Origin of the sequence: Erwinia sp. JH02, from assembly GCF_013074405.1 — a bacterium.
GTDB classification, from domain to species: Bacteria; Pseudomonadota; Gammaproteobacteria; order Enterobacterales; family Enterobacteriaceae; genus Erwinia; species Erwinia rhapontici.
On sequence record NZ_JABANZ010000009.1, the window covers coordinates 57,672 to 115,342 of the forward strand.

A 57,671-nucleotide genomic window follows, 5' to 3' on the forward strand; every position below is an offset into this window, starting at 1 on the left:
GTGCCGGTGGCGCTGGGGATTAGCGACAATAAAACGCCGACGCTGCTGAATGCGATGGTGGCGATTGGGATCGTCTTCGGCGCCATTGCCGCAGCGAAGCTGGTGACGTTAAAAACCGTGGGACGCTGTATGCCTGCAGGTGTACTGATTGGCGTGGCGGTGCTGTTCTTCTCATTACAGCAGCAGGCCATCAATGCGTATGTGCTGCTGGTGATTATCGGGATGCTCGGCGGCTTCTTCGTCGTACCGCTTAACGCGTTATTGCAGATGCGTGGCAAAGACTCGGTAGGCACGGGGAATGCGGTGGCAGTACAGAATCTGGGTGAGAACACCGCGATGCTGCTGATGCTTGGGCTTTACACGCTGGCGATTAAGTTTGGTGCGCCGCCAGTGGCGACAGGCGTTGGCTTTGGTGCGCTGTTTGCGCTGGCGATTGCGGTGCTGTGGGGCTGGCAGTTGGCGCAGAAACGCAAAGTTACCCGTCAGCTCTGACGGGGCAGTCAGACCAGGCAGGGCGAACGATCGCCCTGCCTGCGGTTCTTATGGTGCCGGGTAGGTGTAGCGACGGTGAATCGCTTCCAGCCCTTCAATCACCTCTTCATTCAGCGTGACATCATAGCTGTCAATATTGATCTTCAGCTGTTCCAGCGTGGTGGCGCCCAACAGGGTGCTGGCAACAAATGGCTGCTGACGCACGAAGGCCAGCGCCATCTGTGACGGATCTAACCCGTGTTGCTTCGCCAGCGCGACATACTCGGCTACTGCCTGATTCGACTGCTCGCTGCTGTAACGGGTAAAGCGACTGAACAGCGTATTACGCGCCCCGGCAGGTTTCGCGCCGTTAAGGTATTTGCCACTCAGGGTGCCAAACGCCAGGCTGGAGTAAGCCAGCAGTTCAACCCCTTCGTGCTGGCTGATCTCTGCCAGCCCCAGTTCAAAGCTACGGTTTAACAGGCTGTAGGGATTCTGAATGCTGACAATACGCGGCAGTTCATGTTTCTCTGCCAGTTGCAGATAGCGCATCACGCCCCACGGCGTCTCATTGGATACGCCGATATAGCGAATTTTACCTGCGCGCACCTGCTCAGTCAGCGCTTCCAGCGTCTCCAGCAGCGTCACGGTGGCGGCGTTATCGGTGTACTGATAGTTCAGCTTGCCAAAATAGTTGGTCTGACGCTGCGGCCAGTGCAGTTGGTATAAGTCAAGATAGTCGGTGTTCAAACGTTTCAGGCTGGCATCCAGCGCCGTACGAATATTCTTGCGATCCAGCGCCTGATTTGGCCGGATAGAGGCATCGGCACCGCGTACCGGGCCGGAGACTTTAGAGGCGAGAATGACTTTATCGCGGTTGCCACGGGCCTTCAGCCAACTGCCGATATATTGCTCGGTCAGGCCCTGGGTTTCCGGGCGGGGTGGCACAGGGTACATTTCGGCGGTATCAATCAGGTTGATCCCGCGGCTGAGGGCTAAATCCAGTTGTGCATGGGCGTCGGCTTCGCTGTTTTGCTCACCAAACGTCATGGTGCCCAGCCCCAGGGAACTGACTTCCAGGGTGCTGTGAGGGATACGGTGATAATGCATGGCCGGCTTCCTTTTTCATTCGTCAAAGGTCAGGGACATCAGGGCGTCCGCAACAGGGGCTTTTTGCCTGGGGCTGGCAGGTTACGCCAAAAACCCGGTTTTCGACTATAACCGTGCAGCGCGGGTGGGGGAAGAGGGTATTTATCGGGAAGTGCTATAAAGGCCGCTTGAAACTCATCCTTTATCAAGTCGCAGAAGTCGGTTGATTCTGCAACTCGAATGAATGATGGGACTGTTGCGTTAAAAATTAACGCTCAACGATGGACGAGACTTCATCACCGTTAATTTGCAGTTCGTGGCCGGAATCGTCGGTATATTTCACCAGACCAGTATCTTTATCAATCTGCGGCTTACCGTCGGTCATAATCATCTTGCCGTCTTTGGTTGCCATCACATAATTACTGCTGCAACCACTCGCTAATACTGCCATGCCCAGCACCGCTGCGCTAAAAATCCACTTCATCGTTGTCTCCCTTACTCTTCATTACTCAACACTTCAGCATAAGTGTAGTAATAAACTATTTTCCCTGTAGCGATAATAGTATGAGTCTGAAAATGGATCGTGCGCACAACACACCATTGACATTGCATCACCACTATTTCCTTACCCAGCCCGACAGGCCGGGTAAGGAGGTGATGTTACAGCGGACGTTTTTTATTGCGTGCCAGATTGAGGCATTCCACCGCCATAGAGAAGAACATGGCGAAATAGATGTAGCCTTTAGGAATGTGAATATTGAAGCTTTCCAGCATCAGCGTGAAACCCACGAGGATCAGGAACGCCAGCGCCAGCATTTTCACCGACGGATGTCTGTCAACAAAATCACCGATAGCACGCGCGGCAAACATCATCACCAGTACCGCGATCACCACGGCAGCCATCATAATAACCAGATGGTCGGAGAGGCCCACGGCAGTAATGACGGAATCAAGGCTGAAGATAATATCCAGCAGCATGATCTGCACGATAGCGCCGATAAATGAATGCACATTGGTGTTGTGCTCACCGCCGCCACCTTCAATGGTTTCATGAATTTCCATGCTCGACTTCCACAGCAGGAATAATCCACCAAACAGCAGAATCAGATCGCGCGCTGAGAATGCATGATCCATCAGCGTAAACAGCGGGTCCGTCAGGCGGATAACCCATGCAATCGAGGCCAGCAGGCCAAGACGCATCAACATGGCGCCAGCCAGACCGATACGGCGGGCGGTATTCTGTTGATGCTTAGGCAGTTTTGCCACCACCAGCGAGAGGAAAATAATATTATCAATCCCGAGGACAATTTCGAGGATCGTTAGCGTACCGAGCGCTAACCAGGCATTGGGATCGGCAATCCAGTCAAACATGGTAATGTTGCATCCTAAATTCTAATAAAAGTTAAACGAAAGCTAAACGACGATTATACCTAAGGTTTACTGCAGCGGGAAAATCTTTACAGGGGTTTTTTATAGCAGAAAATGCCGGGCCAGCAGCGGGCCGGTAAAGGTTTTCTTCAGGTAAAAACCCCGTGGCAGCGTCATGATCGGCTGCCCGTCACGGCCAATTCCCTCTGTCAGCGCTTTACTGTTCGCCGCTTTCGGCCGGATTTGCAGGAACTCCCCGTGACGTGCGGTAATCTGCTCAACCTGGCCCAGCACGATCATATCCATCAGTTCTTCCCAGTCGCGCTGCAACTGCAACTCCTCTGTGGCATCCGGGCTCCATAATAAGGGCGCGCCCACATGGCGCTGTTCCAGTGGAATAGCGCGGTCACCCTCCACGGGCACCCAGAGTACTCGCGTTAGCTTATGGCGTACGTGGCTGTTATGCCAGGTGACACCGCTGTTGCCGGTCAGCGGTGCCACGCAGACAAACGTGGTTTCCAGCGGGCGGCCGCTGGCATCAACCGGAATCGTTTTCAGCTCAATGCCAATCCCGGCAAAATCCTGCTCTGGCTTACTGCCGGCGCTGGCGCCGAGGTAGCGTTCCAGCAACAGGCCAACCCAGCCTTTGTCGCGTTTTAAATCGCGTGGGATGGGCAGGTGGATGCGCGCTGCCAGTTCGCCCAGCGTATAACCGGCCAGTGCGGCGGCGCGCGCCATCAGTTCGTCTTCATTTTCTGGCGGAGAAACGAGGTAGAGATCACCAGTCATCATCACGTCCGTAATTTGTTCAAAAAATAGCCGTCATTTGCCCACAGAGAAAATATCCCGGACAGGTCTGGGGAAAACACCAATAATAGCATGATAAATCATGTTTTTTTATTGCATCAGGCACGTAAAAAAAAGCCTCTCTCTACAGTTTTACCCGGCTTGCCACCGACAATGAACAGGATCACCGGGGTAGTTATCCACAGAAAAGTGGGATAACTCACTTTTTATAATAATACTGTTTCCATTTACAGCCTTGACGTTGGCTCTTTTCCACTATTTTACCTTTTTCATGCCTAACTAATCGGCATATTCTGTGGATAACGTGCAAGGCGTTCGATCTTTCACCAGTTGGCGATCATCGGATGATGACAGCCAAATGACAAGCGGTTGAAAGCCTGTGGTTAACGGCAAAAGATGATGATTAATAGGGGGTTATTCTTAGTTTTAAAAAAGTCGCTCTGTGCCAGTCAAAAAGTTTTCCCCACCTGTTAACAGAGTTCTGCACAAAGCTATCCACAGAAAACGTGAATAAGATCGCATTTTTATCCGGGTATCTGTTTATAACTTTGCAAAAAAGGGCAAGTTATCCCAGCCGGATGCAGTCACATCCCCTAAAAGCAGTGGTTTACCGTCTGTAAGGAGTATGAAACAATCAGAACATCCAGTTTTAGTTTGAGGTAGTCCGGTGATCGATGATGATGGCTACCGCCCGAATGTTGGTATCGTAATTTGTAACAGGCAGGGACAGGTGTTGTGGGCCAGACGTTTTGGTCAGCACTCCTGGCAGTTTCCCCAGGGCGGTATTAACGCAGGGGAGACGGCGGAGCAGGCGATGTACCGCGAACTTTTCGAGGAAGTCGGTTTGAACCGCAAGGATGTCCGCATCCTTGCATCCACCCGTAACTGGTTACGATATAAGTTGCCAAAACGTTTGGTGCGTTGGGACACAAAGCCGGTTTGTATCGGCCAAAAACAGAAGTGGTATCTTCTGCAGTTGATGTGCAATGACGCGGATATCAATATGCAAACCAGCAGCACGCCAGAGTTCGACGGCTGGCGTTGGGTGAGCTTTTGGTATCCGGTACGCCAGGTGGTCTCTTTTAAACGCGATGTTTACCGCCGCGTGATGAAAGAGTTTGCCAGTGTGGTTATGCCCCTGCAGGAGAATACCGTACAGCGAAATGCGCCAGGTTTTCGACGGAAGAGAGGTTAAGCCACGTAGATTATGCTCACACAGCTACGCGAAATAGTTGAGAAAGTGGCGGCAGCGCCCCGGCTTACCGAGGCGCTGGATATTCTGGTTAACGAAATCTGTGTGGCGATGCAAACCGAAGTCTGTTCGGTCTATCTCGCGGATCACGATCGTCGCTGCTATTACCTGATGGCTACCCGTGGGCTAAAAAAGCCGCGTGGGCGCACTGTTGCCCTGGCATTTGATGAAGGTATCGTTGGCTTAGTAGGGCGGCTTGCAGAGCCCATTAACCTCGCCGATGCGCAGAGTCACCCCAGCTTCAAATATATTCCTTCGGTGAAAGAGGAGCGCTTCCGTTCCTTTCTTGGCGTGCCGATTATCAGCCGTCGCCAGTTGCTTGGCGTGCTGGTGGTTCAGCAGCGCGAACATCGTCAGTTCGACGAAAGTGAAGAGTCTTTTCTGGTTACGCTGGCCACGCAAATGGCAGCGATCCTCTCACAGTCACAGCTTAATGCCCTGTTTGGCCAGTACCGTCAAACCCGCATTCGTGCGCTGGCGGCGGCGCCTGGCGTTGCGGTAGCGGAGGGTTGGGTCGACTCTAGCCAGCCTTCACTGGAAAACGTCTTCGCGGCATCGACCCTCGATACCGTGCGAGAACGCGAACGCCTCGCGCTCGCCATGAGTGAAGCCTCGAACGAGTTTCGTCGTTACAGCAAGCGTTTTACTGCCAGCATGCACAAAGAGAGTGCGGCGATCTTCGATCTCTATTCACACCTCTTAAGTGATGCCCGGCTGAAAAAAGACCTGCTGGCGGAAATCGATGCCGGATCGGTGGCCGAGTGGGCGGTTAAAAAAGTCATTGAAAAATTCGCCGCGCAGTTTGCCAGCTTGCAGGACAGCTATCTGCGTGAGCGTGCAGGCGATTTGCGCGTGCTGGGGCAGCGTCTGCTGTTTCACCTCGATGACACCATGCAGGGCACTAACACCTGGCCTGAGCGCTTTGTACTGGTGGCCGATGAGCTGACCGCCACCACGTTGGCCGAGCTGCCGCGTGACCGCCTGGCGGGGGTGGTGGTGCGCGATGGTGCCGCCAACTCGCATGCCGCGATTATGGTGCGGGCGATGGGCATCCCAACGGTGATGGGTGCTGACATCCAGCCCGAGCTGATGAAAGGGCATCTGCTGATCGTTGACGGCTATCGTGGCGAACTGCTGGTCGATCCTGAACCCGTGCTGGTGCAGGAATATCAGCGGCTGATCAGCGAAGAGAATGAACTGAGCCTGCTGGCGGAGGATTTTGTCTTCCTGCCCGGCGCGCTGAAAAGCGGTGAGCCGGTAAAAGTGATGCTCAACGCAGGCCTAAGCGCCGAACACGAGAAGATGGTAGGGAACCGGGTGGACGGTGTGGGTCTGTATCGCACCGAAATTCCGTTTATGCTGCAAAACGGTTTTCCATCGGAAGAAGAGCAGGTGGCGCAGTACCAGGGCATGTTGCAACTGTTCCTGGATAAGCCGGTGACCCTGCGTACTCTGGATGTGGGGGCGGATAAACAGCTACCCTATATGCCCATCAGTGAAGAAAACCCTTGTCTTGGCTGGCGCGGTATTCGTCTGACGCTGGATCAACCGGAGATCTTCCTGGTGCAACTGCGCGCCATGTTGCGTGCCAATGTCGCCAGCGGCAATCTGAATATTCTGCTGCCGATGATCACCAGTCTGGAAGAGATCGATGAGGCCCGCCGCCTGATCGCACGTGCTGCGCGTGAAGTGGAAGAGATGCTCGGCTATGTTATTCCACAGCCGCGCATTGGCATCATGATCGAAGTCCCCTCCATGATCTTTATGATCGGGCAGCTTAAGGGGCGCGTCGATTTTGTCTCTGTGGGCACCAACGATCTGACACAGTATCTGCTGGCGGTTGACCGTAACAATACCCGGGTGGCCAGTCTGTATGACAGCCTGCATCCGGCGATGCTGCGGGCATTAAAAAGTATTGCGGATGAAACCCAACGCGCCGGTATCGAACTCTGTCTGTGCGGTGAAATGGCCGGTGATACCATGTGCGTGGCGCTGTTAGTGGGCATGGGTTATCACCATCTCAGTATGAATGGCCGCAACGTGGCACGCGTAAAATACCTGCTGAGCCATCTTGAGCATGAAGATGCACAAGTCCTGGCGCAACGGGGTATGGAAGCCCAGTTCGCGACAGAGGTACGTCATCTGGTGGCCTCGTTTATGGAGCGGCGAGGTTTAGGCGGCCTGATTCGTGGTGGCCGTTAACCGTGTTTTTTGGCAGCGTTTGCTTAACAAAGTTTACAGTTAGCTCAGGCCGCAATAATTCGCATTATGCTATGATGCGCGCCTTATGCAGCCCCGGAGTGTGCGGCTGCCTGTCAGGACTGACTTTACTAATGGTGAAAGATGAATAACGGCTATCTGGCTTTCCCTCAATTTGATCCGGTGATTTTCTCCATCGGACCGGTTTCACTGCACTGGTACGGACTGATGTACCTGGTGGGTTTCGTTTTCGCGATGTGGCTGGCAGTTCGCCGTGCTAACAAACCGGGTAGCGGATGGAAAAAAGAAGAAGTAGAAAATCTGCTGTATGCCGGTTTCCTGGGTGTCTTCCTCGGCGGGCGTATCGGCTATGTGTTGTTCTACAATATGCCGCTGTTCCTGGATAACCCGCTGTACCTGTTTAAAGTCTGGGATGGCGGCATGTCTTTCCACGGAGGCCTGATTGGGGTGATCGTGGTGATGCTGATCTTCGCCTGGCGCACCAAACGCAATTTCTTCCAGGTTTCTGATTTTATGGCACCGCTGATCCCATTTGGGTTGGGTGCTGGCCGACTCGGCAACTTTATTAACGGTGAGCTGTGGGGCCGCGTTGACCCCAATCTGCCGTGGGCGATGTTGTTCCCTGGCTCGCGTAGCGAAGATATCGCCCTGGTCGCAACCCATCCTGAATGGCAGCAGTTGTTGTCAACCTACGGTGTATTGCCACGTCATCCTTCACAGCTTTATGAGCTGATCCTTGAAGGTATCGTGCTGTTTATCATCCTCAATGTCTTTATTCGTAAATCTCGCCCGATGGGCGCGGTATCCGGGCTGTTCCTGATTGGCTACGGTGCGTTCCGTATTATCGTTGAATTCTTCCGTCAGCCTGACCAGCAGCTTGGCCTGTTCAGCGGCATCAGCATGGGGCAGATCCTCTCTGTACCAATGATTGTGGCTGGCGTGATTATGATGATTTGGGCGTATCGTCGTCGTCCGCAGCCACAGCTTCGTGAGGAAAAATGAAACAGTATCTGGCGTTAATGCAGCATGTGCTCGACCAGGGCACGCCGAAAAATGATCGTACCGGCACCGGCACATTGTCGATTTTTGGTCATCAGATGCGTTTCAATTTGCAGGAAGGTTTCCCGCTGGTTACCACCAAAAAGTGCCATCTGCGCTCGATTATTCATGAGCTGCTGTGGTTCCTGAACGGTGACACCAACATCGCGTACCTGAAAGAAAATAAGGTCTCGATCTGGGACGAGTGGGCTGATGAAAATGGCGATCTTGGCCCGGTTTACGGAAAACAGTGGCGCAGCTGGGGAGCACCCGATGGTGCTCAGATTGACCAGCTGACGAAAGTGGTCGAACAGCTGAAAAGCGACCCGGACTCCCGTCGCATCATTGTTTCCGCCTGGAATGTCGGTGAGCTGGATCAGATGGCGCTGGCACCCTGTCATGCGTTTTTCCAGTTCTACGTGGCTGATGGCAAGCTCTCTTGCCAGCTTTATCAGCGCTCCTGCGATATCTTCCTCGGCCTGCCGTTTAACATCGCCAGCTATGCGCTGCTGGTGCATATGATGGCGCAGCAGTGTGACCTGGAAGTCGGTGATTTTGTCTGGACGGGCGGGGATACTCATCTGTACAGCAACCACCTTGAGCAGACGCGTTTGCAGTTAACGCGTGAGCCGCGTGCGCTGCCGAAGCTGGTGATCAAACGTAAACCGGCTTCCCTCTTCGACTATCGTTTCGACGACTTCGAGATTGAAGGCTACGATCCGCATCCGGCAATTAAAGCCCCGGTCGCAATCTAGACCTGCATGCCCCCTTAACCGGGGGCATCACCTTTCGACAAAACCCTCTCTGTTGTTGATGTTACCGCTTTATCTCTCCTCACTGGCTTGTTCACCTCCCTGTATTTTCCCCAACATTAAGAGCCTTCTTGTCATCTGAATGAAAGCACATGCAAGTGGGCAATCAGTCTGGAAGACGGCGCGCAACCCTGCCAACTGCCGCTGGTTTGAGCGAACGGAAAGCGCACACTGTCGTGCATGAAAACGAAAAACGTGCGCGGGTTTACCCTGCTGGAAATGATGGTGGTAGTGACGATTGTCAGTCTGCTGAGCCTGGGCGCATGGAGCGGCTGGCACAGCTGGCAGCAGCGGCAGCAACTGAACGACAGTGCCCAGCAGATCCAGCGTCTGCTGCAACGGCTGCGCAGTGATGCCAACTGGCACAATACTGTGCATCTCTTGTGGCTGAAATCCGCCGGGCGCTGGTGCCTGGGGGCGGGGACGGCAGATTGTCTGAGCATCACAAAACATACGTTACGTGCACCGCACCCCGGCGTGAGCGTTGAGCTGGTCACCAGCGATTTAGGGTTTTATGGCAAGAAAAATACCGCCCATCCCGGCAGTATTTTAATCGGCAACGCAGCCGGTAAGCGGCGGATTGTTGTCTCGTCTCGTGGACGGGTACGCATCTGTTCACCCTCTGAAGAGAACTGTCGATGAAGGCCCAGGGATTCACGCTGCTGGAAATGCTGATGGCGATGGCGATTGGCAGCATGTTAATGCTGTCAGCGGCGCGCACGCTGCCGCAGCTTCAGGCACAAAACCTGCGTCTCATGATGCAGACCCAACTGCATGAGGATCTTCAGCAGATCATGCACACCCTGGAAAAAGCCGTGCGGCGTGCCGGGTACTGCCACGGCAACTGCCGTGATGCTGCACAACCCGGGTTACACATCTCAGCGGGATGCCTGCTGGTGCGCTGGGATGAAAACAGTAATGGCCGCTGGGAAGCGCCGGGGCGTGAGGACAGTGAAGTTTATGGTTACCGTCTGCGTGGCACCAGTCTGGAAATGCAGCGTGGCGTCACAGACTGCCAGGGCGGCGGTTGGGAAAGGCTGAATGACCCCCGGCGCGTTGGCATCCGTGTTTTTCAGCTGGTCCAGACAGGGCGCCAGATCAAGGTCAGCCTCAGTGGTTTTGCGCAGCGCGATCCGGGTATCGTGCGCGATCTGGAACACTGGCTGACGGCGGAGAATCTGTGATGCAGACATCGACACAGCGGGGTAGCGGGGCACTCGTTATGGTGATGATGATCCTGCTGATGGGAACTCTGATGCTGAACACCACACGACGGCAGCTTGATGATTCAATGAGCCAGGTGGGCGATGAACGACATTACCTTCAGCAGTTTACCGGGGCGATGTCCGCCCTGGCCTGGGGCGAACGTTTGCACTGGGTTGCGGCTGAAGAGTGGCATTGCCAGCAGCAAGCGGAGCATCACTGGCGTGCCTGTTTTCAGCCCGTTGATCAATTACTGCGCGGTGACAGTGGGCCAGATACGCTGGCACTTTATCGCTGGGTCGGTCAGCAAGCGAACGGGACTTTACAGGCACAGCCGCACGGCTGGCTGGATTACTGCCCCTTGACCGGGGAGGGGGCCTGCGATGTCAACTAGTCGCACGCAGCAGGGATTTAGCCTGGTGGAAATCCTGTTTTCTCTGCTGTTGTTCAGCCTGAGTTACACGGCGTTGCTGCACTACCAGCAGGTGCTGGGGCAGGGTTTCCACTGGCAGTGGCAGCAGCGCGATGCCTGGTGGCAGGCTTTCCAGCGACGAGAGGGGAAGGCGACCGCAGGCTGGCAAATACAGCAACAGTCACGTAGCGGCCCACAGGGTTGCCAACTGATCACCGTGCAGGCAATCAGCCCCGCCGGGCGGCGTGCCGAACTGACGCACCTCCAGTGCGATGAGAGAAACCGATAACATAGTGACATTTGCAAGCCGGGCTTATCGGGTTACAGTAGCCTCCGGCGTATTGTATAAGGGCATATTTGTATGTTTACCGTGTACCACTCCAATCAGTTGGATTTGCTAAAAACACTGGCGTGCTGGCAGATAGAAAACCAGCCGCTGGGCGATCCACTGCGTTCTGAAGTGGTGCTGGTACAAAGCCCGGGCATGGCGCAGTGGCTGCAAATGTCGCTGGCCGAAGAGTTCGGCATTGCCGCGAATATCGACTTTCCCCTGCCCGCCAGTTTTATCTGGGACATGTTTGTCCGCGTGCTGCCGGAGATCCCGAAAGAGAGTGCCTTTAATAAATCCAGCATGAGCTGGAAGCTGATGGCTATCCTGCCCGGAATGCTGGGCGGTGAAGAATTTGAAATGCTGCGTCATTATCTCAGCGATGGCGACGACCGTAAGCTGTTCCAGCTGGCGTCCCGCGTGGCGGATCTCTTTGACCAGTATCTGGTCTATCGCCCTCACTGGCTGAACAGCTGGGAAAAAGGGCAGTTGGTGGATGATCTGGGGGAATCCCAATGCTGGCAGGCACCGCTGTGGGCTGCGCTGGTTGACTACACGGATAAACTCGGCCAGCCAGAATGGCACCGTGCCAACCTCTATCAGCGCTTTATTGCCCGGCTGGACAACAGCGGTGAACGCCCGGCTAACCTCCCTGATCGTGTGTTTATCTGTGGTATCTCAGCACTGCCGCCGGTTTACCTGCAAGCCCTCCAGGCTTTGGGTAAACATATTGATATCCATCTGCTTTTCACGAATCCCTGCCGTCACTACTGGGGCGACATTCAGGATTATGGTTTCCTGGCAAAATTACAAAGCCGCCATCGTCGCCATTATCAGGATAACCGCGAGATCCCCCAGTTTCGTGACAGCGATGCAGCCCCAGGGCTGTTTAATGAAGGCGGTGAACAGCAGCTGAGTAACCCGTTGCTGGCCTCCTGGGGCAAGTTGGGGCGTGACAATTTGTACCTGCTGGCGCAAATGGAACCGAATGAAGTCTTTGCCTTTGTCGATATTGAGCCGACAAACCTGCTGCATGCCCTGAAGCGGGATTTGCTGGAGCTGGAAGATCATGCCGCGATTGGCCTGAAGCAAAGTGAATGGTCTACGAGTCGTAGCAAGCGGGTGCTCTCCCCTGAAGATCGTTCGGTGGCGATCCACCTCTGTCACAGCCCACAGCGCGAGGTGGAGGTGCTCCAGGATCGGCTGCTGGCCATGATGGCTGACGACCCGTCGCTGACCCCGCGCGATATTATCGTCATGGTGGCTGACATTGACGCTTATACCCCGTTTATTCAGGCGGTGTTTGGCAATGCTCCGGCCGATCGCGCGTTGCCGTTTGCTATTTCCGACCGCCGTGCCAGCCAGGCGCACCCTGCATTGCAGGCTTTTATCTCGTTGCTCAGTTTGCCGGAAAGCCGCTTTACCGCCGAGGATGTGCTGGCGTTGCTGGAAGTGCCTGCACTCGCCAGCCGTTTTACCGTGGATGAAGAAGGATTACGTCTGCTGCGCCACTGGGTTGCGGAGTCCGGCGTTCGCTGGGGGCTTGATGATGACAGCGTGCGCGATTTGGATCTGCCTGCTACCGGCCAGCACACCTGGCATTTTGGTCTGACGCGTATGCTGCTGGGCTATGCTATGAACAGCGAGGCCGGGGACTGGCAGGGTATCCTGCCTTACGATGAATCCAGCGGGCTGATTGCAGAACTGGCCGGAAACCTTGCTGAACTGCTGATGCAGCTCAACCGCTGGCGGCAGTGGCTGAGTGAACCCCGTGAACTCCAGCACTGGCTGCCGCTGTGCCGCCAAATGCTGGATGATTTCTTTACCAGTGACGCAGAAACCGAAGCGGCGCTGACGCTGATTGAAGAGCAGTGGCAGCAGGCGATCAACTACGGCGTGGAGGCAGGTTATCAGCAGGCCGTGCCGCTGACGCTACTGCGTGATGAGCTGTCGTCACGCCTCGACCAGCAGCGCATCAGCCAGCGCTTCCTCGCCGGCCCGGTTAACTTCTGTACTCTGATGCCCATGCGTTCGATCCCGTTTAAAGTCGTCTGTCTGCTGGGAATGAACGACGGCGTATATCCGCGTACGCTGCCGCCGCTGGGCTTTGACTTAATGAGCCAGCAGTCGCAGAAGGGGGACCGTAGTCGCCGTGACGATGACCGTTATCTGTTCCTCGAAGCGCTGAACTCGGCGCAGCAACAGCTGTATATCAGCTACATCGGCCGCTCAATTCAGGATAATACGGAACGTTACCCCTCTGTGCTGGTCAGTGAATTAGTGGAATACATCAGTCAGAGCTTCTGCCTGGAGCAGGACCGCGATCGGGATGTCGACAGCAGCGCAAAAGCCGTCGTGGAGCATCTGCACCATTTGCATAGCCGGATGCCCTTTGCCGCGGAAAACTTCAGCGCTGAATCGGAGTTCCGCAGCTTTGCCGCTGAATGGCTCCCTGCTGCCAGCGCACAGGGGACGGCACACCCGCCGTTTATGCAGGTACTGCCTGATGAAAGTACGGATGAGCTCAGCTTCGACAAGCTGGTGCGCTTCTGGCGCCATCCGGTCAGGTCTTTTTTCAGCCTGCGTCTTGGGGTCAGCTTCCATCTTGAAGAGACCGGGCTGCCCGATGCGGAACCTTTTTCTTTACAGGGTCTGAGCCGCTATCAGGTCAACACTCAACTGCTTAACAGCCTGATTGAGGGCAGTGAAAGCGAACGATTGTATGCCCGTCAGCGCGCCGCCGGGGCGTTACCCTATGGGGCCTTTGGCGAACTGTTCTGGCAGGAACAGGAGCAGGAGATGAGCGAGCTGGCGGGGCGCGTACGTGAACTGCGGGCGGCGGCTGAGAGCTGGGAGATCGCACTGGAAGTGGGGAGCGTGACCTTAAACGGCTGGCTGCCCCAGGTACAGGACAGCGGATTGCTGCGCTGGCGGCCCGGCATTCTCAACTTCAATGATGGCCTGACGCTGTGGCTGGAGCACCTGGTGTACTGTTCGATGGGGGGCACCGGCAGCAGCAGGATGTTGGGACGCAAAGAGAGCGAATGGCATTTCACTCCGCTGGCCCCTGCTGCTGCAAAGCAGCAGCTTGCCGGGTATGTTGACGGTTATCGTCAGGGCATGTGTGCGCCACTGCTGCTGACCGCATCCGGCGGTGCCTGGTTGAAAGCCTGCTTTGATGAGAAAGCGGGCGCGGTGCTGCGCGATGACGCAACGCTGAAAAAAGCACGCGGGAAACTGTTGCTGAGCTGGCAGGGAAATTATCAGGTTGACGGCGAGGGCACAGACCCCTATCTGCAACGTTTACTGCGTACCCTGGATAGCAATAGCGAACAAGAGATGGCCGTGCAGGCAGAGCGGTGGTTGCTGCCGTTACTGGTGCATAATAGTTGATGTTTTCAGGACATTCAGGGCGACATCCTGTAGTGTTTTTATTGTGTTAGCGTATGTCACGTCACACAGCCGTACGCTGAAATTTGTAAGCCGATGTTCATCTGGCGGGAAGCCGGATAACACCAGCCCGTTGAGGAGTTTGAATGCGTCGTTATGCAGTCTGGTTAGCTTGTTTTGTTTCCGTCTCGATGTTCAGCCCACTGACACTTGCTCAGACCGGCTGGCAGCCCCTCACTGAAACCATCCGTAAAAGTGAGAAGGACCCACGCCAGTATCAGGCCATTAAGCTCGATAATGGCATGACCGTTCTGCTGGTGTCCGACGCGCAGGCCACGAAATCGCTGGCAGCGCTGACGCTGCCGGTCGGCTCACTGGAAAACCCAACCGATCAACTTGGCCTGGCACACTACCTCGAACATATGGTGCTGATGGGCTCAAAACGTTACCCGCAGCCGGATAACCTCGCTGAATTCCTCAAAAAACACGGTGGCAGCCATAACGCCAGCACCGCGTCTTATCGCACCGCGTTCTACCTGGAAGTGGAAAACGATGCCCTGCAACCCGCCGTCGACCGCCTGGCCGATGCTATCGCTGAACCGCTGCTCGACCCGGTGAATGCTGACCGCGAGCGCCATGCAGTGAACGCCGAGCTGACGATGGCCCGTTCGCGTGACGGTCTGCGCATGGCGCAGGTCGGTGCTGAAACTCTCAATCCAGAACACCCCAGCTCACGCTTCTCTGGCGGGAATCTGGAAACCCTGCGCGATAAACCGGGCAGCAAACTGCACGATGCGCTGAAGGCCTTTTACCATCGCTACTACTCCGCCAACTTAATGAAGGCAGTGATCTACGGTAATCAGCCACTGCCGGAGCTGGAGAAAATTGCCGCCGCAACCTTTGGGCGCGTGGAAAACCGCCATGCCACGGTGCCGGATATCACCGTTCCGGTGGTGACCGACCAGCAGAAAGGCGTGATCATTCACTACGTGCCGGCCCAGCCACGTAAGCAGCTGAAAATCGAATTCCGCATCGATAACAACAGCGACAAATTCCGCAGCAAAACGGACACGCTGATCGGGTATCTGATTGGTAACCGCAGCAAAAATACGCTCTCAGACTGGCTGCAAAATCAGGGCCTGGCGGATTCCATCAGTGCGGGTGCTGACCCGATGATCGACCGCAACGGTGGCGTGTTCTCCATCGCTATCTCCCTGACCGATAAAGGCCAGGCTAACCGGGATGAAGTGATTGCCGCCGTATTCAGCTACCTGAAAACGCTGCGTACTCAGGGCATTGATAAGCGCTACTTTGATGAAGTGTCCCACGTGCTGGATCTCGACTTCCGTTATCCGTCGATTACCCGCGATATGGACTACATCGAATGGATGGTGGATACCATGCTGCGCGTACCGGTCGAGGATACGCTGGTCGCCCCGTATATTGCCGACCAGTTTGATCCGCAGGCGGTTAACGCCCGTCTGGATGTCATGACGCCACAAAATGCGCGTATCTGGTTTATCAGCCCGAAAGAGCCACACAATAAAACCGCTTACTTTGTCGATGCGCCTTATCAGGTCGATCGTATTCCTGCGCAGCGTTTTACTGACTGGCAGGCTGCTGGCGACAAAATCAGTCTGTCGTTGCCCGTTCTGAACCCTTACATCCCGGATGATTTCAGCCTGATCAAGGCCGATAAAAAGTATCAGCGCCCGGAAGAGCTGATGAATCAGAAAGGGCTGCGCGTGTTCTACATGCCAAGCCAGTACTACGCCGATGAGCCTAAGGCTAATATCACCCTGGCCCTGCGTAACAAGGCGTCAATGAGCACCGCTCAAAATCAGGTGTTGTTTGCGCTCAATGACTATCTGGCGGGGGTTGCGCTGGATGAACTGAGTTCCCAGGCTTCTGTCGGTGGCATCAGTTTCTCCACCAGTGAAGATGACGGCGTTTCCTTTAGTGCCAGCGGGTTCACGCAGCGTTTGCCGAAGTTGATGGGCCAACTGCTGGACGGTTACGCCAGCTTTACCCCAACGGAACAGCAGCTGGAACAAGCGAAATCCTGGTATCTGGAACGTCTGGATTCGGCCGAAAAAGGCAAAGCGTTTGAGCTGGCGATTCAGCCTGCGCAACTGCTGTCACAGCTGCCTTACACGCAACGCAGTGAACGGCGTAAACTGGTGCCTGCCATCACGCTACAACAGCTACTCGACTACCGTAAAATGCTGCTGGAACAATCCACTCCGGAACTGATGGTGGTAGGGAATATGACGCCGGATGCCGTGCGTAAGCTGGCCACTGACGTGAAAAATCAGCTTAACTGCGAAGGCAGCGACTGGTGGCACAGTGAGCACGTGACGGTGGATAAAAAAGTGCTGGCTAACCTGCAACAGCCCGGTAGCAGCACCGACTCTGCACTGGCCGCTGTCTATATTCCGCTTGGCTTCCCGGAGTATCAGAGTATGGCCAGCAGTGCGATGCTGAGCCAGATTATTCAGCCGTGGTTCTACAATCAGCTCCGTACGGAAGAGCAACTCGGCTATGCGGTCTTCTCCTTCCAGATGCCGGTGGGCCGTCAGTGGGGCATCGGCTTCCTGCTGCAAAGTAACGTGAAGCAACCCGCTTATCTACTGAAGCGCTTTGAGGCGTTTTATCCAACGGCTGAGAAGCGCCTGCGTGAAATGAGCCACGAAGATTTTGCTCAGTATCAGGCTGCGATGATCAACGAACTGAAGCAGCGCCCGCAAACGCTGGATGAGGAAGCCGGGCGCTTTAGCAAAGATTTCGATCGTGAGAACTACCATTTCGATACCCGCGAGAAGGTGATTGCGCAGATCCAGACGTTAACGCCGCAGGGGCTGGCTGACTTCTTCCATCAGGCTGTCATTGCGCCGAGTGGGCTGGCGTTGTTGTCCCAGGTATCCGGCAGCCGCCACGGCAAAGCTGACTATGCTGCGCCATCAGGCTGGAAGACCTGGAAGGATCTCTCTACCTTGCAGCAATCATTACCAGTGAGTCAGGATCAGCCATGAACCAACGGGTGCCTGAAAGGCTTGAGCCGTTAACCCTGCCACTGCACGGCGAGCGGCTGATTGAGGCGTCCGCCGGAACCGGGAAAACCTTCACCATCGGGCTGCTCTATCTGCGCCTGTTATTGGGGTTGGGCGGTGAAGCGGCGTTCAGTCGCCCGTTGTCAGTGGAAGAGATTCTGGTTGTGACGTTTACCGAGGCGGCAACGGCGGAGCTGCGCGGGCGTATCCGTGCCAATATCCACGAGCTGCGCATTGCCTGCATTCGCGGTGAAAGTCATAACCCGATGCTCTCGGCTCTGATGTCTGAAGTGGCGGATTTATCGCAGGCAGCATCAATGCTGCTGGCCGCCGAACGGCAGATGGATGAGGCCGGTATCTTTACTATTCACGGTTTCTGCCAGCGCATGCTGAATCTCAATGCTTTTGAATCCGGCATGCTGTTTGAACAGGAGTTGATTGAGGACGAAACCCCGTTGCGCCGTCGCGCAACGGCCGATTTCTGGCGTCGTCACTGCTATCCGCTACCGCTGCCGGTTGCGCGCGTGGTGCGTCAGCTGTGGGAAGGGCCGGAGCAACTGCTGAAAACGCTTTCGCCGTGGCTGGGGGGAGAAGCGCCAGCGCTCAAATCAGCGCCAGACCGCGATGAAACGCTGGAGCAGCGCCATGAGAAAATCATTGCCCACATCGACCAACTGAAACAGGCATGGTTGGCGGCAGGCGATTTGCAGTCGCTGGTTGAGTCCTCCGGTGTGGACAAGCGCAGTTACAGTAGTAAGCACTTACCTAACTGGCTGGAAAAAATTACCCAGTGGGCGCAGGCAGCAACGGAAGACTATGAGGTCGCGAAAGACCTTGAGCGTTTTGGTCAGCGCGTGCTGTCGGATAAAACCAAGAAAGGCGAGCCGCCACGGCATCCGTTGTTTGACCAGATTGATGCCTTCCTCGCAGAACCTCTGTCATTGCGCGACCTGCTGATTGCCCGGGCGTTGCACGAGGTGCGTTTTGTGACCCAGCAGGAGAAACGCCTGCATGCGCAGATGGGGTTTGATGACCTGCTGGGGCGCTTTGATGCTGCATTGCAGCAGCCGGGGGGAGCCGCGCTGGCAGCGGCAATCCGTCAGCGTTACCCGGTTGCCCTGATTGATGAATTCCAGGACACCGATCCCCAGCAATACCGCATCTTCCACACGCTGTATGCGCGGCAGCCAGACAGTGCACTGCTGCTGATCGGCGATCCGAAACAGGCTATCTACGCCTTCCGTGGTGCGGATATCTTTACCTATATGAAAGCGCGAGCAGAAGTTAGTGCTCACTATACGCTTGAGACTAACTGGCGCTCATCACCGGCGATGGTGGAGGGTGTTAATAAGCTGTTTTTGCACCAGGTAAACCCGTTTTTATTCAATGATATCCCTTTTATTACCGTCAGCCCGGCAGCGCCGAACGCCACCCTGAGCTTTAGCCTGGAGGGAGCAGAACAGCCGGCTTTGCAGTTCTGGTTACAGCCCGGTGAGGGCGTCGGGGTCAGTGATTACCAGCAGTTTATGGCGCGCCAGTGTGCCGCGGAAATTCGCCGCTGGCTCAGTGCCGGGCAGCAGGGCACCGCGATGATCGGTAAGGCCGGTAAACAGCAGCCGGTGCGTGCCTCGGATATCACGATTCTGGTGCGTAGCCGTAGTGAGGCCTCGGTGATGCGTGAGGCATTAAACGGCCTGGCAATCCCCTCGGTGTATCTCTCCAACCGTGACAGCGTATTTACCACACCGGAAGCCCGCGAAATGCTGTGGCTGTTGCAGGCGGTGCTGGCACCGGAGCAGGAGCGTGTTCTGCGCAGTGCGCTGGCCAGCAGCCTGCTGGGCCTTGATGCCCGGGCACTGGATGCGCTGAACCAGGACGAACGGGCCTGGGATGCCCTGGTGGATGAATTTGCCGACTACCGCCAGCGTTGGTTAAAGCGCGGCGTACTGCCGATGCTGCGCGATCTGATGGTGAAACGGCATATTGCGGAAAACCTCCTGGCGTCCGACAGCGGGGAACGCCGTCTGACCGATCTGCTGCATCTGGGTGAACTGTTGCAGGAGGCTGCAGCCACCCTCGACAGTGAACATGCGCTGGTGCGTTGGCTCGCTCAGCAGGTGGAACAGCCGGACGGGCAAGTGGCTAACCAGCAGTTGCGCCTGGAGAGCGATCGTAACCTGGTGCAGATTGTCACCATCCATAAATCGAAAGGTTTACAGTATCCGCTGGTGTGGTTGCCATTTGTTGCCAACTTCCGCGAGGCGGAAAACGGCGTTTATCACGATCGTCAAACCTTCGAAGCGTTGCTCGACTTACAACAAGGGGAAGAGAGCGTGGCGCTGGCCGAGCAGGAGAGGCTGGCAGAAGATCTGCGCTTGCTGTATGTGGCGCTGACGCGCTCGGTTTACCACTGTAGCGTCGGTATTGCTCCCCTGATTAAAGGCACACGTAAAAAAGAGGGCGACAGCGACCTGCACCGCAGCGCGTTGGGCTACTTGATCCAGCAAGGCGAAGCGGCAGATGCCGCAGGATTAAGGACGGCACTGCTGAGCCTGCAAAGTGATGCGACCGCGGTCGTTATTCCGCAGGAACCGGACGATACGCCGTGGCAGCCACAGCACGAAGACCCACAGCGCCTGAGCAGCCAGCAGTTACAACGTACCCTGCGCGATGACTGGCGAGTGACCAGTTATTCCGGCCTGCAACAGCACGGACATGCGCCCGCGCTGGACCTGCTGCCCCGGCTGGATGTTGATGCGGTGGGGGAAGCCAGCGATGAGCTGTTACCACAGCTTACGCCGCACACTTTCCCGCGCGGAGCGGCACCGGGCACTTTCCTGCATGGATTGTTCGAAACCCTCGAATTTACCGCCCCGCTGGAGGATGACTGGCTGGCGCTTCAGCTTAGTCGTCAGGGGCTGGATGAGGCCTGGCATCCGGTGATGCATGACTGGCTTGGGCGTATTTTGCATACGCCGCTTAATGACAGTGGCGTGAGCCTGGATCAGCTTGCGCCTGAAGCCCGGCGGGTTGAGCTGCAATTTTATCTGCCGATTTCACGTCTTCTGACGGCTGATGCACTGGACCAGGTGGTGCGCCAGGACCCGCTTTCGGCTGACTGCCCGCCGCTCGATTTTTATCAGGTGCAGGGCATGCTGAAAGGCTTTATCGATTTGGTCTTTTGCTGGCAGGGAAAATATTACCTGCTGGATTACAAATCGAACTGGCTGGGTGAGGACAGTAGCGCTTACACGCGTCCGGCTATGGCGCAGGCGATGCAGTCACATCGCTACGACCTGCAGTACCAGCTTTACACGCTGGCGCTGCATCGCTATCTGCGGCACCGTCTGGCGGACTATGACTACGAACGTCATTTCGGTGGCGTGATTTATCTGTTCCTGCGTGGCCTGGACGGGACGGAGGGAAGCAATGGCATTTACAGCACGCGGCCCCAGGCAGACTTTGTCACTGCGCTTGACCAGCTGTTTGCTAACAACGCGGAGCAGGGCGCATGACGCTGACAGAAGGATTAAAGCAGGCGCAGCGACTGCGGCTATTGCGGCCCCTTGATGTGCAGTTTGCGCAGATGGTGGCGACAGCAGAGCAACCGGCGCTGATGCTGGCGGCCGCACTGGTCAGTCGCGATGCGGGGGAAGGGCACGTCTGTCTGCCGCTGGACCAACTGCATCCTGAGGCTTTTTTTGCCGGCCGTCACCCGGAGCTGGCGCAGGCATTGTGGCAGGCGGCAGGAGCACCACAGGACTGGGCTGATACATTACTGGCACAAACCGCCGTCAGCAACGGGGAGTCAGCGACGCCGCTGGTGTTACATCAACAGCGGCTGTATCTGCACCGGATGTGGCAGAGCGAAGGGGAAGTGGCGCAGTTTGTGCAGCGCCAGCAGCATGCCGTCGCACTGGATGAGGCGCAGGTGCGCCAGACGCTTGACCGCTATTTCGGCCAGCAGCCTGACGACTGGCAGAAAATTGCCGCTGCCGTGGCGCTCACCCGTCAGGTTGCAGTGATTTCAGGCGGGCCGGGCACCGGGAAGACCACAACGGTGGCGAAATTACTCGCCAGCCTGATTGAGCTATCAGTGACGGCGCCACGGATTGAACTGGCAGCTCCAACCGGGAAAGCGGCAGCCCGACTCACGGAGTCACTGGGAAAAACGCTACAGGAACTGACGCTGGACGAGGAGATTCGCAGCCGTTTCCCGACGGAGGCGACCACGCTGCACCGCCTGCTGGGCGCACTGCCAGGCAGCCAACGCATGCGTTACCACCGGGGTAATCCGTTGCATCTGGACGTGTTGGTGGTAGATGAAGCCTCAATGGTCGATCTGCCGATGCTGGCTAACCTGATCGCGGCGCTGCCTTCACAGGCACGAGTGATCTTCCTGGGTGACCGCGACCAGCTTGCCTCGGTAGAGGCGGGTGCCGTATTGGGGGATATCTGCCGCTGTGCCGAATTCGGTTACAGCCTGGAGCGTGCCGCTGAACTCACGCGTCTGACGGGGTGTGACGTTGCCGGGCGTGAGGATGCCAGTGCTTCTGTGGTGCGCGATATGATCTGCCTGCTGCGGAAAAGCTACCGTTTTACAGCGTCATCAGGTATTGGTCAGCTGGCGCTGGCGGTCAACGCCGGTGAGGTGAAGCGGGTTGAGCAGGTCTTCAGCGGTGGATTTACGGATATTCGTCGCCAGGCACTGAGCAGCAGTGAGGATTACCAGCAGCTGTTGAATGACTGTGTGGCGGGTTATCGCGGCTATCTGAAATTGCTCGCCGCCGGAGCGCCGCCTGCTGAGGTTTTGGCGGAGTTTGGCCGATTCCAACTGCTGTGCGCCCTGCGCGAGGGGCCATTTGGGGTTGCCGGGCTGAATGAACGCATTGAGCAGTCGCTGCGCCAGGCGGGGCTGATTCGCCGCGTTGTGGCGATGAACGGCAAGTGGTTTGTCGGGCGGCCTGTGATGATTGCCCGTAATGACCGGGCGCTGGGGTTGTTTAACGGCGATATCGGTATTGCGATGCTGGACGATGAGCAGCAGCTGAAAGTGTTTTTCCCACTGCCCGATGGCAGCATCAAGGCCGTGCAACCGAGTCGCCTGCCGCCGCATGACAGCGCCTGGGCGATGACGGTGCATAAGTCGCAGGGATCGGAGTTTGAACATACGCTGATGGTGTTACCAAATCAGATCATGCCGGTGCTGACGCGTGAGCTGGTGTATACCGCCATCACGCGTGCCAAACGACAGCTAACGCTGTACGCCGATAAAGGCGTGTTTAACGCCGCAGTGAAGATGCGCACGCAAAGGCGCAGTGGGCTGGTGGATCGATTAACGCAGGTTTAGGGGGACGGGCATGCCCGTCCCGGTTAACATCGAACGGAGCATGCCTCGCCCCGTCGGTTAATCGTGCGGTGCGCGATTAACTTTGCCGCGTATGGGCGTTGGCTTCCCGCAGGTCGACCATCAGCACTTTGGAACGACGCTGATAGTTGTACATCTGTTTTTTGCTTTCCGGCAGCAGTTCGATATCCACCGGGACAAAACCACGTTCCTGGAACCAGTGAATACTGCGTGTGGTCAGCACAAACAGTTTTTTTAACCCCATCTGGCGTGCCTGTAACGCTACGCGCTCCAGCAGTGCCTCGCCGCGTGCCGAACTGCGGTAATCCGGGTGTACTGCCACGCAGGCCATTTCACCGATCTGCTCTTCGGGGAATGGATAAAGCGCAGCGCAGCCGATGGTCAGGTTATCGCGTTCAACAATCGTAAACTTATCGATTTCCATTTCCAGCTGCTCGCGCGAGCGGCGCACCAGAATGCCCTGCTGCTCCAGCGGGCGGATCAGTTCCAGAATGCCACCAATATCGTTAATCGTGGCGCGGCGGATCTGCTCGGCGCTCTCCATTACAATCTGCGTACCGATACCGTCGCGTGAGAACAGCTCCTGCAACAGGGTGCCATCTTCCTGATAGCTAATCAGGTGACTACGGCGCACGCCGCTGCGGCAGGCTTTCACGGCACCACGCAGGAAGCGCACGGTGCCGGAGTGATAGTCATCGCTGGTTTCCAGTTCTTCAATACGCTTCTGCGCTTCATTGGGGAATAGCTCGGAAACAATATTGCCTTCATTGTTCGTCACGCCCTGTTCGGAACAGAAGCCGATCATTTTTTCAGCTTTCAGTTTGATCGCCAGCTGGGTGGCAACCTCTTCAGAGGTCAGGTTGAAGCTCTCTCCGGTGACCGAAACGGCGACGGGCCCCATCAGCACGATGGCACCGCTGTCCAGCTGGCGATGAATGGCTTCTTCATCGATACGACGAATACGGCCGCTGTGACAGTAGTCCACGCCGTCATCCACGCCCAGCGGCTGGGCAATAATAAAGTTGCCGCTGACCACATTAATATGTGCGCCCTGTAACGGCGTGTTATTGAGGCTCATCGACAGGCGGGCAGTGATATCCAGCTGTAAACGGCCTGCGGCCTGTTTGACCAGCTCCAACGACTGCGCATCCGTAACGCGGGTATGTTTATGGTAGAGCGGTTCGAGGTTACGCTCGGCGAGGCTGGCATCAATTTGCGGGCGGGCGCCATACACTACGACCAGGCGGATACCCAGGCTGTGCAGCAGGCCGATATCATTGACGATGCTTGAGAAGTTCTCATGCTCGATGGCTTCACCACCCAGCATAATGACAAACGTTTTACCACGATGGGCGTTGATATAGGGAACTGTATGGCGGAATCCCTGGACCAGCTCGGTACTACGTTCCTTCACGGCAAACCCTCTTTGAATTATTATTCGGTAAAAGTGTATTTTTATTCTTTTATCACTCCGGGTGCAAGTGGCATTTATCCTTACTTATCACCTGCTACCGCATTTCTCTGTGGCTAATACCCTGCATTTATTCGCTTTTTTTGGGTGACACTGCCTGGTGGATTCGTTAAAGTTTTTGCAAAATTTTTGTTATTGGCTTTTTATTAAACACAGCAACGCATCAGGAGTGGCATGACCGATTCAACCTCACTTAACCGGCGGCGGTTATTACAAGGGGCAGGCGCAGCCTGGTTACTCAGCATCAGCCGTGTCGGCATGGCCGCCAGCGGCCATGTGGTCGCGATCCGCCTCTGGCCTTCTTCTACTTATTCACGTCTGACCATTGAGTCCAACACGCCGCTTAAGTATAAGCAGTTTGCCCTCAGCAATCCCGATCGCGTGGTCGTGGATATCGATAATATCCGGCTGAATTCGGCGCTGAATAGCGTGGGCAATCTGGTCCGTCAGGACGATCCCTATATTAAAAATGCGCGTGTCGGCCAGTTCGACCAAAACACCGTCCGGCTGGTGCTGGAGCTAAAGCAAAACGTTGCGCCGCGTATTTTTACGCTCGATCCGGTTGCCGGGATCAAAAATCGTCTGGTACTGGATCTCTATCCGGTGCAAACACAACAGCACAATGATGATCCGCTACTGGCATTGCTGGAAGATTACAACAAGGGCGATCTCGAACGCAGCCAGCCAGCGGCCGCACCGCTTCCCGGTAAGGCGGGTCGGGATCGTCCCATTGTCATCATGATCGATCCCGGCCACGGCGGTGAAGACTCCGGGGCCGTTGGTAAGCATAAAACGCGCGAGAAAGATGTGGTGCTGAAGATTGGCCGACGGCTGAAGGCCCTGATCGATAAGCAGCCGAACATGCGTGCCTATATGACGCGCAATGAGGATGTCTTTATTCCCCTGAAAGTGCGTGTGGCGAAAGCGCGCAAGCAGCGTGCCGACCTGTTTATCTCGATTCATGCTGATGCATTTACCAGCCGTGCGGCACGCGGATCATCGGTGTTTGCGCTGTCGACGAAAGGGGCAACCAGTACCGCTGCCCGTTTTCTGGCACAGACGCAGAATGAATCCGATCTGATTGGGGGCGTTAGCAGAAGCGGCGACCGTTACCTCGACCACACCATGTTCGATATGGTGCAGAGCCTGACGATTAACGACAGTCTGAAGTTTGGCAAAGAGGTGTTGTCGCGCATGGGGAAAATTAACCATCTGCATAAGCGGACGGTGGATCAGGCAGGCTTTGCGGTACTGAAAGCACCGGATATCCCTTCGATTCTGGTAGAAACGGCCTTTATCAGCAATATCGAAGAGGAACGTAAATTACGCACCACACGTTTTCAGCATCAGGTGGCGGATTCCATTCTGGCAGGGATTAAAGCGTATTTTGCTAACGGTGCGCCGCTGGCACTGCATAAATAGTCAACGGGCGGAAAGGATTCCGCTGTGATTCAGCAAGAGGGGGACAAACGACAGATACAAAAAAACACCCTTAAGGGTGTTTAATTGGTTGCGGGAGCCGGATTTGAACCGACGACCTTCGGGTTATGAGCCCGACGAGCTACCAGGCTGCTCCATCCCGCGTCCGATTAACGCTTTAACTACTTTTACTTCCACCCACGACGGATAATTGGTTGCGGGAGCCGGATTTGAACCGACGACCTTCGGGTTATGAGCCCGACGAGCTACCAGGCTGCTCCATCCCGCGTCCGCGTGGTTTGTCGCTTCCATCACGACAACTATCTTCTTTACTGCTTAACTCAATCTTACAGACTTTAGTTAATTGGTTGCGGGAGCCGGATTTGAACCGACGACCTTCGGGTTATGAGCCCGACGAGCTACCAGGCTGCTCCATCCCGCGTCCGTGGTTGCGCACTATACGCCTGATGGGTTTTCTTGCAACCCCTTTTTGCAGATAAGTGGCTAAAATCGTGGTTGTGATGGATTTTTACGCTCAGATGCTGGAATGTTGCACAAATGCCTCAGGTCTTTTTCAGAAGGCGCATTTAATTATGGCGGTGCCTTTGCTATCTTCGCGCAGGGTTCCCGTATAAAGGTAAAGAAGGCATGAAAGCAGGTTGGGCAAAATATCTGGTGACCGGCACGCTGCTGGCGCTGCTGGCGGGGTGTTCGTCGAAACCCACCGATCGTGGGCAACAGTATAAGGATGGGACACTGAATCAACCGCTGGCGCTGGTCAATCAGCCCAACGCGAAGGGGCGCCCGGTGAATGGCAAAGACTTTGCCGACCAGGTTTCTCAAATCCGTTTTTCCTCTGCGGGCATGTATTCGCGTCAGTCCGGCACCTATAGCGCCATCGAGAGCTGGCTGATGGCCGGGGGCGATACTCGTCAGTTGCGCCAGTTCGGTCTGGATGCTTATCAGATGGAAGGCACCGACAATTATGGCAACGTTCAGTTTACCGGTTACTACACCCCGGTGATTCAGGCACGTTACACCCGTCAGGGTGAATTCCAATATCCTTTATACCGTATGCCACCGCGTAGTAAGGGCAGGAAGCTGCCAAGCCGGGCGGAAATCTACAGTGGTGCGCTGGATGAACGCTTTATCGCGGGCTACAGCAATTCGCTGATGGATAACTTTATTATGGATGTGCAGGGCAGCGGCTATGTTGACTACGGGGATGGGCGTCCGCTGACGTTCTTCGGCTACGGTGGTAAGAATGGCCATCCTTATCGCAGTATCGGTAAAGTTCTGATCGACCGCGGTGAAGTGAAGCGCGAAGACATGTCGATGCAGGCTATCCGTCATTGGGGCGAAACGCACAGCCCGGCTGAGGTGCGCGAACTGCTGGAGCAGAACCCTTCCTTTGTCTTCTTTAAACCTGAGAACTTTGCGCCCGTGCGTGGTGCCAGCGCGGTGCCGCTGGTGGCAAAAGCTTCGGTCGCGGCTGACCGTGCGTTGATCCCACCGGGTACTGCGCTGCTGGCAGAGATTCCGTTGCTGGATAACAACGGTAAATTTACCGGCAAATATGAGATGCGTATAATGGTGTCGCTGGATGTAGGGGGGGCCATTAAAGGGCAGCACTTCGACATATACCAGGGAATCGGCCCCGATGCCGGGCATATGGCGGGCTGGTTTAACCATTATGGCCGCGTCTGGGTGCTGAAAAATGCCCCAGGCGCCGGCGCACCGATATTCTCTTCTGCACAGAATAGTTCTTCTCAGAGTGGTTTACTGGTCAGTCAGTAAATCCACAGCGGGCGGCGAAGGCGGCCCGCTGTGTTTGGATAGGTTTCGAGGAATAACAGATGATGGTTCTTTCAGATGCCTGGCGGCAACGCTTTGGCGGAACGGCGCGCCTCTATGGCCAGTCTGCGCTTCAGCTCTTTGCGGATGCGCATGTCTGTGTAGTGGGCATTGGTGGGGTTGGTTCGTGGGCGGCGGAAGCATTGGTACGTACCGGCATCGGTGCGATCACATTGATCGATATGGACGACGTCTGCGTCACCAACACCAATCGTCAGGTTCACGCGCTGAAAGAGAATGTTGGCCGGGCGAAAACCGAGGTGATGGCTGAACGTCTGCTGGCGATCAATCCGGAATGCCGGGTGACCTGTGTTGACGACTTCATTACACCAGAGAATACGGCGGAGCTGATTGGGAAGGACTTCAGTTATGTGGTTGATGCCATTGATAGCGTGCGACCCAAAGCAGCGCTGCTGTCATGGTGTCGGCGTAATAAAGTGCCGCTGGTGACCACCGGGGGCGCAGGTGGGCAGATTGATCCCACACAGATCCAGGTGGCCGATCTGGCAAAAACCATTCAGGATCCGCTGGCGGCGAAATTGCGCGAGCGGCTCAAAAGTGATTTCAATATCGTCAGAAACAGCAAAGGTAAGTTGGGAATCGACTGCGTGTTTTCCACCGAGGCGTTGATGTATCCGCAGCCGGATGGCTCGGTATGTGCGTCGCGCAGCACCGCAGAAGGCCCGAAGCGTATGGACTGTGCGGCAGGGTTTGGTGCTGCAACGATGGTCACCGCCACCTTTGGTTTTGTCGCGGTGTCCCATGTGCTGAAGAAAATGATGGCAAAAGCAGCGCGTCAGGCATAAATAGCGTTGAGGCTGATCTTCTGTTTCGGTCAGCCTTTTATTGCACGGGTCGATCGAAAAAATGATCGACCCGACGGTTACAAGCAGCCATATTATTCATTCACCGCCCGCATCACGGCATCGGCCATCGCCTGCAATCCGGCGCTGCGTGAGGCGCTCAGCTGTTCTTTTAATGCCAGTTGCTCAAATAGCGCCAGCGGATCGTCCTGCTGTAACTGTGCCGCTGTTTTACCTTCTACAGCCGTCAGCAGTACGGCCAACAGCCCGCGCACAATACGTCCCTCGCTCTCGCCAAAGAAATGCAGACGCCCGTCAGCCATCAGCTGATGCCCCAGCCAGACGCGATTTTCACATCCGGTCAGCTCAATATCAGCACTTCTCAGTTCATCGGGCAGGGCGGGCAACTGTTTGCCCAGCAGGATCAGCTGGCGGTAACGCTCCTCCCACTGCCTGAAATGGGAAAACTGCGCCCGCAGTGTGTCCGGAGTAATCAGTGTGCCAAAGGGATGCGAAGCGATAAGCGGTAAACTCATGATTAATCTGCCAGTAGTGTCAGGGCGGTGGTCATGGCCGCGACCAGCGCGTCCACATCTTCAACGGTATTATAAGGGGCGAAGGAGGCACGTAATGTCCCGCTGACGCCCAGGGCGGCCAGCAACGGCTGGGCGCAGTGCTGCCCGGCGCGCACGGCAATGCCGCTTTCGGCCAGTAGCATCACGACGTCACTGTGATGGATACCCGTAATATCAAATGCCAGCAGGCTGGAGTGGCTGGCGCGATAGCTGCGGAAACCGGGCAGTGCCGACAGACGTTGTTCGGCCTGTGTCGCCAGTTCACAACTCCAGCGCTCGGCGGCAGCTACATCGATGTGGCTTAACCACTCCAGCGCAGCACTCAGGCCAATGACGCCAGCCACATTAGGGGTGCCGGCTTCAAAGCACCACGGGACGGGTTGCGGGGTAAATCCCTCGAAGGTCACGCTGCTTATCATCTTGCCGCCCCCCTGCCAGGGCACCATTTCTGCCAGGCGTTCGGCTTTGCCATACAGCGCACCAATGCCCATCGGGCCGTACAGCTTATGTGCCGAAAAAGCATAAAAATCAATATCCAGTGCCTGTACATCCGGAGGGCAGTGCACCACGCCCTGGGCGCCATCGACCATCACTTTTGCACCACAGCCATGCGCAAGGCTGATGATCCGTTGCAGGTCAGGGCAACCGCCAGTGACGTTAGACATTTGCCCCACGGCCACCAGACGTGTGCGTGCATTCAGCAGTGCCGGGAGCAGATCGGGGTCTGGCAGGCGGTTTTTACCAATCGACCATTTGACGACGCGGGCACCCGTCTGTTCTGCCACCATCAGCCAGGGCACCAGATTAGCGTGGTGTTCCGCTTCGCTGACCACGATCTCATCCCCCGCTTGCAGGCGCGGGCGCAGCCAACTTTGTGCCACCAGATTGATCGCTTCAGTGGTGCCTTTGGTCCAGACAATATTGTGGCTGCTGGCGGCATTCAGCAGGTGTGCCACCTGTGCGCGGGCCTGTTCATAACGTTCGGTCAGGCGCTGTGCGGCAGCAAACTGGCTACGATGGACCGTACCCGCACTCAGGCGATAAAACTGTTCCGTGGCATCAATCACCGCCAGCGGTTTCAGCGCGGTGGCTGCGCTGTCGAGATAGCAGGTGGCATCGTTGAGTGCGGGGAACTGCTGGCGAAAGTGCCGCGGGTTAAATGACGTCATACTTTTTACGCGTTCCTCTGGGATGGTTCGTGCCTTTTTAGGACCAGACTGAAAGAGATGTGGTTTTCTGGCAAAGCTGAAAAAGCGCGTTATGCTGAATTATGACTGTTTATAGTGTTTACCCGCAAATAGAAGCGCTGTCTTAGTAGGATGTTAAACCCTTTTCTATTGTTATTTTGACAGCTCATCGGGTACTTCTTCTCATCACGGAGATATAAAAATGAAAAAGCTCGCCGCTGTGATCGCAGCCTGCACCATGACATTAGCTCTGGCTGGTTGTTCAAGCAATTATGTGATGCATACCAATGACGGCCGGACTATCGTTGCCGAGGGCAAACCTATGGTAGACGATGATACCGGGATGATCAGCTATAAAGATGCCAATGGGTCAAAACAGCAGATTAACCGCTCTGATGTCAAAGAGATGGTTGAGATGGGCCAGTAAAACGCAGGCAAAAAAAAGCACCGCCACAGGCGGTGCTATTAACAATCAATATGGACAGACAGGGTAAATCTACAGGAATAAAAGGTAGCCAGGCTACCAGACCTGAAAATCGTCAGGTCAAATGCAAACACAACATCACGACACAAGCCAAAAGCCCCTCAAAATTCCGCGCGTTAGCACCAAATTTCAAAACACTTTTCGTTCCGGCTCAGGAAGTGGCGCAACTATAGGTATTTGCTGGCAGTTCCTCAACGGACAATTTATAATGCCTCGGATAAAAAAAACTAATACGTAACTCTGTGTAACAGAGCAACGCCCGGCCTTGATGAAAAGTACCCATCTATCATGTCTAAACGTTTACCACCTTTGAATGCGCTGCGGGTTTTTGACGCTGCTGCGCGTCATCTCAGTTTTACCCGAGCGGCAGAAGAACTGTTTGTGACTCAGGCCGCTGTCAGTCATCAAATCAAGTCACTGGAAGACTTTCTGGGCCTTAAGCTGTTCCGTAGACGTAATCGATCTTTGCTGCTGACGGAAGAAGGGCAAAGCTATTACCTCGATATTAAAGAAATTTTCACCGCACTGAATGATGCCACGCGCAAGCTACAGGCCCGCAGTGCAAAAGGCGCACTGACGGTCAGTTTGCTGCCGAGTTTTGCCATTCAGTGGCTGGTGCCAAGACTGACCAGCTTTAACTCAGCTTATCCGGGGATCGACGTTCGTATCCAGGCCGTGGACCGCGATGAAGAGAAACTGGCTGATGATGTTGACGTGGCGATTTTCTACGGACGCGGTAACTGGCCGGGATTGCGGGTGGAAAAACTCTATGCGGAATACCTGCTGCCAGTCTGTTCACCGCTGCTGTTAACGGGCGATCGCCCGCTGACGTCGCCTGCGGCACTGGCAGGCCATACTTTACTGCATGATGCATCACGCCGTGACTGGCAGGCGTATACCCGACAACTGGGGCTGAACAGTATTAATGTTCAGCAGGGGCCGATTTTCAGCCACAGTGCCATGGTGCTCCAGGCGGCAATCCATGGACAAGGCGTTGCACTGGCTAATAACGTGATGGCGCAGAGCGAGATTGAAGCGGGCAGGTTAGTGTGCCCGTTTAATGATGTATTAGTCAGTAAAAATGCTTTTTATCTGGTTTGTCATGACAGTCAGGCAGAACTGGGTAAAATAGCCGCCTTCCGTCAGTGGATTCTGGCAAAAGCGGCCAGCGAACAAGAAAAATTTCGCTTTCGCTACGAACACTGACCGTGATGCCTTCGCCGCCGAGCGGCAGGGGTAATGAATAAAGAGACAGGGAGGGGCCTCCCTGTCCGGATAGAGGATGGTGTCATGTCCAGTCGTGCAATGCTGATTTTCTCCGCCATCAGTGGATTCTTCTACGTGATGCTGGGGGCATTTGGTGCCCACGTGTTAAGCAAGTCGCTGGGAAGCGCAGAGATGGCCTGGATTAAAACCGGGCTGGAGTATCAGGCGTTTCACACCCTGGCGATACTCGGTATGGCAGCAGCGATGCTGCGCCGTGCAAATATCTGGTTTTACTGGAGCAGCGCATTTTTAGCGCTGGGTACGGTATTGTTCAGCGGCAGCCTTTACTGCCTGGCGCTGTCCCACCTGAAGTTATGGGTTTATATCACCCCGATTGGCGGCACTGGCTTCCTGATCGGGTGGGTTCTGATGTTGGTTGGCGCGCTGCGTCTGAAAAAAAGGGCAGATCGCCATGAATAAAATTTTGCTGTATTGCCGTCAGGGTTTTGAGAAAGAGTGTGCGGCCGAAATTACCGCCAAAGCCGCTGAACGCGAAGTGTATGGCTTCGCCCGCGTGAAAGATGACTCTGCCTACGTGCTGTTTGAGTGCTATCAGCAGGGTGAAGCAGAAAAGTTGCTCAATGAGCTGCCGTTTAGCGAACTGATTTTCTCCCGCCAGATGATCGTGGTGGGTGAACTGCTGCGTGACCTGCCCACCGAGGACCGCATCTCGCCTGTCGCGGGGATGCTGACCGGTGTGGTAGAGAAGGGCGGCGATCTGCGTGTTGAAGTGCCGGACACCAATGCCAGCAAAGAGCTGCTGAAGTTCTGCCGTAAGTTTACCGTCCCGCTGCGTGCCAGCCTGCGTAAAGAAGGCATTCTGCTTAACTACGAAAGCAATAAGCGCCCGGTGGTTCACGTGTTCTTTATCGCTTCTGGCTGCTGTTATGTAGGGTATTCCCTGCCGCAGAATAATTCCGCGCTGTTTATGGGCATTCCGCGCCTGAAGTTCCCTTCCGATGCACCAAGCCGTTCCACGCTCAAGCTGGAAGAGGCTTTCCATGTCTTTATTCCTGCCGATGAGTGGGATGAGCGCCTGGCCAGCGGGATGTGGGCAGTGGATCTGGGGGCCTGTCCTGGCGGCTGGACCTATCAGCTTGTGCAGCGCAGCATGATGGTTAACGCGGTAGATAACGGTCCGATGGCACCGAGCCTGATGGATACCGGGCAGGTGTTCCATCAGCGTGAAGACGGCTTCAAATATCGCCCAACGCGTAGCAATAACTATTGGGTGGTCTGCGACATGGTAGAAAAACCGGTGCGTGTGGCAAATCTGATGGCGGACTGGCTGGTGAATGGCTGGTGTCGTGAGGCGATCTTTAACCTTAAGCTGCCGATGAAAAAACGCTATGAAGAGGTCTCGCAGAACCTGGCGATGATCGATGAAAAGCTGAAAGAAAATGGCATTAATGCACAGATTCAGGCGCGTCAGCTTTATCACGATCGTGAAGAAGTAACGGTACATATCCGCCGCATCTGGAGCGCTGCGCCGGGCCGCCGCGACGAAAAATAATCCAGAATGTAGGGGCGAGGCATGCCTCGCCCGTTGTTAAACGAGCCCGACCCTACGGCAAACGCAGATCCTTCAGATTCCCTTCCAGCACTAAATCCGTTTTAAGCGTTGCCACCTGCTGACAGATTTCCGCCATCTGCTGATGTTCGGCCAGTTTTTTGCGCCATTTTTCCGGCACGCGATCCAACTGCTGATAAATCTGCGCCAGACTGCCGAACTGTTGCAGTAGCTGGCTGGCACTTTTGGCCCCAATGCCCGCAACGCCGGGAATTTTGCTGCTGCTGATCCCCGCCAGCCCCCAGTAATCGGTCAGCTGTGCCGGAGCCACGCCAAATTCTGCGGCAATAAAAGGCACATCCAGCCAGCGTTTCTGGAAGTAATCACGAATTTGGATAGTCGGTGCCAGCAACTGGCAGTAGCCTTTGTCGGTCGACACAATCGTCGCCTGATGGCCTGCGGAGGCGACCTTGCTGGCCAGCGTTGCGGCCAGATCGTCAGCTTCATCGCCTTTTGAGTGCCAGCTGGCTACACCAATACTGGCAAAGGCAGCCCGGAGCAACGGCATTTCGTCACGCAGGGCATCCGGCATCGGTGAACGTCCCGCTTTGTAATCAGGCAGGATCTGATGGCGCCAGCTGTCGCTGCGATCATCATCATCAAAAACGGCCACGGCGTGCGTTGGGCGTGTGTGGAGCAACAATTGTTGCAGGGCATTCAGGCAGGTTTCCTGGCAAGGGGAGCCCTGAACCGCATGAATGCGCCGAATCAGATTCAGCGCATCGATAATTAACAGATGTATCATCAGATAACCCTGAGCGGCCCGCAGGCCGCTCTTTACTTAATGATTTCGTAACAGGGGATATACGCGCTGCCCGGCAGCTTCATACGGTGCTGCGCGACAAATCCTTGCAGCAGATCATCCATGCGACGCATGATTTCCGGGTCACCGTGCAGTTTGTACGGCCCTTTCTCTTTGATGGCCTTGATGCCCACATCTTTCACGTTACCGGCCACGATACCGGAGAACGCCCGACGCAGTGCAGCTGCCAGCTGTTCGGCAGGCTGTTCGGGAGAAAGATTGAGGTTTGCCATATTTTCATGGCTTGGCATAAAGGGCATTTGCAGGTCGGGCGCAATGCGTAATGCCCAGTTGAAACTGTAAGCATCGCCCGTTTCGCGGCGATACTCTTTCACTTTCGGCATCGCTTTTTTCATCAAACGTGCCACTTCGGCCGCATCATCAATAATGATGGTGTAGTGCTTGCGCGCGTCATCCCCCAGGGTACTGACAATGAACTCATCCAGCACGCGGAAGTAGTCGGCACTCTCTTTTGGCCCGGTGAGGATCAGCGGCAGAACCTGGTCATGGTTGTGTGGGTTCATCAGGATACCCAGCAGATAGAGCAGCTCCTCAGCTGTTCCGACCCCGCCGGGGAAGATGATAATGCCGTGGGCGATACGCACAAACGCTTCCAGGCGTTTTTCGATATCGGGCATGATGATCAGTTCATTCACCAGTGGGTTAGGCGGTTCGGCAGCAATGATCGAGGGTTCGGTCAGACCGATGAAACGGCTATCTCTGTAGCGCTGCTGGGCATGGCCCACCGCTGCCCCTTTCATCGGTGCTTCCATTACACCCGGCCCGCAGCCGGTGCAAATATTCAGTTCACGTAAGCCAAGCTGGGAGCCAACGTTGCGGCAGTATTGGTATTCAACGGCGTTGATTGAATGCCCCCCCCAGCACACCACGGTATTGGGCTCTTCCCCCACGTGCAGCGCACGCGCGTTGCGCAGGATAGAGAAGACCAGGTTGGTGATATGAACGGGATCTTCCGCTTTCAACTGCTGGAAGCGCCCGGCGTTATCGATCTGGCCGTTGAGGAACAAGATGTCGCGCAGAACGGCAAACAGGTTAGCCTGAAGCGCACGAATAATTCGCCCGTCAACAAATGCCTCTTCTGGCGGGTTGATCAGTTCCAGTTTGACGCCGCGCTCACGGCGCAGCACGTTAATATCAAAGCTTTCGAAGCGGGAAAGCAGTTCGTGGCTACTGTCGGTTTGACTGCCTGAATTCAGCACGGCAAGTGAGCAGTTACGGAATAACTGGTAGAGGTCGCTGCTGGCCGTGCGCTTCAGCATATCGACTTCGAGCTGTGAAAGCAGGTCCATTGAGCCGAGAGGGCTGACATGTGTAATCAAGTGAACTCCTTTACACCCGCAGGGGTGCAGTAACTCCGTGATGTGACGATCACAAAAGCAAAATGTCCTTGGGCCGCTGTCGCTGCCCGTTGTCAGAGTAGCCTTTTCCATTGATATTTAACAATAGCTTAACGTTGCGATCGGCGATTTACTGACGGACCAGTCTTGAACGGCTGGCGACAAACTTATCGTTGGTACGCCAGGGATTGATATCCAGACCACCACGCCGCGTATAGCGGGCATAAACGGTCAGACTCTCCGGCTGGCAGAAACGAAGAATATCGTTAAAGATGCGTTCGACGCACTGTTCGTGGAACTCATTATGATGGCGGAATGAGACCAGATAACGGAGCAGTGCCTCGCGCTGAATACGCGGGCCACGATAACTGATTTGCACTGACCCCCAGTCCGGCTGGTTAGTGATCAGACAGTTAGATTTGAGCAGGTGGCTGACCAGTTGCTCCTCAACGCGTTCGTTGCTGGTGGCATCGCGCAGATAGTCGGCATTGAACTGATAGTGATCAATCACAATGTCCTGCTCATCAATGCATTCGCCGTTGAAACGGCCGATGGGCTGGCCTTCAATCTCTTGCAGGCGGAATAGCGCAACGCTAACTTTACCCGCAGCACAGTCACTGAGATCGCGTTCCAGCGTCTGACGGACGTCACCCCAGTCGGCAAATTGCGTTTGATTAAAACTGTTCAGATACAGTTTAAAACTTTTGGATTCAATAAGATTAACGCTGCCGGCATCCAGAGTGACTTCACCCAGCGCCACCTGCGGTAGCCCTTTACTGTTCAGCCAGGACAGTTCGTACAGCGTCCAGATATCCGCGCCGCTGAACGGCAGATTATCGGGATACAGGCCCAGCGGTTCACGGTTCAGGCTACGCGGGACAGCCTGTAACAGCTCTGGTTGATAGCTGTCGTGATATTCTGTGGGTTTCCCCAGAGTCAGGCCTTCCAGTGCCTGATGATGGTCGTATGAAGACATGGTGTTACCTTGTGTTACTTTAGGGTGCCCGCCGTGGCAGGCAGCTTGAAGAGTGTCGTGTACCGATGTGCACACCAGGTTGTCAGTGTAACCCAGCCAGCAAAGAGTGAAAAAATAATGATCGAAGAAACCTCCCAGGCCCTACGCGATTTTAGCCAGCGCTATTGCGATCTCTGGCAGCAGCAGCATGGTCATGCACCGGCGAGCGCCGATCTGTACGGCATTCCCTCGCCTTGCGTCACCGCCACCCATAATGATGAAGTCTGGTGGCAGCCACAGCCCTTTACGCTGGCAAAAAACCTGGATGCCGTTGAACGTGCACTGGATATCAGCTTGCAGCCCTCGATCACCGGATTCTATACCGCACAATTTGCCGGTGACATGATGGGAACTTATGCCGGACACCAGGTGTCTTTGGTACAGGTGTGGAGTGAAGACGATTTTGTGCGCGTGCAGGAAAATCTGATTGGGCACCTGGTGATGAAGCGTCGTCTTAAACACTCTCCTACTCTGTTTATTGCTACTACGGAATCTGAACTGGAGGTGGTGTCGGTTTGTAATCTCAATGGCGAAGTGATTATTGAGCAGTTAGGAACGCAAAAACGGCAGGTCATCTCCCCTTCAATTGAGAATTTTCTTATTTCTTTACAACCCCTTAGCGAACGTTGCTGAGAGTTTGCCCGTTCATTTTGTGCGAGATGTCTCACGTGCTCTGTGAGAGATCGCATCCCTTTGATGCAGACATATCAATCGTTCTAATTGTAAAAATATTGTAGATCATCACGTTAGGGTACTGATTGTGATAACACGCCTGTGAGATGCGTAAAAAACTGGCACGGGTGTCTTGTTTGCTTATGCTGAACAGGCAAAATAGCACCCATCGCAAAGGACAGTCAGGGTTGAACGAACATCAGGACGATGTGCTCATGGAATGAGTTGGACCCGTCAGGATGACGTATCAGGGAAAGGCTTCCGGATGAAGCGTGGAAACCTCAGGGAGAGGTAAAGGACACCTCCAGGACGGAGAATGTGGACCGAACAAGGTAGTCGGTGATCATGGACGTCAAAGGATTCGCATCAGGATGGTGCACGCTATGGAGAGTGTCAGGAATAGTTTTCAAGGATGAGCAGGGAGCATAAATGTAGCTGGAACGCTGCAAACGGACCAGGGGCACTGTATATACAGTGCCCCTTTTTTCGTTGAAATTTTTACCCGGCACGGTGCGGATGCTATGCTTTGCGACCTTTATCCCCAACGCTTAATCAGGAGGTTGCTCATGAGCCGTGAACAACAGGTGCAGGAACGGTTGCTGGCCATTGAAACGCAGCTTAAACAGGCGGGTTTATGGCAGGCTATTGCCCCAAATAGTGAGGCGTTTGCCAGCACAGAACCTTTCTGCGTCGATACCATGACGCCATTACAATGGCTGCAATGGATATTCCTGCCGCGCATGCAGGCGCTGCTGGATGCCGGTGCGCCGCTGCCGACAACGTTGGCGATAGCGCCTTACTATGAAGTGTGGCTGGAAGGTGAGATCCCGGAGCGTGCGCAACTGTTGCACCTTTTAAATGCCTTTGACCAGTTATTTGAGTCACAAAACTGATGCTGGAAATTATTTATCAGGATCAGTGGCTGGTGGCGGTGAATAAGCCGTCCGGCTGGCTGGTTCACCGCAGTTGGCTGGACCGTCATGAAACCCGTTTTGTGATGCAAACGGTGCGAGACCAGATTGGCCAGCACGTGTTTACCGTGCACCGGTTGGATCGGCCAACGTCCGGCGTACTGCTGATGGCGCTGTCGAGTGATGTGGCGCGTTTATTGTCAGAACAATTTGAACAGCATCAGTTGCAGAAAACCTATCATGCCGTGGTACGCGGCTGGCTGGAAGGTGATGAGGTACTGGACTATGCGCTGACCGAAGAACTGGACAAAATTGCGGATAAGTTTAGCCAGCCTGAAAAAGCGCCGCAGTCGGCCGTCACCCATTGGCGTGGGCTGGCCACTGCCGAACTGCCCGTGCCCGTCGGCCCTTATCAAACCTCGCGCTATTCTCTGGTAGAGATGAAACCGGAATCCGGGCGTAAGCATCAGTTGCGTCGTCATATGACCCATCTGCGCCACCCGATTATCGGCGATAGCGCCCATGGCGATTTGAAGCAGAATCGCAGTGCTGCGGCAAACTTCGGGATGAACCGACTTATGCTGCACGCCAGCGAACTATGCCTGGCGCACCCGGTAACCCAGGTGCCATTGGTGCTGCGTGCCGGGCTGGATGACGTCTGGCAAACGGCGATGACGCAGTTCGACTGGCAGCACTGTCTCCCTGATATTCCACGGGTTGAGTTCGCGACGGAAAGCCCGCAGGATAGTGAACAACGATAAGCATTCCAAAATGGAGAAGAGCATGGCTGAGGTAGGCATTTTTGTTGGCACCGTTTACGGTAATGCCCTGTTGGTGGCCGAAGAGGCTGAACCACTGCTGGTTGCGGCGGGCCATCAGGTGAAGATTTTTGAAGATCCCACGTTGGAAGACTGGCAGCACTATGCGCAGAAAGCCGTGCTGGTGATCACGTCAACCACTGGACAAGGCGATCTGCCGGACAGCATTGCTTCCCTTTACGCTGGCATCAAAGATAAGTTGGGTTACCAGCCTGAGCTGCGTTATGGCATTATCGCGCTGGGCGATAGCAGCTATGATGAGTTCTGCGGCGGCGGCAAAAAATTTGCTGACCTGTTACAGGATCAAAGTGCTATCCGCGTGGGTGAGATGCTGCTGGTGGATGCCACGGAAAACCCGGAGCCGGAAGAGGTCACCTCTCCGTGGGTTGAGCAGTGGGCTAAGCTCATTGCATAATTGACGAGCGGGTCTGCAATGCAGGCCCGCCTCGCAGCGGATCCCGAACCTACAGTTTTAGCCGCTCCTTCGCCAGCCGTGCCACGTTCTGCATCTCATCCAACAGCTCAAACAATTCAGGCTCTACCTGAGTGATATCCTCACTCTGACGCAGGCTTTGTTCCAGTGCCAGGCAGAGTTGCTTCATGCGTGGTACTCCGCTGTAGCTGGCGCTACCATGCAGTTTATGGATGATATCGCGCAGTGAAGTTGTATTATTCTCCGTCATATATTGCTCTATCAGCATCTGAACTTCCGGTAAGAAATCCACCAGCATCTGCAACAAATCGCGTGCCAGATCGGGTTTATTCGCCGCCTGACGTAACGCGAGTGCCCAGTCGAGGGACGCCGGTACTTCAATCACCGGCAGCGACATGCGTTGCCCGCCAGGTGAATAGCGTGCCAGCAGTCGACTCAGTTTCTGCTCATCGATAGGTTTGGCGAGGTAATCGTTCATCCCGGCTTTGATCAGCTGTTCCCTTTCGCCATCCAGTGCGTGCGCCGTGACCGCCACTATCGGTGTATTGGCGTGCTGTGGCAGGGTACGAATGGCTTCACTGGCACGAATGCCGTCGATCTCCGGCATCTGAATATCCATTAAAATAATATCCAGATGCTGATGACGCGCCTGATTAATCGCCGCTTCACCACTGTCACACAGCACAATGTGCGCGACTTGCTCTTCCAGCAGTGCTCCAATCAGCTTCAGGTTAGCCAGGTTATCATCCACCGCCATCACACGCAGCGGCAGACGGTGCCGTTCGGTCAGTGGCAGGGCATCACGGTGATGATGATCGACCAGAACGGGGATCAGACGGGTCATGGATATCGGTTTAATCAGGCAGGCCGTCACACCGCGTGCTTTGAGCTCTTCCGCATAAACCTGCATCTGGAATGGCAGAGCCATAATGACGCTGTTAGCACGTTGTAGTATTGGCGTCAGCTGTTCTCCGGTGATCTCAAGATTTTGCGGGTCAGCTACCGGAACGCCCATCAGCAGCACATCATAGTGTGCTTCCGGAAGTTCACTCAGTGACGGGCTGTAGCTGATGTTCATTGGCGTTGCGGCCAGCATCTCCATCAGCGCTTTCGCGGCCGTGGCGTTGGGTTCGACATAAGCCATGCGCTGGCCTTCGATGCAATCCATCACCCGTGGATCACTGGCAGCGTTCGGATTCAGGGCCAGATTAACGTGGAACCAGAAGGTGGAACCGTGATTGAGGCGGCTGTGGAACGAGATTTCGCCGCCCATTTCATTAACCAGTTTCTGAGTGATCACCAGACCCAGCCCGGTGCCGCCGTGACGGCGCGAAATACTGGCATCCGCCTGACGAAACGCCTGAAACAGCTGCGACTGCTGCTTTTCTGAAATCCCGATGCCGCTGTCATGAATCTGAACTTCCAGCTCCATACGGTTATTACTCAGGGCGCGTTTCTCCACGCGAATATCAATATTGCCACGTTCGGTGAACTTGATTGCGTTGCCGAGCAGGTTGACGATGATTTGCTGCATGCGCAGCGGATCGCCAATGGCATTATCCGGCACGTCACTCTGGATATTAAGCGTGAGCTCCAGTCCTTTCTCATGTGCGGACTGCGCCAGCAGAACCACCACTTCATCCAGCGTGGCACGCAGCGGGAAGGGGATGGTCTCCAGTATTAATTTTCCGGCTTCAAGTTTTGAGAAGTCGAGCACATCGTTAATGATGCTTAACAGGTTATTCGCCGATCGTTCAATGGTATGAAGATAATCGCGCTGGGTGGAATTCAGCGTGGTTTTGAGCGTCTGGCGGGTAAAGCCAATCACGCCGTTTAACGGCGTGCGCAGCTCATGTGACATATTGGCGAGGAACTCTGATTTAATACGCGCGGCTTCCTGGGCGCGTTTTTTAGCCAGATCCAACTCGACGTTTTGGATCTCCATCTGTTCCAGCGTTTCACGCAAGTCAGAGGTGGCCTGGTCGATATTTTGCTGCATCTCTTCGTGATAGGCGGTAAGAGACATGGCCATCGAGTTGATGCCGTTTTTCAGCACATCGAGTTCACCCAGCATATGCCCTTCTACGCGGCTGTCTAGCTGGCCACGGCGGATGCGGTCAACGGTACTCACCATATTGCGGATCGGCCCGGTGACATCGCGCATCAGACGGTAGGCAAACAGCATGGCAATACACAGGCAAAGCAGCAGCAAGAGGGTAGAGATAAACACCTCTTTATACTGCTGTAGCCTGACGGATTGCAGATCCAGCTCAATGGCGACATAACCGAGGGGATTACCATTGGGTTTCGCATCCTGGCCCGGCGATTCATCCGGATAATAGCTTTCGGAGAGGATGGGGGTACGCAGGATCACGGAGTTTCCGTGGCGCTGTTTCATATAGCGAGTGGTTAACGGCGTGTTGTCCGGCAGGCGCAGCAGGTCGGGCGTCTGATGGTAGTTTGACGTGACAAACAACTGATTGTGATCGTCGAAAACCGAAATGGCCCGCACAATATCTGAATGACGGCGATGCAGCAGGCTGACCAGTTGGCGCACGGACTCTTTACTGTGAAAGGTCATGCCATATTCACTTGAGACCGCCAGCGGTTCGATAATATTGACCCCGGCATCGGTGAGCTGGCTCTGTAATTCGTTATATCGGTTCACGACGAAAAACGTGGAGAGCAGCAGCCCAATCATCAGCGTGGGTGCCAGAATCAAAATCATCATTCGAGCCCGCAGGCTGTATTTGGTCATAATATTCCCTGTGCGCGGTGTTTCGCTCTGTGCCGTCCAACTGGCGCTGTGTTCAGAGGCAGGCAATACCCGATTTTCCTGCCGATAATGATGACGTGTGAATCACAAAGAAACAATGATGAAATTCTACCCTGAAAGATTGTGTTGCCCCATCGTGAAGCGTGAACATAAGGCGTCATTTCAGATTGATGATAGCGTTCAGCGCCACGCTTTGTGGCAGGACATTGGCATGAACGTCACGAACAGGGGCAGGCAAAGGCTTGTATCAGTTCTTCCTGCTCAGTAACGCAGAATGATAAATTTTTTTTTAAAAACTGGAACAGTTTTCGCATAAGCCTAAGCTATAGCAGCTGACTGTATCGCCACACACCGATGAAATGTGCTTTTGAAATGAGAAATTGGGCTCAGACGCCAGGAAAAATGGCTGAAAATGTCGCAGGTGTGGAAGGCGTTGCAGCAATAGTCGTGAAGGCTGCGTATAATGCGGGATTCAATAATCTGAAAACAACGGCGTCACTGTGTACGGCGAAGATCCATGGTGCTGTTTAGCTGAAAATAAGGCCTGAACAGAGGCTATTCCAGGAGAGGATATGGTTGCGGTAAGAAGTGCACATCTGAATACAGCTGGCGAGTTTGCGCTCGACCAATGGATCACCAGTCTGGGGATCTCCAACCAGCAGTCATGTGAACGACTGGCCGATACCTGGCGCTATTGTGAAACAGCGACCAAAAATCATCCTGACGCAGCACTGTTACTGTGGCGTGGCGTCGAGATGGTAGAAATCCTCTCAATGCTCAGCATGGACAACGAAACGCTGCGTGCCGCTTTGCTGTTCCCATTGGCCGATGCCAACGTGGTGAGCGAAGAGGTTCTGGAAGAGCAGCACGGTAAAGCCATTGTCTCGCTGGTGCATGGCGTGCGCGATATGGATGCCATCCGTCAGTTAAAAGCGACCCACAATGATTCGATGGCCTCAGAGCAGGTCGATAACGTGCGCCGCATGCTGCTTGCGATGGTGGAAGATTTCCGCTGTGTGGTGATTAAGCTGGCGGAGCGTATTGCCCACCTGCGTGAAGTGAAAGACGCGCCGGAAGATGAACGCGTCCTGGCGGCAAAAGAGTGCACCAATATTTATGCTCCGCTGGCAAACCGCCTGGGTATCGGCCAGCTTAAATGGGAGCTGGAGGACTTCTGCTTCCGTTATCTGCATCCTGATGAATACAAACGTATTGCCAAACTGCTGCACGAGCGTCGTATCGATCGGGAAGACTACATTGATACTTTCGTGCAGTCGCTGCGCACGGAGATTGTGAAAGAGGGCGTGAAGGCCGAGGTGTATGGTCGCCCAAAACATATCTACAGCATCTGGCGCAAGATGCAGAAAAAGTCGCTGTCGTTTGATGAGTTGTTCGATGTGCGCGCGGTGCGCATCGTGGCTGAGCGTTTGCAGGACTGTTATGGTGCGCTGGGTATCGTCCATACTCTGTACCGCCATATACCGAGCGAATTTGACGACTACGTTGCCAACCCTAAGCCGAACGGCTACCAGTCTATTCATACCGTGGTTCTCGGGCCAAAGGGTAAAACCGTCGAGATTCAGATCCGTACCCGCCAGATGCATGAAGATGCCGAGCTGGGCGTTGCCGCGCACTGGAAATATAAAGAGGGTGCAGCAAGTGGCAGCGCTCGCGGGGCTTCCGGCCACGAAGAACGTATTGCCTGGCTGCGTAAGCTGATTACCTGGCAGGAAGAGATGGCGGACAGCGGCGAGTTGCTCGACGAAGTACGCAGCCAGGTGTTCGACGACCGGGTTTATGTCTTTACGCCGAAAGGGGATGTGGTCGATCTGCCGGCCGGGTCCACACCGCTGGACTTTGCTTACCATATCCACAGCGATATCGGCCACCGTTGCATCGGCGCGAAAATCAGCGGGCGCATTGTGCCGTTCACCTATCAGCTGCAGATGGGCGACCAGATTGACATCATCACTCAGAAGCAGCCGAACCCAAGCCGGGACTGGCTGAACCCGAACCTGGGCTATGTCACCACCAGCCGGGGGCGCTCGAAGATCCACGCCTGGTTCCGCAAACAGGATCGTGACAAGAATATTATTGCCGGGCGTCAAATCCTCGACAGCGAACTGGACCATCTTGATATCAATCTGAAAGATGCCGAGAAGCTGCTGCTACCGCGCTACAACTTCAACACGCTGGATGAGCTGCTGGCCGCGATTGGCGGTGGCGATGTCCGTCTCAACCAGATGAGCAACTTCCTGCAGTCGAAGCTGAACAAGCCAAGCGCTGAGGAAGAAGATCGTGAAGCGCTGCAAAAACTGACGCAGAAAACCTCTAACAGCGTACCTCGTAGCAAAGAGAGCGGCCGCGTGGTGGTGGAAGGGGTCGGTAATCTGATGCACCACATTGCGCGCTGCTGCCAGCCGATTCCGGGTGACGATATCACCGGGTTTATCACCCAGGGACGCGGAATTTCGATTCACCGTGCCGACTGTGACCAGTTGGCGGATCTGATGTCTCATGCACCGGAACGTATCGTCGATGCGGTCTGGGGTGAGACTTATTCCAGCGGTTATTCCTTGGTGGTGCGTGTTACCGCGAACGATCGCAGCGGCCTGTTGCGCGATATCACCACCATCCTGGCCAATGAAAAAGTGAACGTGCTGGGCGTATCCAGCCACAGTGACACCAAAAAGCAGCTGGCGACGATTGATATGGATATTGAGATCTATAACCAGCAGGTGTTGAGCCGGGTGATAGCACGGCTTAACCAGGTCCCGGATATCATCGACGCTAAGAGATTGCATTAACCGGGCCGGGCATGCCCGGCCCCTGGTGCCCGGTTCGATCGTAGGGGCGACGCATGCGTCGCCCTCCTAATTCAACATGGAATACACTATGACTTCTCTCGATCGCCTGCTGGGCATCATGAAAACCCTGCGCGATCCGGAACACGGCTGCCCGTGGGATCGCCAGCAGACTTTTGCCTCTATTGCCCCTTATACCCTCGAAGAAACCTACGAAGTGATTGATGCGATTAACCGCGCTGATTTTGACGATCTGCGCGGTGAGCTGGGTGATCTCCTGTTCCAGGTGGTGTTTTACGCTCAGATGGCGCAGGAAGAGGGGCGCTTTAACTTCGACGATATCTGCAATGCGATCAGCGATAAACTGGAACGCCGCCATCCGCATATCTTTGCCGATGCGCAGGTCAGCGACAGTGCTGAGGTGTTGGTCAACTGGGAAAAAATTAAAAGCGATGAGCGTGCCGGAAAAGCACAGCATTCGGCGCTGGATGATATCCCACATGCCTTGCCTGCTCTGATGCGTGCTCACAAAATCCAGAAGCGTTGCAGTCACGTGGGCTTCGACTGGACCACGATTGGACCGGTGCTCGATAAAGTGCATGAAGAGATTGATGAAGTGATGCATGAAGCGCAGCAGGCGGTCATCGATCAGGACAAGCTGGAAGAAGAGATTGGCGATCTGCTGTTTGCCACGGTCAACCTGTCACGGCACCTCGGCAGTAAAGCCGAAACTGCATTGCAGAAGGCCAATACCAAGTTTGAACGTCGTTTTCGCCAGGTTGAGCAGATTATTGCCGCAGGAGGGATGGAAATGCAGCAGGCGACCCTCGAACAGATGGAAGCCGCATGGCAGGTTGTGAAATCTCAGGAATAATTGGCTGACACGATTCAACAAAAATGTGACGCGCGTCAACCTCCTGATGCGCATATTCAGGTAATCTCATGGCGGTAAATGCGGTGGTAAGCACACAACCGGAAACGAGCAATTGTCGCAACGGGGTGTTTCGGGTATACTATTTTCCCGTCTTGGTTATTCATTCCATCGTCTTTAAACCTACATTCTCAGGTTCAGCATGACAACGAACTATATATTTGTGACCGGCGGGGTCGTTTCCTCTCTGGGTAAAGGCATTGCCGCAGCTTCCCTGGCCGCTATCCTTGAAGCGCGTGGTCTTAACGTGACCATCATGAAGCTGGACCCGTACATCAACGTGGACCCAGGCACCATGAGTCCAACCCAGCACGGTGAAGTTTATGTCACCGATGATGGCGCGGAAACCGATCTGGATCTCGGTCACTACGAGCGTTTCATCCGTACTAAGATGAGCCGCCGTAACAACTTCACCACAGGCCGTATCTATTCAGAAGTCCTGCGCAAAGAGCGTCGTGGCGACTATCTGGGTGCGACCATTCAGGTGATCCCGCACATTACCAATGCCATCAAAGAACGCATCATTGAAGGTGGCGAAGGCCATGATGTCGTGCTGGTGGAAATTGGTGGCACCGTGGGTGATATCGAATCACTGCCATTCCTGGAAGCCATTCGTCAGATGGCGGTGGATGTGGGCCGTGAGCACACCATGTATATGCACCTGACGCTGGTGCCGTACATGGCCGCGGCGGGCGAAGTGAAAACGAAGCCAACCCAGCATTCCGTGAAAGAGCTGCTGTCTATCGGTATTCAGCCCGATGTGCTGATCTGCCGTTCTGACCGCGCGGTTCCCGCTAACGAACGCGCTAAGATTGCGCTGTTCTGTAATGTGCCGGAAAAAGCCGTTATCTCACTGAAAGATGTCGACTCCATCTACAAAATTCCTGGCATGCTGAAATCGCAGGGCCTGGATGACTTTATCTGCAAACGCTTCAATCTGAATGCTCCGGAAGCCAACCTTGGCGAGTGGGAGCAGGTGATTTATCAGGAAGCGAATCCAGGTGGTGAAGTGACCATCGGGATGGTCGGTAAATATGTCGAACTGCCGGATGCGTACAAATCAGTGATCGAAGCCCTGAAGCACGGTGGTCTGAAAAACCGTGTGACGGTGAATATCAAGCTGATCGACTCTCAAGATGTTGAAACCCGTGGTGTTGAAGTGCTGAAGGATCTGGATGCTATCCTTATCCCTGGCGGTTTCGGCTATCGTGGTGTGGAAGGCAAATTGATGACGGCGCAGTATGCCCGCGAAAACAATATTCCTTACCTCGGCATTTGCCTCGGTATGCAGGTCGCATTGATGGAGTTTGCCCGTAACGTGGCACATATGGAGGGTGCGAACTCAACGGAGTTCGTTCCTGACTGTAAGTACCCGGTTGTGGCGCTGATTACCGAATGGCGTGATGAAGAAGGCAACGTTGAGCAGCGTACTGAGCAGAGCGATTTGGGCGGCACTATGCGCCTGGGTAGCCAGCAGTGCCAGCTGACGGATAACAGCCTGGTGCGTAATCTCTATGGTTCAGACACCATTGTTGAGCGCCACCGTCATCGTTATGAAGTCAACAATATGCTATTGAAGCAAATTGAAGCGGCCGGTTTACGTGTGGCAGGTCGCTCTGGGGATGACCAACTGGTTGAGATCATTGAGATCCCTGACCACCCATGGTTTGTTGCGTGTCAGTTCCATCCGGAATTCACCTCAACACCTCGGGACGGGCACCCGCTGTTCAGTGGCTTTGTGAAAGCTGCCAGCGAGTACCAGAAGCGTTTGGCAAAATAAGTGTTTTCATAACGGCTTGAAATCTTAGGGTTTCAAGCCGTGTGTCTAAGTTTAAGCTAACTTGTACTGAGGAAAAACTAATGTCCAAAATCATTAAAGTCATCGGTCGCGAAATCATCGACTCTCGTGGAAACCCGACTGTTGAAGCTGAAGTGCATCTGGAAGGCGGCTTTGTCGGTCTGGCAGCGGCGCCATCAGGTGCTTCTACTGGTTCTCGCGAAGCGCTGGAACTGCGTGACGGTGACAAATCTCGTTTCCTGGGTAAAGGCGTCACTAAAGCTGTTGCTGCTGTTAATGGTCCGATCGCTGACGCGGTTACCGGCAAAGATGCCAAAGACCAGGCCAATATCGACAAGATCATGATCGATCTGGACGGTACTGAGAACAAATCACAGTTTGGTGCTAACGCCATTCTGGCTGTTTCTCTGGCTGCGGCTAAAGCGGCTGCTGCTGCGAAAGGCATGCCACTGTACGAGCACATCGCTGAACTGAACGGCACCCCAGGCAAGTTCTCTATGCCACTGCCAATGATGAACATCATCAACGGCGGCGAGCACGCAGACAACAACGTCGACATCCAGGAATTCATGATCCAGCCTGTTGGCGCGAAAACGCTGAAAGAAGCTGTACGTATGGGTTCTGAAGTGTTCCATACCCTGGCAAAAGTGCTGAAATCTAAAGGCATGGGCACTGCGGTTGGTGACGAAGGTGGCTATGCGCCAAACTTGGGTTCTAACGCAGAAGCACTGGCTGTTATCGCTGAAGCGGTAAAAGAAGCGGGTTATGTTCTGGGTAAAGACATCACCCTGGCAATGGACTGTGCAGCATCTGAATTCTACAAAGACGGTAAATATGTGCTGGCAGGCGAAGGCAACAAAGCCTTCACTTCTGAAGAGTTCACTCACTTCCTGGAAGACCTGACCAAACAGTACCCAATCGTCTCTATCGAAGATGGCCTGGACGAATCTGACTGGGCTGGCTTCAAATACCAGACCGAAGTGCTGGGCGACAAAATCCAGCTGGTGGGCGACGACCTGTTCGTGACCAACACCAAGATCCTGAAAGAAGGCATCGACAAAGGCATCGCTAACTCCATCCTGATCAAATTCAACCAGATCGGTTCTCTGACCGAGACGCTGGCTGCGATCAAAATGGCTAAAGACGCGGGCTACACTGCGGTGATCTCTCACCGTTCAGGTGAAACTGAAGATGCCACTATCGCTGACCTGGCGGTAGGTACTGCAGCGGGCCAGATCAAAACCGGTTCTATGAGCCGTTCTGACCGTGTTGCTAAGTACAACCAGCTGATCCGTATCGAAGAAGCGCTGGGCAACCGTGCGCCATTCAACGGCCTGAAAGAAGTTAAAGGTCAGTAAGCTGCCGATATTCTGAACCGGTTATCCGGTTGAGGATTATCTGAAAAGCCCCGTCTCCGGACGGGGCTTTTTTTTGCTTATTTTTATTTTTCAGCGAGTTAAGGTTATTTCTTGAATGCGGAAAAGTCCTGGTTCATGGATTGCAGGGCGTTTTTATGCGTCATTTTGTGTAAATTCGCGGTGACTATTTGTAACCAGGATCAGAAAATATGAAATACCGTGCTGATGTTGACGGGCTACGCGCACTCGCCGTACTGCCGGTTATTGCGTACCACATGGGAATAGGGGGGATACCCGGCGGTTTTACCGGCGTCGATATCTTCTTTGTGATTTCCGGCTATCTGATCTGCGGCATTATTTATAACAGTGCCATGAGTGGCAACTTCTCTTATCTCGATTTCTATAAACGTCGCTGCCTGCGTATTTTGCCACCGCTGTTTGTGGTGCTGCTGGCGGTGATGATATTTGGTTATTACCACCTGCTTCCCGCTCAGTTTACCGATCTGAGCAACAGTGCGCTGGCGGCATTGCTGTCGGCATCGAATATCTTTTTCTGGAAAACCACCGGCTATTTTGATGGCCCGGCCGATCTCAAGCCGCTGCTGCATACCTGGTCGCTGGCGGTGGAAGAGCAGTTCTATATTCTCTTCCCCATCATCCTGTTGCTGGTGATCCGTCTGTTCCGCAACCGTACCACTCAGGTGATGCTGCTGGTGATAGCGGGTTCGCTGCTGTTGAGTATTTACGGCGTTACGCGCAAACCTACCTTTACCTTCTACATGCTTCCGACCCGCGCCTGGGAGATGGCGCTCGGCGGGATTATTGCTATCGCCGGGCTGGAAGCCAAAACCGCCCATTACCGTACCGGGGTGAAACACGCCATGAGCCTCAGCGGGCTGGCGTTGATTCTGTTTGGTTTTCTCTGGCTTGATACCACCCTGCCTTTCCCGGCGTGGAATGCGCTCTATCCGTGTCTTGGTAGCTTCCTGATTATCCTGGCGGGTCAGCAGTCTGTCGTCTCCCGTCTGCTGGCACTGAAGCCGGTCGTGTATATCGGTATGATCTCCTACTGCCTGTATCTGTGGCACTGGCCGATCATTGTTTACTCGCGCATGTTCTTTAATTTTGAACCGGGTGTGCGTGAGCTGGTGATCCTCGCCTTAACCTTTGGTCTGGCAGTGGCATCGCGCTATCTGATCGAAATCCCGTTCCGCTACAAACTGTCTTACATCAGCCCGGGCCGTATTGTGGCGGCTTCGGTGATAGGGCTTGCCGTGATGGCCAGCGGAGCGCTGTATAAAGGCCATATCAGTAACAGCTCCGGGCAATTTTCTCCGGCGGCGTTGGCGCTGGCGCAGTACTCGGAATACAGCAAGATGCCGGAGTTTGACTACCAATATCGTCGTGGGCAGTGTTTCGTTGATGGTAAGAGCGAGGAAGATAAGCCGTTTGATCGTGAGTTCTGCCTCAAGACCTCTCCGACCGCGAAGAACTATGTGATGATCGGTGACAGCCATGCAGCGCATCTGTGGCGTGCTATCAGCCTGGCGGCGGGGGACGGAGTGAACGTTATTCAGGCGACCTCAGCAGGCTGTAAGCCGTTGTACCAGCAGTCACTGCGTAATCCGTGCACCCGACTGGTGGACTATGTCTACGACCAGTGGATCGCAGAACATCATATTGACGGCATTATCATTTCGGCGCGCTGGGCACCGGAGGATATCGCGCCTCTGCGCGCAACGCTCGAGCACCTGAAATCTCGCTCTGGCAATATCATCGTCATGGGGCCGACCGTCGAATATACCGAAGCGCTGCCGGACCTGCTGGCTTATCAGACGGACGGACGAAAAGATTTGGTTGCCTCATCGATTAAGAAAGAGATCCGCGGGACGGACGAACAAATGCGTACAGCGATGGCCGAGCAGGGAACGCCCTATATCTCGGTCTATTCGATTGTCTGCCCCGGTAACATTTGTCGCGGGCTGGCGTCTGACGGCCATCCGACCTCGAACGACTACGGTCACTTTACCCTGAGCGGGGCGAAAGACGTGGCGAAGCAGGCGATGGTGCAGATGCGCGACAACAGATTTATGTAATTTATCAATCCGGGCGGCCGTCAAAGGGCCGCCCACAGGGCTTTTGTAAGTAATTAAAGTAAATGCCACTCTGAACCGATATTAGCTGTTATCGGGCTAACCCCATCACAGAGTGCGCACCATGCTAAAAAATATAAAAGTCGTCACCAGCATCGTTATCATGCTGATCATTTTTAGTGCGCTATTGCTTGTCTCCAGCGCGCTCTCGTTCAATGCGATAAGCCAGGACAAAGCCAACTTCACCCGTGCCACGATTTTGACTGAGCAACAGGGGCAACTGAGTGATGCATGGCAAACACTGGTCAAAACGCGGGTCACCATCAACCGGGTGGCTATCCGTATCCTGAAAAAGCAGACCGATCCTGCCTCCATGGCGGCGATTGAAAAACTGCTGGGCCAGGCCTCTGAAACGCTGGACGATGCCGGACAACATTTTGCCCGTTATAAACAGTATCCGGCGGTAGAGGGCCAGAATACGGCACTGGATGACGCCATTGTCAGCAGCTATCAGCTGATGTACGACACCATGAAACAGTCCATTCAGTATCTGGGGGCCAATAACTACGAAGCGTACGGTAATCTGGAAGCGCAGAAAGCCCAGGATGATTTAGAAAAAAATTATGACCGCTGGCGTGAGCAGAACGGCAGCCTGCTGGCGGTGGGCGTCACCGATAACCAAAACGGCTACAACCATATGGTCTGGACGCTGGGGGCGGTGGTGTTGATATTGCTGCTGCTGGTGGGCTCGGTCTGGGTGGTGATCAAACGTGTTCTGCTGACGCCGTTAAAACAGTTGCTGGTTCATATCCAGCGTATCGCGGCGGGTGACCTTTCCGAAACCCTGGTGGTGGACGGGCGCAGCGAAATGGGGCTGCTGGCCAGTAACCTGACGCAAATGCAGCAGTCGCTGATCGGCACCGTGGGTAATGTGCGTGACAGTTCGAATGCCATTTACACCGGGGCGAGTGAAATCTCTCAGGGTAACAACGATCTCTCTTCCCGTACTGAACAGCAGGCGGCCTCGCTGGAGCAAACTGCGGCCAGCATGGAACAGTTAACGGCCACCGTGAAGCAGAACGCCGAAAACGCGCGTCAGGCGTCACAGCTGGCTAAGAACGCCTCAGAAACCGCCGCGAAAGGCGGCAGGGTGGTGGAAGGTGTGGTGAAAACCATGAATGAGATCGCGGGAAGTTCTAAAAAGATTGCTGATATTACCAGCGTGATCGACGGCATCGCTTTCCAGACCAATATCCTGGCACTGAATGCGGCGGTTGAAGCGGCACGAGCCGGTGAGCAGGGGCGTGGGTTTGCCGTTGTCGCGGGCGAAGTGCGTAATCTTGCCCAGCGCAGCGCCCAGGCTGCCAAAGAGATTAAATCCCTGATTGAGGACTCAGTGAACCGCGTGGATGCCGGTTCACAGCAGGTGGCGACGGCAGGGGAAACCATGACGGATATCGTCAGCGCGGTGGTGCGCGTCACCGATATTATGGGTGAGATCTCCTCGGCGTCTGATGAACAGAGCCGTGGCATCGACCAGATTGGCCTTGCCGTCACCGAGATGGATCGGGTGACGCAGCAGAATGCCTCTCTGGTGCAGGAATCTGCGGCTGCGTCAGCGTCACTGGAAGAGCAGGCCAGCCTGCTGTCTCAGGCGGTTGCCGTGTTTAAAATCGGACCACAGCGTGCTGTGGTTGTCGATAACCGCAGCGCTCAGGCACTCAAAACCCCACGGCTGGCCGCTCCGCGTAAAGCCGCAGCCACCGACGAAGGGAATTGGGAGACGTTTTAACCCCGCCTGCCTGGCCGTTGACCGTCTGCATTGGGGGGAGGGTCAACGGCGGCGCAATGATTGGCACGCTTTGTTTGGCCTTATTCTGTCAATCTGCCATAATCTGCGCCCGTATTTTAGCCACCAGTCGAGATGTTAATGCAGTACCCGATAAATGAAATGTTCCAGACGTTGCAGGGCGAAGGTCTTTATACCGGCGTACCGGCAATTTTTATCCGCTTGCAGGGATGCCCGGTGGGCTGCAGTTGGTGTGATACCAAACATACCTGGGATAAACTGGCCGATCGGGAGACATCGCTGGGCGATATTCTGCTGAAAACCGTCGAAACCGATGCCTGGGGTGCCGCCGATGCAGAGGCCTTGATCGGCGTGATCCGCCAGCATGGCTGGACGGCGAAACATATTGTGATCACCGGCGGTGAGCCGTGCATTCACGATCTCACTCCGTTGACCGCAGCCCTTCAGCAGCATGGTTTCGGTTGCCAGATTGAAACCAGCGGCACGCACGATGTGCGCTGTACGCCGGAAACCTGGGTGACAGTGTCGCCGAAGGTGAATATGCGCGGCGGCTATGATGTGCTGCATCAGGCCCTGGTGCGCGCCGATGAAGTGAAACACCCGGTGGCGCGTCAGCGCGACGTCGATGCGCTGGATGATCTGCTGGCAACGCTCAGCGATGATAAGGCGCGGATTATCGCGCTACAGCCGATCAGTCAGAAGGATGATGCGACGAAGCTGTGCATTGAAACCTGCATTGCGCGTAACTGGCGGTTATCGATGCAGACGCATAAATATTTGAATATTGCCTGACCCGGATCGACAGGGCCATGTAGGGGTGAGGCATGCCTCACCCGTTGCGGATGTGGCGAGGCGTGCCTCGCCCCTACGATTTCAGACCCTGAAGGGTTACTGCGGCCACTTCATCTCGCCTTTCAGCACTTTCGCGCTCAATTCCAGGCTCGACGCATCTTTTAAATCAGGGTATTTCGTCTTCATCGTCGCGGTATAACTGGCGGCATCTTTACTCTCTGCCAACACGCTTTCAGCCGTTTTCAGATACTGGTGAGTGAAGTTCACCGACGCCACTGTCTCTGCCGCACCCGGCAGGAAATGCCCTGGAACAACGCGCACCGGTTTCAGCGCTGTAATCGCTTCCAGCTTCTGCTGCCAAACTGACCGCTCGGTGGCTGACTGCGCATCGGCCATCCAGACGTGAATATTATTGCCATACACCACCACGCCGCCCATCACTGTTTTCAGGGAGGGCACCCACAGCCAGGTATTCTGCGGCTGCGGGCCGTTCACGCCTTTTACCTCGATGCGCTCACCGTCCACCTTAAAACTGTCGCCCTGTAAGACCTCGGGAACAATCAGCGACTCTGGAGCGTTAGCGCCCATCTTCGGCCCCCAGAACGCCAGCTTGCCCTCTTTGCTCTGTTTAATGAGATCTACCGTGGCGGCAGTAGCGAGAATTTTCACCTGTGGGAAGGCGTGCTTAATCGTATCGAGGCCGAAGTAGAAATCCGGGTCCGACTGGCTGATAAACACCGTAGTGAGCGTTTTTCCTGTCGCTTTGATGCGTTTGACCAGCGCTTCGGCATCATTGCGCTGGAACTGGGCATCAATCAGCACCACTTCATTCGGGCCGGAAATGATTTCGCTGGAAACCGCAAACATACTGGCTTCGCCTGGATTATAAACTTCCAGTTTTAGGGTTTCAGCGGCATACAGTGGAGCGCTGGCCGTCAGCGCCAGCAGGAGAGTGAGGCGGGTTTTCATCGTAAATAACCTGTGAGTCGGAAAAGAACCCAGTGTAGGTTGCAAAATACAGCAGATAAACCGACTATCAGGCAACAGATTGTTGCATAAAACGGACATATTATGGATCGCGTCACCGCAGCGACGGTTTTTATCACCATTGTTCAACGCGGCAGCCTGTCGGCGGCGGCGGAAACGCTGGATATGTCGCGGGCTATGGTCACCCGCTATCTGAACCAGATGGAAAGCTGGGCCGGGGCGCGCCTGCTGCATCGCAGCACCCGCCGTCTGAGCCTGACGCCTGCCGGAGAGCATGCCCTGGCGCGTTGCCAGCAACTGGCGGCGCTGTCTGCCGAGATTGAGCACAGCAACCAGCCAGAGGGAGAGGGGCTCTCCGGGCTGCTGCGCGTCTCCTGTTCGCTGTCGCTGGGGCAAAGCGTGCTGATGGTGGCACTGACCGCGTTTCAGCAGCGTTATCCCCGGGTGCGTATCGACCTGCACATCAGCAATCAACGGGTCAACCTGGTGGAAGAACGTATTGATCTGGCGCTGCGCATTACTGCCCAGTTGGAGCCCAACCTGATTGCCCGCCCCCTGCATACCTGTCAGTCGGTGATTTGTGCGGCTCCCGCTTATCTTGCCCGTGCGGGAACGCCGCAGATCCCGCAGGACCTCACCCATCACAACTGCCTGGCCTACTCGCATTTCGGTAAAAGCCTGTGGCACTTCACCCGGGGCGAGGAGAAAGAGGCGGTGGCGGTCAGTGGTAATCTGAGTGGCAATGATTCGGTGATGCTGCTCTCTGCCACCCTGGCGGGGGCCGGTATTTCCATGCAGCCGAACTACAGTGCAGGACCGCTGTTGGCCAGCGGTGAACTGGTAGCCTTGCTGCCAGAGTATCAGCTTGATGAGCTGGGGCTGTATGCGATTTATTCGTCGCGGCAGTACCAGTCTGCACGCCTGCGTACATTGCTGGATTTTCTGGTGGCATGGTTTAGCGCAGAGGACGCCGGGCGACTGCTGAGAGGGGAAGAGTAAAGACGGATGGGGGGCCGGGGAGGTGGCTCGGTATTGTGAGCCACCTTAGGGTATCAGAGGATGCGGACCCGACCTTCTGCGCAGGGGTGCCAGCCGCGGGCTTTCTCTCCCAGCGCCCAGCGATGATCCGGGGCATACAAAAATAGCCAGGGTGCGTCATCGTGAACCTGAGTAAACGCCTGGCGCATGATTGCCGCACGTTGATCGCCATCAGCCGTCGCGGCGGCACGGTCAAGCAGCGCATTGAGCGCCTCGCTGTGATACCCCTGCCACCACGGGCCCTGCTGGCGGGAATCCAGTTTTTCACGGTAAATGCGCCAGCCGCTGGCCGGGCTGGAGTCAAAGCAGGCAATATCGCCAAACTGCTTATCGCGTACCCGCTGCGCATAGGCCGGTCTGTCTTCATAGATAGTCAAATCGACGGTCACACCCACCGCCTGAAGTTCCTCCGCGATATGCCGGGCCAGCACAATCGATTCATCGGGAAAGCGTGCCGGGAGCGCCAGCGACAGCTTCAGCCCTGAGGCATAGCCCGCGTCTGCCAGCAGCTGTCGTGCTGCGTTGGGATCGTAGCGATAGGGCTGCACATCCTGCGGAATAACGCTGTGGCGGGCCGTTAACGGCCCGGCTAAGGGGCGCGCGTGGCCCTGAGCGATCTGTGGATGCGCGATAATCGCCTGACGATTAACGGCATAATTCAGCGCCTTTCTGACCCGAACATCCTGTGTGGCACCCTCAAACAGGTTCAGCAGAAAAATAATGCACAGATAACTACGCTGGCTGACGATGTGTTCCGCGCCAGCTGGCTCAAACAGCGGGTCCACCAGCAGATCGGCCTCACCACGGGCGAACAGCGCCTGGCGTTGCACGGCATCAGGCTCGGCCAGCCACACCAGCGTGGCGGCTGGCGGTTTACCCGCCCAGTGATCATCAAAGGCGTGCAGGGTTATACGCCCTGGCTGCTGCTCTGCGAACTGGTAAGGACCGCTGCCGATAGGCTGCTGTGGCAGCGCGTGCAGGCTGTCTGCCGGAACAATGGCAATATCCACCAGTAAATCCAGCAGATCAGCAAAAGGTTCCGGGTTGTCGATCGTCAGCGCACCATTATCGGCCACTGTCACGGTGGCATGCTGTAAATAGCTGCGCAGCACGCCCTGCGTACCCAGCTCGCCTGGCATCTCCGGTGAGAGCGCGCGCAGCAGAGAGGCTTGGGCATCAAAGGCTGTGAGTATTGCGCCGTTGTGGCAGCGCACGCCAGCGCGCAGCTGGAAGCACCAGCGTCGGCAATCGTCCTCCACTGACCAGCTTTCCGCCAGCCACGGAATAAACTCGCCCTCATCGTTGCGTCTGACGAGCGCATCAAAGATCGCATCAATAATGCTGCGCCGGTCACGGATATCTGACAGAACATGCGGATCGGCAAGCGGCACCGTGGGCTGAACGACGGTAAACAGGTCAGTGGAGGAGATCGTCATTGAAGTCACTCATCAGCAGGAGAAGCGTCTCCGCAGGGCATTGGCAGCCCTGCGGAGTGTCACAGAGGGGGGTTATTTGGAAACGTCAGCGGCAAAATAGTGCTGAGAAATGCGCTGATAAGTCCCGTCGCTTTTAATCTCAGCTAAGGCTTTATCAATGGCGGCTTTCAGCTCAGGGTTGCCTTTACGGATGAGAATACCTTCCTGCTCGGCATCGGCACGGGTGGCAGCGATTTTCACGTTGGCGTCCGGCTTGTGTTTTTTAAAGTCGAGGTACGACAGGTTATCGTTAATGGTGGCATCGGCACGGCCGCTGGCCACCAGATCGACCGACTGGTTAAAGCCGTCGGTGCCGACAATCTCCGCACCGTAGCTGCGTGCCAGCTGTGCATAGTTGCTGGT

46 protein-coding genes and 3 tRNA genes (2 of these 49 cut by a window edge) are annotated in these 57,671 nt (G+C 55.1%); 32 read left to right on the forward strand and 17 right to left on the reverse strand.

All coding sequences use genetic code 11. The features are described from left to right. Positions 1–492, forward strand: partial view of a lysophospholipid transporter LplT gene (lplT, locus tag HHI26_RS19760; protein WP_133846087.1) — the final stretch only. 726 nt of this gene lie to the left of the window's left edge; the window shows 492 of its 1,218 coding nt (coding positions 727–1,218); its start codon lies beyond the left edge, outside the window; it ends in the stop codon at positions 490–492. Positions 493–540: 48 nt separating this feature from the next. Here lplT and HHI26_RS19765 read toward each other — a convergent pair whose 3' ends face one another. The 4 genes from HHI26_RS19765 to mutH all read right to left on the reverse strand — a co-directional run bounded on the left by HHI26_RS19765 (position 541) and on the right by mutH (position 3,720). Continuing rightward, positions 541–1,581 (reverse strand): NADP(H)-dependent aldo-keto reductase, encoded by a 1,041-nt coding sequence (locus tag HHI26_RS19765; protein WP_133846086.1) that lies wholly within the window; start codon positions 1,579–1,581, stop codon positions 541–543. Between the two features lie 247 nt (positions 1,582–1,828). Next, on the reverse strand, positions 1,829–2,044 hold the full coding sequence (locus HHI26_RS19770) for a YgdI/YgdR family lipoprotein (protein ID WP_133846085.1): 216 nt from the start codon (positions 2,042–2,044) through the stop codon (positions 1,829–1,831). A gap of 176 nt (positions 2,045–2,220) precedes the next feature. Then, positions 2,221–2,931 (reverse strand): TerC family protein, encoded by a 711-nt coding sequence (locus HHI26_RS19775; RefSeq protein ID WP_133846084.1) that lies wholly within the window; start codon positions 2,929–2,931, stop codon positions 2,221–2,223. 99 nt (positions 2,932–3,030) lie between these two features. Beyond that, a complete protein-coding gene (gene mutH, locus HHI26_RS19780; protein ID WP_133846083.1) occupies positions 3,031–3,720 on the reverse strand; it encodes a DNA mismatch repair endonuclease MutH in 690 nt (229 codons plus the stop codon). A 682-nt stretch (positions 3,721–4,402) separates the two neighbouring features. On the opposite strand from mutH, the gene rppH reads away from it, so the two are divergent. The 12 genes from rppH (at position 4,403) to recD (ending at position 22,790) form a co-directional block, all read left to right on the forward strand. Next, the gene (gene rppH / locus HHI26_RS19785; protein WP_133846082.1) at positions 4,403–4,930 is read left to right on the forward strand and encodes an RNA pyrophosphohydrolase; all 528 of its coding nucleotides are present in this window, start codon (positions 4,403–4,405) and stop codon (positions 4,928–4,930) included. Positions 4,931–4,942: 12 nt separating this feature from the next. Continuing rightward, a complete protein-coding gene (gene ptsP / locus HHI26_RS19790; protein WP_133846081.1) occupies positions 4,943–7,189 on the forward strand; it encodes a phosphoenolpyruvate--protein phosphotransferase in 2,247 nt (748 codons plus the stop codon). 141 nt (positions 7,190–7,330) lie between these two features. Continuing rightward, positions 7,331–8,209 (forward strand): prolipoprotein diacylglyceryl transferase, encoded by an 879-nt coding sequence (lgt, locus tag HHI26_RS19795; protein WP_133846080.1) that lies wholly within the window; start codon positions 7,331–7,333, stop codon positions 8,207–8,209. Continuing rightward, positions 8,206–9,000, forward strand: coding sequence for a thymidylate synthase (gene thyA / locus HHI26_RS19800; protein ID WP_133846079.1), 795 nt, complete (start codon positions 8,206–8,208; stop codon positions 8,998–9,000). Before lgt ends, thyA begins: the two co-directional genes overlap by 4 nt. Positions 9,001–9,237: 237 nt before the next feature. Then, on the forward strand, positions 9,238–9,699 hold the full coding sequence (locus HHI26_RS19805) for a prepilin-type N-terminal cleavage/methylation domain-containing protein (RefSeq protein ID WP_159337924.1): 462 nt from the start codon (positions 9,238–9,240) through the stop codon (positions 9,697–9,699). Then, positions 9,690–10,241, forward strand: coding sequence for a prepilin peptidase-dependent protein (locus HHI26_RS19810; protein ID WP_133846077.1), 552 nt, complete (start codon positions 9,690–9,692; stop codon positions 10,239–10,241). The genes HHI26_RS19805 and HHI26_RS19810 overlap by 10 nt, the downstream gene beginning before the upstream one ends. After that, a complete protein-coding gene (locus HHI26_RS19815) occupies positions 10,241–10,654 on the forward strand; it encodes a DUF2509 family protein (RefSeq protein ID WP_171149557.1) in 414 nt (137 codons plus the stop codon). The genes HHI26_RS19810 and HHI26_RS19815 overlap by 1 nt, the downstream gene beginning before the upstream one ends. Then, positions 10,644–10,961, forward strand: a complete 318-nt coding sequence (locus HHI26_RS19820; protein WP_133846075.1) for a prepilin-type N-terminal cleavage/methylation domain-containing protein — start codon at positions 10,644–10,646, stop codon at positions 10,959–10,961. The genes HHI26_RS19815 and HHI26_RS19820 overlap by 11 nt, the downstream gene beginning before the upstream one ends. Before the next feature lie 72 nt (positions 10,962–11,033). Then, positions 11,034–14,393, forward strand: a complete 3,360-nt coding sequence (recC, locus tag HHI26_RS19825; RefSeq protein WP_171149558.1) for an exodeoxyribonuclease V subunit gamma — start codon at positions 11,034–11,036, stop codon at positions 14,391–14,393. 143 nt (positions 14,394–14,536) lie between these two features. After that, positions 14,537–17,422: a pitrilysin gene (gene ptrA, locus HHI26_RS19830; RefSeq protein WP_171149559.1), complete on the forward strand. Its 2,886-nt coding sequence runs from the start codon at positions 14,537–14,539 to the stop codon at positions 17,420–17,422. Further along, positions 17,419–20,955, forward strand: coding sequence for an exodeoxyribonuclease V subunit beta (gene recB / locus HHI26_RS19835; protein ID WP_171149560.1), 3,537 nt, complete (start codon positions 17,419–17,421; stop codon positions 20,953–20,955). Before ptrA ends, recB begins: the two co-directional genes overlap by 4 nt. Further along, on the forward strand, positions 20,952–22,790 hold the full coding sequence (gene recD, locus HHI26_RS19840) for an exodeoxyribonuclease V subunit alpha (RefSeq protein ID WP_159337928.1): 1,839 nt from the start codon (positions 20,952–20,954) through the stop codon (positions 22,788–22,790). The genes recB and recD overlap by 4 nt, the downstream gene beginning before the upstream one ends. A 76-nt stretch (positions 22,791–22,866) precedes the next feature. Here recD and argA read toward each other — a convergent pair whose 3' ends face one another. Next, positions 22,867–24,222 (reverse strand): amino-acid N-acetyltransferase, encoded by a 1,356-nt coding sequence (gene argA / locus HHI26_RS19845; RefSeq protein WP_159337930.1) that lies wholly within the window; start codon positions 24,220–24,222, stop codon positions 22,867–22,869. A gap of 231 nt (positions 24,223–24,453) precedes the next feature. Here argA and amiC point away from each other — a divergent pair, with 231 nt between their 5' ends. Then, the gene (gene amiC, locus HHI26_RS19850; protein ID WP_133846069.1) at positions 24,454–25,701 is read left to right on the forward strand and encodes an N-acetylmuramoyl-L-alanine amidase AmiC; all 1,248 of its coding nucleotides are present in this window, start codon (positions 24,454–24,456) and stop codon (positions 25,699–25,701) included. Between the two features lie 85 nt (positions 25,702–25,786). On the opposite strand, the gene HHI26_RS19855 is transcribed toward amiC, so the two are convergent. From HHI26_RS19855 to HHI26_RS19865, 3 genes are all read right to left on the reverse strand, one after another. Further along, positions 25,787–25,863 (reverse strand) — tRNA-Met (locus HHI26_RS19855). A gap of 47 nt (positions 25,864–25,910) precedes the next feature. Beyond that, positions 25,911–25,987, reverse strand: a tRNA-Met gene (locus HHI26_RS19860). A 76-nt stretch (positions 25,988–26,063) separates the two neighbouring features. Then, positions 26,064–26,140: transfer RNA gene (locus HHI26_RS19865), tRNA-Met, on the reverse strand. Between the two features lie 206 nt (positions 26,141–26,346). Here HHI26_RS19865 and mltA point away from each other — a divergent pair. Both mltA and tcdA read left to right on the forward strand, forming a co-directional pair. Beyond that, positions 26,347–27,495: a murein transglycosylase A gene (gene mltA / locus HHI26_RS19870; RefSeq protein ID WP_133846068.1), complete on the forward strand. Its 1,149-nt coding sequence runs from the start codon at positions 26,347–26,349 to the stop codon at positions 27,493–27,495. Between the two features lie 62 nt (positions 27,496–27,557). Beyond that, on the forward strand, positions 27,558–28,358 hold the full coding sequence (gene tcdA, locus HHI26_RS19875; RefSeq protein ID WP_171149576.1) for a tRNA cyclic N6-threonylcarbamoyladenosine(37) synthase TcdA: 801 nt from the start codon (positions 27,558–27,560) through the stop codon (positions 28,356–28,358). Between the two features lie 92 nt (positions 28,359–28,450). Here tcdA and csdE read toward each other — a convergent pair whose 3' ends face one another. Together csdE and csdA are read right to left on the reverse strand one after the other, a co-directional pair. Next, positions 28,451–28,891 carry a cysteine desulfurase sulfur acceptor subunit CsdE gene (gene csdE, locus HHI26_RS19880; RefSeq protein WP_171149561.1) on the reverse strand — a complete coding sequence of 147 codons (441 nt, stop codon included), beginning with the start codon at positions 28,889–28,891 and terminating at the stop codon, positions 28,451–28,453. A 2-nt stretch (positions 28,892–28,893) separates the two neighbouring features. Beyond that, positions 28,894–30,099 (reverse strand): cysteine desulfurase CsdA, encoded by a 1,206-nt coding sequence (gene csdA, locus HHI26_RS19885; RefSeq protein ID WP_133846065.1) that lies wholly within the window; start codon positions 30,097–30,099, stop codon positions 28,894–28,896. 220 nt (positions 30,100–30,319) lie between these two features. Between csdA and HHI26_RS19890 the strand changes: the two genes are divergently transcribed. The 4 genes from HHI26_RS19890 (at position 30,320) to rlmM (ending at position 33,380) form a co-directional block, all read left to right on the forward strand. Next, the gene (locus HHI26_RS19890) at positions 30,320–30,544 is read left to right on the forward strand and encodes a YgdI/YgdR family lipoprotein (RefSeq protein WP_133846064.1); all 225 of its coding nucleotides are present in this window, start codon (positions 30,320–30,322) and stop codon (positions 30,542–30,544) included. A 345-nt stretch (positions 30,545–30,889) separates the two neighbouring features. Then, on the forward strand, positions 30,890–31,807 hold the full coding sequence (locus tag HHI26_RS19895) for a transcriptional regulator GcvA (RefSeq protein ID WP_159337933.1): 918 nt from the start codon (positions 30,890–30,892) through the stop codon (positions 31,805–31,807). 84 nt (positions 31,808–31,891) lie between these two features. Next, positions 31,892–32,287 carry a DUF423 domain-containing protein gene (locus HHI26_RS19900; RefSeq protein ID WP_133846062.1) on the forward strand — a complete coding sequence of 132 codons (396 nt, stop codon included), beginning with the start codon at positions 31,892–31,894 and terminating at the stop codon, positions 32,285–32,287. Continuing rightward, the gene (gene rlmM / locus HHI26_RS19905; RefSeq protein WP_133846061.1) at positions 32,280–33,380 is read left to right on the forward strand and encodes a 23S rRNA (cytidine(2498)-2'-O)-methyltransferase RlmM; all 1,101 of its coding nucleotides are present in this window, start codon (positions 32,280–32,282) and stop codon (positions 33,378–33,380) included. The genes HHI26_RS19900 and rlmM overlap by 8 nt, the downstream gene beginning before the upstream one ends. 52 nt (positions 33,381–33,432) lie before the next feature. Here rlmM and xni read toward each other — a convergent pair whose 3' ends face one another. From xni to queF, 3 genes are all read right to left on the reverse strand, one after another. Beyond that, positions 33,433–34,182, reverse strand: coding sequence for a flap endonuclease Xni (xni, locus tag HHI26_RS19910; RefSeq protein WP_133846060.1), 750 nt, complete (start codon positions 34,180–34,182; stop codon positions 33,433–33,435). A gap of 32 nt (positions 34,183–34,214) precedes the next feature. Next, complete coding sequence (gene ppnN / locus HHI26_RS19915) at positions 34,215–35,579, reverse strand: nucleotide 5'-monophosphate nucleosidase PpnN (RefSeq protein ID WP_171149562.1); 1,365 nt, start codon at positions 35,577–35,579, stop codon at positions 34,215–34,217. Positions 35,580–35,727: 148 nt separating this feature from the next. Further along, a complete protein-coding gene (gene queF / locus HHI26_RS19920; RefSeq protein WP_133846058.1) occupies positions 35,728–36,573 on the reverse strand; it encodes an NADPH-dependent 7-cyano-7-deazaguanine reductase QueF in 846 nt (281 codons plus the stop codon). A gap of 117 nt (positions 36,574–36,690) precedes the next feature. Here queF and syd point away from each other — a divergent pair, with 117 nt between their 5' ends. The 4 genes from syd to HHI26_RS19940 all read left to right on the forward strand — a co-directional run bounded on the left by syd (position 36,691) and on the right by HHI26_RS19940 (position 39,428). After that, positions 36,691–37,245 carry a SecY-interacting protein gene (syd, locus tag HHI26_RS19925; RefSeq protein ID WP_159337937.1) on the forward strand — a complete coding sequence of 185 codons (555 nt, stop codon included), beginning with the start codon at positions 36,691–36,693 and terminating at the stop codon, positions 37,243–37,245. Between the two features lie 605 nt (positions 37,246–37,850). Beyond that, positions 37,851–38,177, forward strand: coding sequence for a YqcC family protein (locus HHI26_RS19930; RefSeq protein ID WP_133846056.1), 327 nt, complete (start codon positions 37,851–37,853; stop codon positions 38,175–38,177). Continuing rightward, the gene (gene truC, locus HHI26_RS19935; RefSeq protein WP_133846055.1) at positions 38,177–38,956 is read left to right on the forward strand and encodes a tRNA pseudouridine(65) synthase TruC; all 780 of its coding nucleotides are present in this window, start codon (positions 38,177–38,179) and stop codon (positions 38,954–38,956) included. The genes HHI26_RS19930 and truC overlap by 1 nt, the downstream gene beginning before the upstream one ends. A 22-nt stretch (positions 38,957–38,978) precedes the next feature. After that, positions 38,979–39,428 (forward strand): flavodoxin, encoded by a 450-nt coding sequence (locus tag HHI26_RS19940; RefSeq protein WP_133846054.1) that lies wholly within the window; start codon positions 38,979–38,981, stop codon positions 39,426–39,428. 49 nt (positions 39,429–39,477) lie between these two features. Here HHI26_RS19940 and barA read toward each other — a convergent pair whose 3' ends face one another. Beyond that, positions 39,478–42,204: a two-component sensor histidine kinase BarA gene (gene barA, locus HHI26_RS19945; protein ID WP_133846053.1), complete on the reverse strand. Its 2,727-nt coding sequence runs from the start codon at positions 42,202–42,204 to the stop codon at positions 39,478–39,480. Positions 42,205–42,794: 590 nt separating this feature from the next. Between barA and relA the strand changes: the two genes are divergently transcribed. From relA to queE, 7 genes are all read left to right on the forward strand, one after another. Further along, complete coding sequence (relA, locus tag HHI26_RS19950) at positions 42,795–45,029, forward strand: GTP diphosphokinase (RefSeq protein ID WP_133846052.1); 2,235 nt, start codon at positions 42,795–42,797, stop codon at positions 45,027–45,029. A gap of 88 nt (positions 45,030–45,117) precedes the next feature. Next, the gene (gene mazG, locus HHI26_RS19955) at positions 45,118–45,900 is read left to right on the forward strand and encodes a nucleoside triphosphate pyrophosphohydrolase (protein WP_171149563.1); all 783 of its coding nucleotides are present in this window, start codon (positions 45,118–45,120) and stop codon (positions 45,898–45,900) included. A 199-nt stretch (positions 45,901–46,099) separates the two neighbouring features. Beyond that, positions 46,100–47,737, forward strand: coding sequence for a CTP synthase (glutamine hydrolyzing) (pyrG, locus tag HHI26_RS19960; protein ID WP_133846050.1), 1,638 nt, complete (start codon positions 46,100–46,102; stop codon positions 47,735–47,737). 80 nt (positions 47,738–47,817) lie between these two features. Next, positions 47,818–49,113 carry a phosphopyruvate hydratase gene (gene eno / locus HHI26_RS19965; RefSeq protein WP_133846049.1) on the forward strand — a complete coding sequence of 432 codons (1,296 nt, stop codon included), beginning with the start codon at positions 47,818–47,820 and terminating at the stop codon, positions 49,111–49,113. A 209-nt stretch (positions 49,114–49,322) separates the two neighbouring features. Then, positions 49,323–51,209, forward strand: coding sequence for an acyltransferase family protein (locus HHI26_RS19970; RefSeq protein ID WP_167863285.1), 1,887 nt, complete (start codon positions 49,323–49,325; stop codon positions 51,207–51,209). A 121-nt stretch (positions 51,210–51,330) separates the two neighbouring features. Next, a complete protein-coding gene (locus HHI26_RS19975) occupies positions 51,331–52,998 on the forward strand; it encodes a methyl-accepting chemotaxis protein (RefSeq protein WP_167863284.1) in 1,668 nt (555 codons plus the stop codon). A gap of 138 nt (positions 52,999–53,136) precedes the next feature. Further along, positions 53,137–53,808, forward strand: a complete 672-nt coding sequence (gene queE, locus HHI26_RS19980; RefSeq protein ID WP_133846046.1) for a 7-carboxy-7-deazaguanine synthase QueE — start codon at positions 53,137–53,139, stop codon at positions 53,806–53,808. 96 nt (positions 53,809–53,904) lie between these two features. Here queE and HHI26_RS19985 read toward each other — a convergent pair whose 3' ends face one another. Continuing rightward, positions 53,905–54,777 (reverse strand): MBL fold metallo-hydrolase, encoded by an 873-nt coding sequence (locus HHI26_RS19985; RefSeq protein WP_159337940.1) that lies wholly within the window; start codon positions 54,775–54,777, stop codon positions 53,905–53,907. A 102-nt stretch (positions 54,778–54,879) separates the two neighbouring features. Between HHI26_RS19985 and HHI26_RS19990 the strand changes: the two genes are divergently transcribed. After that, positions 54,880–55,794: a LysR family transcriptional regulator gene (locus HHI26_RS19990; RefSeq protein WP_133846044.1), complete on the forward strand. Its 915-nt coding sequence runs from the start codon at positions 54,880–54,882 to the stop codon at positions 55,792–55,794. 53 nt (positions 55,795–55,847) lie between these two features. On the opposite strand, the gene HHI26_RS19995 is transcribed toward HHI26_RS19990, so the two are convergent. Together HHI26_RS19995 and HHI26_RS20000 are read right to left on the reverse strand one after the other, a co-directional pair. Next, positions 55,848–57,269, reverse strand: coding sequence for an ABC transporter substrate-binding protein (locus HHI26_RS19995; protein WP_133846043.1), 1,422 nt, complete (start codon positions 57,267–57,269; stop codon positions 55,848–55,850). Positions 57,270–57,341: 72 nt separating this feature from the next. Then, positions 57,342–57,671 carry the end of an amino acid ABC transporter substrate-binding protein gene (locus HHI26_RS20000; protein ID WP_171149564.1) on the reverse strand. 444 nt of this gene lie beyond the right edge of the window, so the window shows 330 of its 774 coding nt (coding positions 445–774); the start codon falls outside the window, past its right edge — the gene reads right to left on this strand; it ends in the stop codon at positions 57,342–57,344.

What these genes read in the sequence shown, in the direction of transcription:
- HHI26_RS19765 (WP_133846086.1), bottom strand. Translation starts at nt 1,581, where the DNA reads ATGCATTATCACCGTATCCCTCACAGCACCCTGGAAGTCAGTTCCCTG.
- HHI26_RS19770 (WP_133846085.1), bottom strand. Translation starts at nt 2,044, where the DNA reads ATGAAGTGGATTTTTAGCGCAGCGGTGCTGGGCATGGCAGTATTAGCG.
- HHI26_RS19775 (WP_133846084.1), bottom strand. Translation starts at nt 2,931, where the DNA reads ATGTTTGACTGGATTGCCGATCCCAATGCCTGGTTAGCGCTCGGTACG.
- mutH (WP_133846083.1), bottom strand. Translation starts at nt 3,720, where the DNA reads ATGATGACTGGTGATCTCTACCTCGTTTCTCCGCCAGAAAATGAAGAC.
- ptsP (WP_133846081.1), top strand. Translation starts at nt 4,943, where the DNA reads ATGCTCACACAGCTACGCGAAATAGTTGAGAAAGTGGCGGCAGCGCCC.
- lgt (WP_133846080.1), top strand. Translation starts at nt 7,331, where the DNA reads ATGAATAACGGCTATCTGGCTTTCCCTCAATTTGATCCGGTGATTTTC.
- thyA (WP_133846079.1), top strand. Translation starts at nt 8,206, where the DNA reads ATGAAACAGTATCTGGCGTTAATGCAGCATGTGCTCGACCAGGGCACG.
- HHI26_RS19805 (WP_159337924.1), top strand. Translation starts at nt 9,238, where the DNA reads ATGAAAACGAAAAACGTGCGCGGGTTTACCCTGCTGGAAATGATGGTG.
- HHI26_RS19815 (WP_171149557.1), top strand. Translation starts at nt 10,241, where the DNA reads ATGCAGACATCGACACAGCGGGGTAGCGGGGCACTCGTTATGGTGATG.
- HHI26_RS19820 (WP_133846075.1), top strand. Translation starts at nt 10,644, where the DNA reads ATGTCAACTAGTCGCACGCAGCAGGGATTTAGCCTGGTGGAAATCCTG.
- recC (WP_171149558.1), top strand. Translation starts at nt 11,034, where the DNA reads ATGTTTACCGTGTACCACTCCAATCAGTTGGATTTGCTAAAAACACTG.
- ptrA (WP_171149559.1), top strand. Translation starts at nt 14,537, where the DNA reads ATGCGTCGTTATGCAGTCTGGTTAGCTTGTTTTGTTTCCGTCTCGATG.
- recB (WP_171149560.1), top strand. Translation starts at nt 17,419, where the DNA reads ATGAACCAACGGGTGCCTGAAAGGCTTGAGCCGTTAACCCTGCCACTG.
- recD (WP_159337928.1), top strand. Translation starts at nt 20,952, where the DNA reads ATGACGCTGACAGAAGGATTAAAGCAGGCGCAGCGACTGCGGCTATTG.
- amiC (WP_133846069.1), top strand. Translation starts at nt 24,454, where the DNA reads ATGACCGATTCAACCTCACTTAACCGGCGGCGGTTATTACAAGGGGCA.
- mltA (WP_133846068.1), top strand. Translation starts at nt 26,347, where the DNA reads ATGAAAGCAGGTTGGGCAAAATATCTGGTGACCGGCACGCTGCTGGCG.
- tcdA (WP_171149576.1), top strand. Translation starts at nt 27,558, where the DNA reads ATGGTTCTTTCAGATGCCTGGCGGCAACGCTTTGGCGGAACGGCGCGC.
- csdE (WP_171149561.1), bottom strand. Translation starts at nt 28,891, where the DNA reads ATGAGTTTACCGCTTATCGCTTCGCATCCCTTTGGCACACTGATTACT.
- csdA (WP_133846065.1), bottom strand. Translation starts at nt 30,099, where the DNA reads ATGACGTCATTTAACCCGCGGCACTTTCGCCAGCAGTTCCCCGCACTC.
- HHI26_RS19890 (WP_133846064.1), top strand. Translation starts at nt 30,320, where the DNA reads ATGAAAAAGCTCGCCGCTGTGATCGCAGCCTGCACCATGACATTAGCT.
- HHI26_RS19895 (WP_159337933.1), top strand. Translation starts at nt 30,890, where the DNA reads ATGTCTAAACGTTTACCACCTTTGAATGCGCTGCGGGTTTTTGACGCT.
- HHI26_RS19900 (WP_133846062.1), top strand. Translation starts at nt 31,892, where the DNA reads ATGTCCAGTCGTGCAATGCTGATTTTCTCCGCCATCAGTGGATTCTTC.
- rlmM (WP_133846061.1), top strand. Translation starts at nt 32,280, where the DNA reads ATGAATAAAATTTTGCTGTATTGCCGTCAGGGTTTTGAGAAAGAGTGT.
- xni (WP_133846060.1), bottom strand. Translation starts at nt 34,182, where the DNA reads ATGATACATCTGTTAATTATCGATGCGCTGAATCTGATTCGGCGCATT.
- queF (WP_133846058.1), bottom strand. Translation starts at nt 36,573, where the DNA reads ATGTCTTCATACGACCATCATCAGGCACTGGAAGGCCTGACTCTGGGG.
- syd (WP_159337937.1), top strand. Translation starts at nt 36,691, where the DNA reads ATGATCGAAGAAACCTCCCAGGCCCTACGCGATTTTAGCCAGCGCTAT.
- HHI26_RS19930 (WP_133846056.1), top strand. Translation starts at nt 37,851, where the DNA reads ATGAGCCGTGAACAACAGGTGCAGGAACGGTTGCTGGCCATTGAAACG.
- truC (WP_133846055.1), top strand. Translation starts at nt 38,177, where the DNA reads ATGCTGGAAATTATTTATCAGGATCAGTGGCTGGTGGCGGTGAATAAG.
- HHI26_RS19940 (WP_133846054.1), top strand. Translation starts at nt 38,979, where the DNA reads ATGGCTGAGGTAGGCATTTTTGTTGGCACCGTTTACGGTAATGCCCTG.
- barA (WP_133846053.1), bottom strand. Translation starts at nt 42,204, where the DNA reads ATGACCAAATACAGCCTGCGGGCTCGAATGATGATTTTGATTCTGGCA.
- relA (WP_133846052.1), top strand. Translation starts at nt 42,795, where the DNA reads ATGGTTGCGGTAAGAAGTGCACATCTGAATACAGCTGGCGAGTTTGCG.
- mazG (WP_171149563.1), top strand. Translation starts at nt 45,118, where the DNA reads ATGACTTCTCTCGATCGCCTGCTGGGCATCATGAAAACCCTGCGCGAT.
- pyrG (WP_133846050.1), top strand. Translation starts at nt 46,100, where the DNA reads ATGACAACGAACTATATATTTGTGACCGGCGGGGTCGTTTCCTCTCTG.
- eno (WP_133846049.1), top strand. Translation starts at nt 47,818, where the DNA reads ATGTCCAAAATCATTAAAGTCATCGGTCGCGAAATCATCGACTCTCGT.
- HHI26_RS19970 (WP_167863285.1), top strand. Translation starts at nt 49,323, where the DNA reads ATGAAATACCGTGCTGATGTTGACGGGCTACGCGCACTCGCCGTACTG.
- HHI26_RS19975 (WP_167863284.1), top strand. Translation starts at nt 51,331, where the DNA reads ATGCTAAAAAATATAAAAGTCGTCACCAGCATCGTTATCATGCTGATC.
- queE (WP_133846046.1), top strand. Translation starts at nt 53,137, where the DNA reads ATGCAGTACCCGATAAATGAAATGTTCCAGACGTTGCAGGGCGAAGGT.
- HHI26_RS19985 (WP_159337940.1), bottom strand. Translation starts at nt 54,777, where the DNA reads ATGAAAACCCGCCTCACTCTCCTGCTGGCGCTGACGGCCAGCGCTCCA.
- HHI26_RS19990 (WP_133846044.1), top strand. Translation starts at nt 54,880, where the DNA reads ATGGATCGCGTCACCGCAGCGACGGTTTTTATCACCATTGTTCAACGC.
- HHI26_RS19995 (WP_133846043.1), bottom strand. Translation starts at nt 57,269, where the DNA reads ATGACGATCTCCTCCACTGACCTGTTTACCGTCGTTCAGCCCACGGTG.